General features: G+C 69.5%; 49 protein-coding genes and 1 pseudogene. 27 read left to right on the top strand and 23 right to left on the bottom strand.

Annotated features, from left to right (window positions below; genetic code table 11):
- The 3 genes from AC3WPZ_RS09095 to AC3WPZ_RS09105 all read left to right on the top strand — a co-directional run.
- The coding region (locus tag AC3WPZ_RS09095) for a thiamine pyrophosphate-binding protein (RefSeq protein ID WP_492439278.1) at nt 1–1,742 on the top strand (1,742 nt) is incomplete at its 5' end.
- A gap of 40 nt (nt 1,743–1,782) precedes the next feature.
- Nucleotides 1,783–2,769: a Bug family tripartite tricarboxylate transporter substrate binding protein gene (locus tag AC3WPZ_RS09100; RefSeq protein WP_382321907.1), complete on the top strand. Its 987-nt coding sequence runs from the start codon at nt 1,783–1,785 to the stop codon at nt 2,767–2,769.
- Between the two features lie 52 nt (nt 2,770–2,821).
- Nucleotides 2,822–3,244: a GlcG/HbpS family heme-binding protein gene (locus AC3WPZ_RS09105; RefSeq protein ID WP_492439280.1), complete on the top strand. Its 423-nt coding sequence runs from the start codon at nt 2,822–2,824 to the stop codon at nt 3,242–3,244.
- 1 nt (nt 3,245) lies between these two features.
- On the opposite strand, the gene AC3WPZ_RS09110 is transcribed toward AC3WPZ_RS09105, so the two are convergent.
- Nucleotides 3,246–4,139 carry a LysR family transcriptional regulator gene (locus AC3WPZ_RS09110; protein ID WP_382154232.1) on the bottom strand — a complete coding sequence of 298 codons (894 nt, stop codon included), beginning with the start codon at nt 4,137–4,139 and terminating at the stop codon, nt 3,246–3,248.
- Nucleotides 4,140–4,280: 141 nt separating this feature from the next.
- On the opposite strand from AC3WPZ_RS09110, the gene AC3WPZ_RS09115 reads away from it, so the two are divergent.
- From AC3WPZ_RS09115 to AC3WPZ_RS09145, 7 genes are all read left to right on the top strand, one after another.
- Complete coding sequence (locus AC3WPZ_RS09115; protein ID WP_492434125.1) at nt 4,281–5,255, top strand: Bug family tripartite tricarboxylate transporter substrate binding protein; 975 nt, start codon at nt 4,281–4,283, stop codon at nt 5,253–5,255.
- A gap of 82 nt (nt 5,256–5,337) precedes the next feature.
- Nucleotides 5,338–6,111 carry an SDR family NAD(P)-dependent oxidoreductase gene (locus AC3WPZ_RS09120; RefSeq protein ID WP_382321911.1) on the top strand — a complete coding sequence of 258 codons (774 nt, stop codon included), beginning with the start codon at nt 5,338–5,340 and terminating at the stop codon, nt 6,109–6,111.
- Between the two features lie 23 nt (nt 6,112–6,134).
- Complete coding sequence (locus AC3WPZ_RS09125) at nt 6,135–7,799, top strand: (2,3-dihydroxybenzoyl)adenylate synthase (protein ID WP_492439282.1); 1,665 nt, start codon at nt 6,135–6,137, stop codon at nt 7,797–7,799.
- A 22-nt stretch (nt 7,800–7,821) separates the two neighbouring features.
- Nucleotides 7,822–8,664 (top strand): amidohydrolase family protein, encoded by an 843-nt coding sequence (locus tag AC3WPZ_RS09130; RefSeq protein ID WP_492439284.1) that lies wholly within the window; start codon nt 7,822–7,824, stop codon nt 8,662–8,664.
- A gap of 2 nt (nt 8,665–8,666) precedes the next feature.
- Nucleotides 8,667–9,881: a 3-oxoadipyl-CoA thiolase gene (gene pcaF, locus AC3WPZ_RS09135; protein WP_492439286.1), complete on the top strand. Its 1,215-nt coding sequence runs from the start codon at nt 8,667–8,669 to the stop codon at nt 9,879–9,881.
- Nucleotides 9,878–10,687, top strand: a complete 810-nt coding sequence (locus AC3WPZ_RS09140; protein WP_492439288.1) for a crotonase/enoyl-CoA hydratase family protein — start codon at nt 9,878–9,880, stop codon at nt 10,685–10,687. The genes pcaF and AC3WPZ_RS09140 overlap by 4 nt, the downstream gene beginning before the upstream one ends.
- Nucleotides 10,684–11,457, top strand: coding sequence for an enoyl-CoA hydratase-related protein (locus AC3WPZ_RS09145; protein WP_492439290.1), 774 nt, complete (start codon nt 10,684–10,686; stop codon nt 11,455–11,457). The genes AC3WPZ_RS09140 and AC3WPZ_RS09145 overlap by 4 nt, the downstream gene beginning before the upstream one ends.
- Here the strand turns inward: AC3WPZ_RS09145 and AC3WPZ_RS09150 are convergent.
- Nucleotides 11,454–12,380 (bottom strand): LysR family transcriptional regulator, encoded by a 927-nt coding sequence (locus AC3WPZ_RS09150; protein WP_492434116.1) that lies wholly within the window; start codon nt 12,378–12,380, stop codon nt 11,454–11,456. The genes AC3WPZ_RS09145 and AC3WPZ_RS09150 overlap by 4 nt on opposite strands.
- A 121-nt stretch (nt 12,381–12,501) precedes the next feature.
- Here AC3WPZ_RS09150 and AC3WPZ_RS09155 point away from each other — a divergent pair, with 121 nt between their 5' ends.
- From AC3WPZ_RS09155 to AC3WPZ_RS09175, 5 genes are read left to right on the top strand one after another with little or no spacing between them, the layout of a single operon-like run.
- Nucleotides 12,502–13,473 carry a Bug family tripartite tricarboxylate transporter substrate binding protein gene (locus AC3WPZ_RS09155; protein WP_444687418.1) on the top strand — a complete coding sequence of 324 codons (972 nt, stop codon included), beginning with the start codon at nt 12,502–12,504 and terminating at the stop codon, nt 13,471–13,473.
- Nucleotides 13,474–13,478: 5 nt separating this feature from the next.
- Entirely contained in the window at nt 13,479–14,528 is a 1,050-nt protein-coding gene (locus AC3WPZ_RS09160) for an amidohydrolase family protein (protein WP_382328219.1), read from the top strand.
- Complete coding sequence (locus tag AC3WPZ_RS09165) at nt 14,525–15,430, top strand: VOC family protein (protein ID WP_492434112.1); 906 nt, start codon at nt 14,525–14,527, stop codon at nt 15,428–15,430. Before AC3WPZ_RS09160 ends, AC3WPZ_RS09165 begins: the two co-directional genes overlap by 4 nt.
- A 31-nt stretch (nt 15,431–15,461) precedes the next feature.
- Nucleotides 15,462–16,328, top strand: a complete 867-nt coding sequence (locus AC3WPZ_RS09170) for a fumarylacetoacetate hydrolase family protein (protein WP_382321921.1) — start codon at nt 15,462–15,464, stop codon at nt 16,326–16,328.
- A 2-nt stretch (nt 16,329–16,330) separates the two neighbouring features.
- On the top strand, nt 16,331–17,896 hold the full coding sequence (locus AC3WPZ_RS09175; RefSeq protein ID WP_382321922.1) for a bifunctional 3-(3-hydroxy-phenyl)propionate/3-hydroxycinnamic acid hydroxylase: 1,566 nt from the start codon (nt 16,331–16,333) through the stop codon (nt 17,894–17,896).
- On the opposite strand, the gene AC3WPZ_RS09180 is transcribed toward AC3WPZ_RS09175, so the two are convergent.
- Both AC3WPZ_RS09180 and AC3WPZ_RS09185 read right to left on the bottom strand, forming a co-directional pair.
- Nucleotides 17,797–19,335 carry a UdgX family uracil-DNA binding protein gene (locus tag AC3WPZ_RS09180; protein WP_492439293.1) on the bottom strand — a complete coding sequence of 513 codons (1,539 nt, stop codon included), beginning with the start codon at nt 19,333–19,335 and terminating at the stop codon, nt 17,797–17,799. The two genes, AC3WPZ_RS09175 and AC3WPZ_RS09180, sit on opposite strands and share 100 nt — an antisense overlap.
- Before the next feature lie 7 nt (nt 19,336–19,342).
- Nucleotides 19,343–20,635 (bottom strand): putative DNA modification/repair radical SAM protein, encoded by a 1,293-nt coding sequence (locus tag AC3WPZ_RS09185; RefSeq protein WP_382325733.1) that lies wholly within the window; start codon nt 20,633–20,635, stop codon nt 19,343–19,345.
- Nucleotides 20,636–20,762: 127 nt separating this feature from the next.
- Here AC3WPZ_RS09185 and AC3WPZ_RS09190 point away from each other — a divergent pair, with 127 nt between their 5' ends.
- Entirely contained in the window at nt 20,763–20,972 is a 210-nt protein-coding gene (locus tag AC3WPZ_RS09190) for a VOC family protein (protein WP_382321925.1), read from the top strand.
- A 19-nt stretch (nt 20,973–20,991) separates the two neighbouring features.
- On the opposite strand, the gene AC3WPZ_RS09195 is transcribed toward AC3WPZ_RS09190, so the two are convergent.
- Entirely contained in the window at nt 20,992–21,756 is a 765-nt protein-coding gene (locus AC3WPZ_RS09195; RefSeq protein WP_382154180.1) for an enoyl-CoA hydratase, read from the bottom strand.
- A 189-nt stretch (nt 21,757–21,945) separates the two neighbouring features.
- On the opposite strand from AC3WPZ_RS09195, the gene AC3WPZ_RS09200 reads away from it, so the two are divergent.
- Nucleotides 21,946–24,219 carry a patatin-like phospholipase family protein gene (locus AC3WPZ_RS09200; RefSeq protein ID WP_492439296.1) on the top strand — a complete coding sequence of 758 codons (2,274 nt, stop codon included), beginning with the start codon at nt 21,946–21,948 and terminating at the stop codon, nt 24,217–24,219.
- Between the two features lie 7 nt (nt 24,220–24,226).
- Here the strand turns inward: AC3WPZ_RS09200 and AC3WPZ_RS09205 are convergent, their stop codons facing one another.
- The 9 genes from AC3WPZ_RS09205 to AC3WPZ_RS09245 form a co-directional block, all read right to left on the bottom strand.
- Entirely contained in the window at nt 24,227–25,051 is an 825-nt protein-coding gene (locus AC3WPZ_RS09205) for an acyl-CoA thioesterase (RefSeq protein ID WP_444687424.1), read from the bottom strand.
- A 55-nt stretch (nt 25,052–25,106) separates the two neighbouring features.
- Complete coding sequence (locus tag AC3WPZ_RS09210; protein ID WP_382321929.1) at nt 25,107–26,315, bottom strand: acetyl-CoA C-acyltransferase; 1,209 nt, start codon at nt 26,313–26,315, stop codon at nt 25,107–25,109.
- A gap of 9 nt (nt 26,316–26,324) precedes the next feature.
- Nucleotides 26,325–28,724, bottom strand: coding sequence for a 3-hydroxyacyl-CoA dehydrogenase/enoyl-CoA hydratase family protein (locus AC3WPZ_RS09215; RefSeq protein WP_444687425.1), 2,400 nt, complete (start codon nt 28,722–28,724; stop codon nt 26,325–26,327).
- 34 nt (nt 28,725–28,758) lie between these two features.
- Nucleotides 28,759–29,196, bottom strand: a complete 438-nt coding sequence (locus AC3WPZ_RS09220) for a DUF2147 domain-containing protein (RefSeq protein WP_382154167.1) — start codon at nt 29,194–29,196, stop codon at nt 28,759–28,761.
- Nucleotides 29,197–29,234: 38 nt separating this feature from the next.
- Nucleotides 29,235–31,031: an acyl-CoA dehydrogenase C-terminal domain-containing protein gene (locus tag AC3WPZ_RS09225; protein WP_492439299.1), complete on the bottom strand. Its 1,797-nt coding sequence runs from the start codon at nt 31,029–31,031 to the stop codon at nt 29,235–29,237.
- Nucleotides 31,032–31,071: 40 nt separating this feature from the next.
- Nucleotides 31,072–31,779, bottom strand: coding sequence for a TetR/AcrR family transcriptional regulator (locus AC3WPZ_RS09230; RefSeq protein WP_444687428.1), 708 nt, complete (start codon nt 31,777–31,779; stop codon nt 31,072–31,074).
- 154 nt (nt 31,780–31,933) lie between these two features.
- A complete protein-coding gene (gene slmA / locus AC3WPZ_RS09235; protein ID WP_382321933.1) occupies nt 31,934–32,629 on the bottom strand; it encodes a nucleoid occlusion factor SlmA in 696 nt (231 codons plus the stop codon).
- Between the two features lie 116 nt (nt 32,630–32,745).
- Nucleotides 32,746–33,645: an acetylglutamate kinase gene (gene argB / locus AC3WPZ_RS09240; RefSeq protein WP_382321935.1), complete on the bottom strand. Its 900-nt coding sequence runs from the start codon at nt 33,643–33,645 to the stop codon at nt 32,746–32,748.
- Nucleotides 33,646–33,799: 154 nt separating this feature from the next.
- A complete protein-coding gene (locus AC3WPZ_RS09245; RefSeq protein ID WP_444687429.1) occupies nt 33,800–35,785 on the bottom strand; it encodes an SDR family oxidoreductase in 1,986 nt (661 codons plus the stop codon).
- Nucleotides 35,786–35,997: 212 nt separating this feature from the next.
- Between AC3WPZ_RS09245 and AC3WPZ_RS09250 the strand changes: the two genes are divergently transcribed.
- The 4 genes from AC3WPZ_RS09250 to AC3WPZ_RS09265 all read left to right on the top strand — a co-directional run bounded on the left by AC3WPZ_RS09250 (nt 35,998) and on the right by AC3WPZ_RS09265 (nt 39,361).
- Nucleotides 35,998–36,525, top strand: a complete 528-nt coding sequence (locus tag AC3WPZ_RS09250) for a phasin family protein (RefSeq protein ID WP_382154151.1) — start codon at nt 35,998–36,000, stop codon at nt 36,523–36,525.
- 120 nt (nt 36,526–36,645) lie between these two features.
- Entirely contained in the window at nt 36,646–37,893 is a 1,248-nt protein-coding gene (locus tag AC3WPZ_RS09255) for a patatin-like phospholipase family protein (RefSeq protein ID WP_444687430.1), read from the top strand.
- A 12-nt stretch (nt 37,894–37,905) separates the two neighbouring features.
- Nucleotides 37,906–38,565 carry a TetR/AcrR family transcriptional regulator gene (locus AC3WPZ_RS09260; RefSeq protein ID WP_291111097.1) on the top strand — a complete coding sequence of 220 codons (660 nt, stop codon included), beginning with the start codon at nt 37,906–37,908 and terminating at the stop codon, nt 38,563–38,565.
- Between the two features lie 22 nt (nt 38,566–38,587).
- Nucleotides 38,588–39,361: a tetratricopeptide repeat protein gene (locus AC3WPZ_RS09265; protein ID WP_492434089.1), complete on the top strand. Its 774-nt coding sequence runs from the start codon at nt 38,588–38,590 to the stop codon at nt 39,359–39,361.
- On the opposite strand, the gene AC3WPZ_RS09270 is transcribed toward AC3WPZ_RS09265, so the two are convergent.
- The 3 genes from AC3WPZ_RS09270 to AC3WPZ_RS09280 all read right to left on the bottom strand — a co-directional run bounded on the left by AC3WPZ_RS09270 (nt 39,362) and on the right by AC3WPZ_RS09280 (nt 42,949).
- Entirely contained in the window at nt 39,362–40,462 is a 1,101-nt protein-coding gene (locus tag AC3WPZ_RS09270) for a M14 family metallopeptidase (protein WP_492439301.1), read from the bottom strand.
- On the bottom strand, nt 40,459–41,676 hold the full coding sequence (locus AC3WPZ_RS09275) for a M20 aminoacylase family protein (RefSeq protein ID WP_382321943.1): 1,218 nt from the start codon (nt 41,674–41,676) through the stop codon (nt 40,459–40,461). The genes AC3WPZ_RS09270 and AC3WPZ_RS09275 overlap by 4 nt, the downstream gene beginning before the upstream one ends.
- A 121-nt stretch (nt 41,677–41,797) precedes the next feature.
- Nucleotides 41,798–42,949, bottom strand: a complete 1,152-nt coding sequence (locus AC3WPZ_RS09280; RefSeq protein WP_492439303.1) for an ABC transporter substrate-binding protein — start codon at nt 42,947–42,949, stop codon at nt 41,798–41,800.
- A gap of 182 nt (nt 42,950–43,131) precedes the next feature.
- On the opposite strand from AC3WPZ_RS09280, the gene AC3WPZ_RS09285 reads away from it, so the two are divergent.
- From AC3WPZ_RS09285 to AC3WPZ_RS09295, 3 genes are read left to right on the top strand one after another with little or no spacing between them, the layout of a single operon-like run.
- The gene (locus AC3WPZ_RS09285; protein ID WP_444687433.1) at nt 43,132–45,198 is read left to right on the top strand and encodes a molybdopterin-containing oxidoreductase family protein; all 2,067 of its coding nucleotides are present in this window, start codon (nt 43,132–43,134) and stop codon (nt 45,196–45,198) included.
- Nucleotides 45,198–46,286 carry an aminopeptidase gene (locus tag AC3WPZ_RS09290; RefSeq protein WP_492439305.1) on the top strand — a complete coding sequence of 363 codons (1,089 nt, stop codon included), beginning with the start codon at nt 45,198–45,200 and terminating at the stop codon, nt 46,284–46,286. Before AC3WPZ_RS09285 ends, AC3WPZ_RS09290 begins: the two co-directional genes overlap by 1 nt.
- Before the next feature lie 36 nt (nt 46,287–46,322).
- Nucleotides 46,323–46,658 carry a polyhydroxyalkanoic acid system family protein gene (locus AC3WPZ_RS09295; RefSeq protein ID WP_382154128.1) on the top strand — a complete coding sequence of 112 codons (336 nt, stop codon included), beginning with the start codon at nt 46,323–46,325 and terminating at the stop codon, nt 46,656–46,658.
- 99 nt (nt 46,659–46,757) lie between these two features.
- Here the strand turns inward: AC3WPZ_RS09295 and AC3WPZ_RS09300 are convergent, their stop codons facing one another.
- The gene (locus tag AC3WPZ_RS09300) at nt 46,758–47,012 is read right to left on the bottom strand and encodes an acyl-CoA-binding protein (RefSeq protein ID WP_382154125.1); all 255 of its coding nucleotides are present in this window, start codon (nt 47,010–47,012) and stop codon (nt 46,758–46,760) included.
- 304 nt (nt 47,013–47,316) lie between these two features.
- On the opposite strand from AC3WPZ_RS09300, the gene AC3WPZ_RS09305 reads away from it, so the two are divergent.
- Nucleotides 47,317–48,750 carry a wax ester/triacylglycerol synthase family O-acyltransferase gene (locus AC3WPZ_RS09305; RefSeq protein ID WP_492439316.1) on the top strand — a complete coding sequence of 478 codons (1,434 nt, stop codon included), beginning with the start codon at nt 47,317–47,319 and terminating at the stop codon, nt 48,748–48,750.
- A gap of 1 nt (nt 48,751) precedes the next feature.
- On the opposite strand, the gene AC3WPZ_RS09310 is transcribed toward AC3WPZ_RS09305, so the two are convergent.
- Entirely contained in the window at nt 48,752–49,522 is a 771-nt protein-coding gene (locus AC3WPZ_RS09310) for a type III pantothenate kinase (protein WP_382154122.1), read from the bottom strand.
- 67 nt (nt 49,523–49,589) lie between these two features.
- Nucleotides 49,590–50,258: a helix-turn-helix transcriptional regulator gene (locus tag AC3WPZ_RS09315; RefSeq protein ID WP_291111076.1), complete on the bottom strand. Its 669-nt coding sequence runs from the start codon at nt 50,256–50,258 to the stop codon at nt 49,590–49,592.
- A 183-nt stretch (nt 50,259–50,441) separates the two neighbouring features.
- Between AC3WPZ_RS09315 and AC3WPZ_RS09320 the strand changes: the two genes are divergently transcribed.
- Complete coding sequence (locus AC3WPZ_RS09320) at nt 50,442–51,674, top strand: sensor histidine kinase (protein ID WP_382154119.1); 1,233 nt, start codon at nt 50,442–50,444, stop codon at nt 51,672–51,674.
- 5 nt (nt 51,675–51,679) lie between these two features.
- Entirely contained in the window at nt 51,680–52,666 is a 987-nt protein-coding gene (locus AC3WPZ_RS09325) for a response regulator (RefSeq protein ID WP_291111072.1), read from the top strand.
- Between the two features lie 12 nt (nt 52,667–52,678).
- On the opposite strand, the gene cqsA is transcribed toward AC3WPZ_RS09325, so the two are convergent.
- The 3 genes and pseudogenes from cqsA to AC3WPZ_RS09340 form a co-directional block, all read right to left on the bottom strand.
- The gene (cqsA, locus tag AC3WPZ_RS09330) at nt 52,679–53,941 is read right to left on the bottom strand and encodes an alpha-hydroxyketone-type quorum-sensing autoinducer synthase (RefSeq protein ID WP_291111070.1); all 1,263 of its coding nucleotides are present in this window, start codon (nt 53,939–53,941) and stop codon (nt 52,679–52,681) included.
- 163 nt (nt 53,942–54,104) lie between these two features.
- Nucleotides 54,105–54,524, bottom strand: coding sequence for a rhodanese-like domain-containing protein (locus tag AC3WPZ_RS09335; RefSeq protein ID WP_382325739.1), 420 nt, complete (start codon nt 54,522–54,524; stop codon nt 54,105–54,107).
- Between the two features lie 24 nt (nt 54,525–54,548).
- A pseudogene (locus AC3WPZ_RS09340) lies at nt 54,549–55,229 on the bottom strand (MBL fold metallo-hydrolase); the annotation flags it as partial.
- Nucleotides 55,230–55,327: the final 98 nt, after the last annotated feature.

The raw sequence follows: 55,327 nt of genomic DNA on the forward strand, positions 1-55,327 counted from the left end.
CCGCAGTCCCCGCCCCGCCCCTGCGCCTCACGGGGGCGCAGGCGCTGGTGAACGTGCTGCTGGCCGAGGGCGTGGACACGGTGTTCGGCATCGTGGGCGGCAAGCTCTCGCCGCTGTTCCATGCGCTCAGCCGCGAGCCGCGCATCCGCTTTATCGGCGTGCGCCACGAAGCCGCCGGGCCGATGATGGCCGCCGCCGTGCACGCGGGCACCGGCCGGCTCGCGGTGGCCGTGGGCGAGCTGGGCCCCGGCGGCCTCAACCTCGCCGCCGGCCTGGGCGTGGCTTTCAACAACAACCTGCCGCTGCTGGCCATCACCACCAACCAGCACCGCGCCTCGTCGTATCCGCACAGCGGTGTGTTCATGGACCTGGACACGGTGGCCGTGACCCGGCCTCTGACCAAATGGAACGCGGTCGTGCACGACGCGCGCCGCATGCCGGAACTCGCGCGGCGCGCCTTCCGCGAGGCCCTGGGCGGGCGGCCCGGCCCGGTGCACCTGGACATTCCGCAGGATGTGCTGGGCGAGGTGCACGCCTTCGCGGCCGACGAGTTCGACGTGGCCCCCCGGCGCTACCGCGCCACGCTCGGGCCGCGCCCGGCCCAGGCGGCGGTGGAGGCGGCGGTGCAACTGCTGCGCGGCGCGCAACGCCCGCTCATCGTGGGCGGTGGCGGCGTGGTGGCCGCCGGGGCCGCCACCGCGCTGCGCGCGCTGGCCCAGCGCCTGAACGCGCCGGTGGTGCCCACGCAGATGGCGCTGGGCGTGGTGCCCTCGGACAGCCCGCACTTCATCGGCCACGGCGGCATCATCGCGGGCGATTCGGTGAAACACGCCTTCGAGCGCGCGGACGTGATCCTCAGCGTGGGCTGCCGCTGGTCGTCGTGGATGTGGGACGCGCGCGGCGCGCTCGCGCGGCGCTACCACCGGCTCATCAACATCAACATCGACCCGTCCTCGCTCGGCCAGGCCGCGCTGCACGAGGTGGCCATGCAGGCCGACGCGGGCGAGGCGCTGCGCGACCTGCTCGCCGCCCTGGGCGACGGCGCCGCGCCGGCCGACGGCGCCTGGCTCGCCGAGCTGCGCGCGGCGCGCGCGGGGCACGAAGACCAGCTCGCGCTCATGGTGGCCGACCCCGACCCCGTGATGCACCCCGCCGCGCTGGCCAAGGCCCTGGGCGATGCGTTGCCGGCCGACGCGCTCGCGGTCTACGACGGCGGCCACACCACCTTCTGGAGCAACGACCTCACGCCGGTGCACGAGGTGCGCACGCGCTTTCACGAACCCGGCATGTCCCACCTGGGCTACGGCCTGCCGGCCGCGATCGCGCTGCAGACGCAGTTCCCCGGCCGCCCGGTGATCAACATCACCGGCGACGGCGCCTTCGGCTTCACGCTCAACGAACTCGACACCGCGCGCCGCCACCGCCTGCCGGTGATCACGGTGGTGCACAACAACGCGGCCTGGGGCGTGATCCGCATGGGCCAGAAGGCCGGGCTCGGCTTCGAGATGGCCACCGACCTGGAAGACACCGACTACGCGGCCATCGCGCGCGGCTTCGGCTGCCACGGCGAGGTGGTCACGCGCGCGGCCGACGTGGCCCCTGCCTTGCAGCGCGCGATCGCCTCCGGCCTGCCCGCCGTGCTCGACTGCCGCACCCGCTTCGTGCCACACCCGGCGGTGGGCGCGTTCGTGGGCATGAACAAATACGGTTTCGCCTCGCTCACCCGGCTCGACCCGCCCTGACACCGGGCGCCCCGTTTTCCACAACAACAGGAGACAAGACATGCAACGCAGAACCCTGCTGCGCGCCAGCGCCGCCTTCGGTGGCCTGGCCACCACCGGCCTGCCCGCGTTCGCCCAGGCCCCGGCCGCCAACGCCACGCTGTGGTCGGGCTTTCCGGTCGGCGGCGGCCTGGGCGACCAGGTCGCGCGCCCGCTGATCGACCAGCTGCGCGGCAAGTACCCGCAACCCATCATCTACGACAGCAAACCCGGCGCGGGCGGCCGCATCGCGGCCGAGTTCGTCAAGCGCTCGGCGCCCGACGGCAACACCCTGTTCGGCTGCCCGAGCTCGGTCATGACGCTGCACCCGCACGTGTTCAAGAAGCTGCCCTACGACACGCTGGCCGACTTCACACCCATCGCCGGGCTGTGCACCTACACCGCCGTCTTCACCGCCGGCCCGGGCCTGCCGGCCGAGATCCGCAGCGTGGCCGACTACCTGAAGTGGGCCAAGGCCAACCCGGCCCAGGCCAACTACGGCGTGCCGGCCACCGGCTCCTCGCTGCACCTGGCCGGCGCCATGCTGGGCAAGCAGTCGGGCGTGGACATGCAGGCCGTGCCCTACAAGGGCGGCGCGCCACTGCTCACCGACCTGCGCGGCGGCCAGATCCCGGTCAGCTTCAACGTGGTCAGCGAGGTGCTGCCGCACATCCGCGCGGGCAGCCTGCGCGCGCTCGCGGTCTCGGCGCCCACGCGCTGGAAGGCCCTGCCCGACACGCCCACGCTGACCGAGCTCGGCTACAAGGACGTGGCCTTCGTCGACTGGCTCGGCTGGTACGGCCCGGCGGGCATGGAGCGGGCCAAGGTGGCCGCGCTCAACACCGCCGTGAACGATGCGCTGGCCTCGGCCGCGATGAAAGACGTGATCGACAAGAACGGCCTGGAGGTCATGCGCGTCACGCCCGAGGGCCTGGCCAAGGCCATCCGCGAGAACCACGCCTTCTGGGCCCACGTGGTCAAGGTCACCGGCTTCAAGCCCGAAGACTGAGCGTGGCAAGATCGCGCGCCCCTTTTTTCACTTTCCGAACCGCCACCCCACCATGAGCCTCACCCTCGATCAAGCCCGGCAGATCCTCGACGCCGCCCTCGCCACCTCCAAGGACAAGGGCTACGCGCCGATGGCCATCGCCGTGCTCGACGCCGCCGGCCACCTCAAGGCCTTCGTCAGCGAAGACGGCGCCAGCATGTTCCGCTTCGACATCGCCCGGGCCAAAGCCTGGGGCGCGGTCGGCATGGGCGTGTCCAGCCGCACGCTGAGCGAGCGCGCCAAGGGCAACCCGAACTTCTTCGTCTCGCTCGCGGCCACGGCCGAGGGCAAGTTCCTGCCACAGACCGGCGCCGTGGTGATCAAGGATCCGCAGGGTCGGCTGCTCGGCGCGGTGGGCGCCAGCGGCGGCACCGGCGATGAAGACGAGCTGATCTGCCTGGCCGGCGTGGCCGCCGCCGGGCTGCAGGCCGGCTGATTCAGGCCTTCGGCAGGCCGCGCAACAAGACGTCGCAGAAGAACTCGGCCGGCGGCGAGAGCGGCAGGTCGGGCCGCCGCACCAGCACGATCGCCGGCGCCGGCAGCCGCTCGCGCACCGGGATCACCTCCAGCAGGTCGCGCGTCATCGCGAAGTCCATCCACTGCCGGGGCAGCATGGCCAGCAGGTCGGTCTGCACCAGCGCCACCTGCACCGACAGCGCCGAATGCGCGCTCAGCATCACGCGCGGCGCGGGCTGGCCGTGCGTGGCGAACAAGCGTGCCAGGTCTTCCTCGGCGTTGTAGTCGATGGTGGTGCTGGCCCAGTCGGCCCCGGCCAATGACTTCAGGCTGCGCACGCGCGCCAGCGGGTGGCCCTTGCGGCACACCACCACGCGGGTGTTGTCGCACAGGTGCTGCATGGCCAGACCCGGCGCGGTCTTCTGCCAGGGCGCCGCGCCGAGGTAGAAGTCCAGGCTGCCGTCGCGCAATGCGCCCTCCACCGCGGGCATCAGGCTTTCCGTGAGGTTGAGTTTGACCTTGGGGTAGGTCTTGCGGAACACCGACAGGGCATCGGGCAGCATGCCCAGGTGCGGCATGATGGACAGCGCCACCGACACCGTGCCTTCGTAGCCCGGCCCGGGGTGCTGCACCTCCTCGCGCGCGCGGCGCGCTTCGCTGGAGATCACGCAGGCCCGCCGGTGAAAGCGCACGCCTTCGGCCGTCAGCACCATGCCCGTGGTCTGCCGCGCGAACAGGCTCACCCCCAGCTCCCGCTCCAGCGCGCGCACGCTGCGCGTGAGCGCGGGCTGGGGCATGTCCAGCCGCCGCGCGGCCGAGCGCAGGCTGCCGTGTTCGACGATGGCCATCAGGTGCTGCAGCTGATCGAGTTTCATGCGCGGGTGTGTCTCCATGGGGATGCGATTTTCGTATCGCTTTCGCAATCACGCCATCTTATTGGAATCCTCGTGTTTGCCTAGAGTCCGCCTCAGCCCCACCGAGCGGGGACACCAAGACCAACGATCCGGAGACACGACATGACCTGCCTTTCCAGACGCCATGCCCTGCATGCGGCTTTCCTGCTGCTCATGCTGGGCAGCACCACCGCCATGGCCCAGGCCTGGCCCCACAAACCGGTGCGCATGATCGTGCCGGTGGGCGCCGGCTCCGCCCCCGACGTGATCGCGCGCATCGTGGGCGACAAGCTCGCCGCCGCCTGGGGCCAGGGCGTGGTGGTGGACAACCGGCCCGGCGCGGGCGGCATTCCCGGCATGTCGGCGCTGGCCCGCTCGGCGCCCGACGGTTACGCCATCGGCTTCGTGCCGGCGGCCATGGGCACCATCACGCCGCTGGTGTTCAAGAACCCGCAGTTCAACCCCGACACCGACCTCACCCCGGCCGCGACGGTGGGCATCAGCCCGCTGATGCTGGTGGTGCCGGCCGCCAGCGACATCCGCTCGGTGAGCGACCTCGCGAAACACGCCAAGGCCCAGCCCGGCAAGGTGAACTTCGCCGCGCCGCAACTCAACTCGCTGCCGCACCTGGCCGGCGAGATGGTCAGCAAGGCCGGCGGCATGGGCATGTTCACCGTGCCCTACCGCACCCCGCCGGAGGCCGTGGCCGCCGTGCTCGCGGGCGACGCGCTGCTCACCGTGGACGGCGTGCCGGGCCTGCTGCCGCACGTGAAGTCGGGCCGCCTGCGCGCGGTGGGCGTCACCTCGGCCAAGCGCCTGCCGGGCATCGACGCCCCCGCCGTCGCGGAGACCTACGCCGGCTACGAGGCCATCGGCTGGTTCCAGATCATCGTGCCCGCCGGCACGCCGGCCGCCATCGTCGAGCGCATCAACGCCGACGTGAACCGCATCACCGCCTCGCCCGAGGTCACCGCGCGCCTGGGCGAGCTGGGCGTGTACCCGCGCCAGGACAGCGTGGCCGGCGCGCGCGAGTTCTTCGTGCAGCAGCAGGCCGCGATGAAACACCTGGTGACCGAACTCGGCGTGCAGCCGCAATAAGCCGCCTCAACCCCACCGCCCGAGGGCACCGGTCACGCCGGTGTCCGGGATGAACTCACCCTTTCAACTGGAGAAACCCACCATGACCCCACGCAAAAAAGCCCTCGTGACCGGCGGCGGCACCGGCATCGGCCGCAGCGCCGTGCTGGCCCTCGCCCAGGCCGGTTACGACGTCGCCATCAACTACGCCTCCAGCGCCAAGGCCGCGCAGGCCGTGGCCGCCGAAGCCCAGGCCCTGGGCGCGAAGACCCTGCTGCTGCAATGCGACGTGAGCGACGACGCCGCCGTGCGCCAGATGCTGGCCCAGGTGGGCGAGGCCTTCGGCCACCTGGATGCGCTGGTCAACAACGCCGGCACCACCGCGACCTGGAAGGTGAAAGACCTGGAGAGCCTGAAGATCGACGAATGGGACCGCACCTTCGCGGTCAACGTGCGCGGCAACTTCCAGGTGAGCCGCGCGGCCGTGCCTCTGCTGCGCCAAGGCAAGGCGCAAGGCGGCGAGCCCTGCATCGTCAACACCGCGAGCATCGTGGGCCTGCGCCCCGGCCCGCAGCCCTTGCCCTACGCCGCGAGCAAGGCCGCCGTGGTGAGCCTGACCAAGATGCTGGCCTGGAACCTCGGCCCGGACATCCGCGTGAACGCCGTGGCCCCGGGCTGGATGGAAGGCGACTGGATGGAGCGCATGCTGGGCGACAAGTACGACGCCCTCATGGGCGCGCGCGCCAAGGCCACGCCGCTCAAGCGCTGCGTGACCGCCGACGACGTGGCCGAGGTGATGCTCAACCTGATCCAGGGCATGCGCTTCGTGACCGGCGAGGTCGTCGTCATCGACGGCGGCTTCACCAGCTCGACCTGATCGAACCACCCAGGAGACCCACCATGCTTGAAGGATTCGTTCCCTTCCCCCCCGAGTACGCCGCGCGCTACCGCGCCAAGGGCTACTGGCGCGACCAGTCGCTGGCGCAGGAGTTCGACGCCGTGTTCCAGCGCTACGCGGACCGCATCGCGCTGATCGATGGCGACGTGAGCTTCACCTACGCCGAGCTCGACCGCGCCACCACCAACCTGGCGCTGAACCTGCTCGAACTCGGCCTGACACCGCTGGACCGCGTGGTGCCCACGCTGCCCAACGTGCACGAGTTCGTGCTGCTGTACTTCGCGCTGCAGAAGATTGGCTGCATCCCGATCGCGGCGCTGGTCACGCACCGCTACGCCGAGATCAGCCAGTTCGTGCAGCTCTCGGGCGCGACCACCTGCGTCTACCCGGACACGGCGGGCGACTTCGCCTTCGCCCCGGTGATCGCCCGCGTGCAGGCGGAAAACCCGTCGCTGAAATTCCGCCTCGTGCTCGGCGAGGCCGGCCCGGGCGAGGTTTCGCTGCGCGAGCTGATTCACCAGCCCGCCACGCTGCCGGCCTCGCGCCTGGCCGAGATCCGCATCGACCCGACCGACCCCTGCATCTTCCAGCTCTCGGGTGGCACCACCGGCATCCCCAAGCTGATCCCGCGCACCAACAACGACTACGCCTACAACTCCAAGGTGGCCGCCGAGGTCACGGAGATCGACGCCGAGTCGGTGCTGCTGCTGGTGCTGCCGATCGCGCACAACCTGCCGCTGGCCTGCCCGGGCATCCAGGGCTTCCTGTTCCGGGGCGCCAAGGTGGTGCTGCACGCCAACACGCGGCCGAGCGAGATGTTCGCGCTGATTCAGAAGCACCGGGTGACGCACCTGAAAGTGGTGCCCGCGCTGCTGATCCGCCTGATCAACGACGACGCGGCCGAGGCCTTCGACCTCTCCAGCCTCAAGCTGATCCAGAGCGGCGGGCAGCGCATGCAGCCCGAGGTGCGCGCGAAGACGCGCGCGCTGATCCCCGGTGTGTTCGTGCAGGAGAACTTCGGCATGTCCGAAGGCACGCTGATGTTCGTGCGCGCCGGCGACCCGGAAGAGGTCAAGCTCGAGACCTGCGGCCGCCCGGTGTGCGACGACGACGAGGTGCTGCTGCTCGACGAAGAAGGCCGCGTGGTGCCCGACGGCGAGGTGGGCGAATTCACCGTGCGCGGCCCCTACACGTTGCGCGGCTACTTCGGCGTGCCCGAGTACAACGCGCGCCAGTTCACGCCCGACGGCTTCTACCGCTCGGGCGACCTGATGCGCAAGCACCCCTCGGGCAACTACATCGTGGAGGGGCGCAAGAAGGACCTGATCAACCGGGGCGGCGAAAAGATCAGCGCCGAAGAGGTGGAGAACCTGATCCTGATGCACCCCGCCGTGCAGAACGTGGCCTGCGTGCCCATGCCCGACGCGGCCCTGGGCGAAAAGATGTGCGCCTTCGTGATCCTCAAACAGGGTCAGTCGCTGCACCTGAAGGAACTCGTGGGCTTCCTGCTCACCAAGGAAATCGCCAAGTTCAAGCTGCCCGAGCGCCTGGAGGTGCTGCCGGATTTCCCGGTCTCCACCTTCGGCAAGGTCTCCAAGAAGGCCCTGGGCGAACTGATCGCGCACAAGCACGCGGAAGAAGAGGCCGCGCGCCGCGTGCCCCACTGAACACCGAAAGAAAAGAGCCCCCATGCGAATCATCGACCTGCACTGCTACCCCGGCACCCCGACCTGGATCGAGTCCCAGGGACCCTACCCCGCCGAACTGGCCCGCTACTGGAAACGGGACTGGGTCGGCAAGACCGAAGACGAGGTGATCGCCGAGTTCACCGGTGCCGGCGTCGAGGCCTGCCTCGTCGCGCTGGACCTGGAGACCACGGTCGCCGCGCCGCCCTGCACCAACGAATACGTGCACGGCATGTGGAAGCGCCACCCGAAGCGGGTCATCCAATGCTGGGGCGCGGTGGAGCCGGCCAAGGGAGAGATCGCGATGATCCAGGCCCGCAAGGCGATCCGCGAGCTGGGCTTCATCGGCTTTCACTTCCATCCCATCATGCAGCACTTCGCCGTGAGCGACCGGCGCTACTACCCGCTGTTCGAGGAGATCAACGCCATGGGCGCGGCGGTGATGGTGGACGTGGGCACCACCGGCATGGGCGCCGGCATGCCGGGCGGCAACGGCGCGCTGGTGCGCCACGCCCACCCCAAGCACATCGACCAGCTCGCCGCCGACTTCCCGAACCTGAAGATCATCATGGCCCACCCCGGCTGGCCCTGGGTCGACGAGACCACCGCCGTGGCCTTGCACAAGGGCAACGTGTACTGGGAGATGTCGGGCTGGGCGCCCAAGCATTTCCCGGGCAACCTGAAGGTGGACATCCGGGGCCGGCTGCAGGACAAGATCATGTTCGGCAGCGACTACCCCAGCCTGCCCTACGAGCGCATCCTGCGCGAGTGGGACGAGCTGGGCTACAAGCCCGAGGTGATGGAAAAAATCATGCACGGGAACGCCGAGCGCGTGCTGGGCCTGTGAGCATGGACGCCTACCTCTGCGACGGCGTGCGAACGCCGATCGGCCGCTACGGCGGCGCGCTCTCGGGCCTGCGCACCGACGACCTCGGTGCCCTGCCCCTGCAGGCCCTGCTGGCACGCCACCCTTCGCTGGACCCGGCGCTGATCGACGAGCTGATCTACGGTTGCGTCAACCAGGCCGGCGAAGACAACCGCAACGTGGCGCGCATGAGCGCGCTGCTCGCGGGCCTGCCGGTGGAGGTGCCGGCGGTCACGGTCAACCGGCTGTGCGGCTCGGGCCTCGAAGCCGTGGCGCAGGCGGCGCGCGCGCTGCACGCGGGCCAGGCGCGGATCGCCGTCGCTGGCGGCGTGGAAAGCATGAGCCGCGCGCCGCTGGTGATGCCCAAGCCCACGGCCGCGTTCTCGCGCCACGCCGAGGTGCACGACTCCACCATCGGCTGGCGCTTCGTGAACCCGCGCATGGAGGCGCTGCACGGCGTGGACAGCATGGGCGAGACGGCCGAGAACGTGGCCCGGGAACACCGCATCTCGCGCGCCGACCAGGACGCCTTCGCGCTGCGCAGCCAGCAGCGCGCCGCGGCGGCACAACAATCGGGTGTGCTCGCGCAGGAGATCGTGCCGGTGTCGGTGCCCGGCCGCAAAGGTGCGGCCACGCGGGTGAGCGTGGACGAGCACCCGCGCGCCGACACCACGGCCGACAGCCTGGCCGCGCTCAAGCCCGCGTTCCGCCAGGGCGGCACCGTCACCGCCGGCAACGCCTCGGGCGTGAACGACGGCGCGGCCGCGCTGCTGATGGCCAACGAAGCGGCGGCGCAGCGCCACGGCCTGCGGCCGCTCGCGCGCATCGTCGGTTGCGCGAGCGCCGGCATCGCGCCGCGCGTGATGGGCTTCGGCCCCGTGCCCGCGGTGCACAAGCTGCTGGCGCAGACCGGCCTGCGGATGCGCGATTTCGACGTGATCGAACTCAACGAGGCCTTCGCGGCCCAGGGCCTGGCCGTCACGCGCGCGCTCGGCCTGCCCGACGACGCACCGCACGTGAACCCGAACGGCGGCGCCATCGCCTTCGGCCACCCGCTGGGCATGAGCGGCGCGCGCCTGGTGCTCACTGCGGCGCGGCAGCTGCAGCGCAGCGGCGGGCGCTACGGCCTGGTCACCATGTGCGTGGGCGTGGGCCAGGGCGTGGCCATGGCGATCGAACGCACGGGAGACACGCCATGAACGATCGACCCATCCGCTTCGAGCGGCGCGGCCATGTCGCGCTGCTTACCCTCGACCGGCCGGACACGCGCAACGCCCTGAGCGGCGAAGCCATGTTCGCGGCGTTCGAACAGACCTTCGCCGCACTGAACGCCGACCTGGGCGTGCGCGTGGCCATCCTCACCGGCGGGGGCACGGCCTTCTGCTCGGGCGGCAACGTGGCCGAGATGCGCGACCGCACCGGCATGTTCGCCGGCTCGCCCGAGCAGATCGCCCAGGGCTACCGCGAGGGCATCCAGCGCATCCCGCGCGCCTTCGAGGCGCTGCAGGTGCCCATCATCGCGGCGGTCAACGGCCCGGCCATCGGCGCCGGCAACGACCTGGCCTGCATGTGCGACCTGCGCATCGCATCGACCAACGCGCGCTTCGCCGAAAGCTTCGTCAAGGTCGGCATCATCCCCGGCGACGGCGGCTGCTGGCTGCTGCCGCGCGTGATCGGTCACGCGCGCGCGGCCGAGATGGCGCTCACGGGCGACACCATCGACGCCGAAGAGGCCCTGCGCTTCGGCCTGGTCTCGCGCGTGGTCGCCCCCGAGGCGCTGCTCGACGAGGCGTTCCGCCTGGCCGGTCGCATCGCGGCCAACCCCCCGCAGGTGCTGCGCTGGACGCGCCAGCTGCTGCAGCAGGCCCGCACCGGCACGCTGGACGAAGCGCTGATCGCCGCCGGCCGCCTGCAAGGCCTGGCCCACCACACAGCCGACCACGCCGAGGCGGTGGCCGCGTTCTTCGAGAAGCGCGCGCCCACGTTCACAGGTGGTGCGGCATGAGCGAGCCCATCCTGCTGGAAGAACGGCCCTTCGACGGCGTGGCCCTGCTGCGCCTGAACCGCCCCGAGGTGTTCAACGCGCTCAACCTGGCCTTGCGCCACGCGCTGGCCGAGGCCTTTCGCCGGCTGGACGCCGACCCCTCGGTGCGCGTGCTGGTGCTGGCCGGCGGCCCGCGCGCCTTCTGCGCGGGCGCCGACTTGAACGAGTACGTGGACGCCACGCCCATGGACCTGCTGGCGCGCCGGCACGACCTGCTCTGGGGCCCCATTGCCGCCTGCCGCAAACCGGTGATCGCGGCGGTGCGCGGCCACGCGCTGGGCGGCGGCTGCGAACTGGCCTTGCACGCCGACCTGATCCTGGCCGGGCGCAGCGCGCGCTTCGGTCAGCCCGAGGTGAAGGTGGGCATCATGCCCGGCGGCGGCGCCACCCAGCGGCTGACGCGCGCGCTGGGCAAGTTCGGTGCGATGAAGCTGCTGCTGCTCGGCGAGCCGATCGGCGCGGAGGCCGCCCTGCACGGCGGCCTGGTGGCCGAGGTGCTCGACGACGACGCCGTGGATGCCACCGCCCTGGCGCTGGCGCAACAGCTGGGCGAACTGCCGGCGGTGGCGCTGCGCCTGATCAAGGAGTCGGTGCTGATGGCGATGGAGACGCCGCTGTCGGCCGGCCTGGAGTACGAGCGCAACGCTTTCCAGACCGCCTTCGCCAGCCCCGACAAGCACGAGGGCATGCGCGCCCGGCTGGACAAGCGGCCCGCGCGGTTTTCCCGCTAGGGCCGCAGCCCCTCGTTCGCCTCGCGCCGGTTCACCTCGTGGAACAGGCCGCGCAGCCAGCGGTTGGCCGGGTCGTGCTGCATGCGGCGGTGCCAGAACTGCTGCACGTCGATCACCGGCACCGCGAAGGGCAAGGCGATGCGGCGGATCGCGATGTGGCGCTCCATCACGGTCGCGATGTCCTCCGGCACCGTGGCCACGAGGTCGGTGCCGGGCAGCAGCGAGAGCAGGCTCATGAAGTGCGACAGCTCCAGCGTCACGTGGCGCTGCCAGCCCTTGTCGTCGAGGTAACGGTCCAGCAGGTGCTCGCGCCCGTCGGGCCGCACCACCACGTGCCGCGCCGCCAGGTACTGCCGCTGCGTCATGCGCTCCACCGCCGGCCCGGCGTGCGCGCAGGTCACACACGCGTAGGAGGTCTTGAACAGCGCCTGCTGGAAGAAGCCGGCCTTGTGCAGGTCGGGGAAAAAGCCCACGGCCAGGTCGCCCTCGCCCGACTCCAGCGCCTCGGCGGCGGCGAAGCGCGTGCGCGCCGTGGCCCGCAGGCGCACCTGCGGCGCCTCCTGCCGCAGGCGGCGCAGCACGCCGGGCAGGAAGGCCACTTCGCCGATGTCGGGCGTGAGGATGGTGAAGGTGCGCTCGGCGCGCGCGGGGTCGAAGCTGGCCTTCTGCAGGATCTCGGCGTTGATCGCCTCCACCACCCGGTGCACCGCGGGCGCGAGCTCCATGGCGCGCGGCGTGGGCTTCATCTGCGCGCCGGCGCGCACGAACAGCGCGTCGTCGAACACGGTGCGCAACCGCGCCAGCGCCGCGCTGGTGGCCGGCTGGCTCAGGCCCAGGGCTTCGCCCGCGCGGCCCACGCTGCAATGCCGGGCCATGGCGTCGAACACCACGAGCAGGTTCAGGTCCACGGTTCGAATATCCATGGCATGGATTCTATGAATCCATGGAGGCGTCTGGTCATCCATGGCGTTGATCCCTAGCATCCGCTGCGGATTCATCCCAACACCATCGGCACCGCACGCACGGCGCCCAGGAGACAAGACCATGAAACGCAGAGACTTCGCGGGAGCCGCACTCCTTTTGCCGCTGGCGGGCGCCTTGCACGCCCAGGCCCCGGCCTGGCCGCAGCGGCCGGTGAGATTCATCCTGTCGCAGCCGGCCGGCGCCGGCCCCGACATCCTGGCGCGCTACATCGGCGAGCAACTCGCCCGCCTGTGGAACCAGGGCGTGGTGGTGGAGAACCGCCCGGGCGGCCAGAACGTGATCGGCGCGCAGGCCGCCGCGCGCTCGGCCGCCGACGGCTACACCTTCTACTACGCCACCACGGCCGCGATGGTGACCAACGCCTTCACCTTCAAGGCCCTGCCCTACGACCCGGTGAAGGACTTCGCGCCGGTGCGCCTGGTGGGCCGCAGCCCCTTCGTGATCGCCACCAGCAGCGCCGCGCCGTTCAAGGACCTGGCCCAGGCCCTGGCCGCCGCCAAGGCGCAGCCGGGCGCCGTCACCATCGGCACCGAAGGGCCCAAGACCTTCTCCGGCATGCTGGCCGACAGCGTGGCCGTCAAGGGCGGTGTGAAGCTCAACCACGTGTCGTACACCAAGGGACCGGAAGCGATCCAGGACCTGATCGGCGGCCGCATCCAGCTGGTGTGCCTGCCCGACGCGGCGCTCACCGCCTTCATCAAGAGTGGCCAATTGCGCGCGCTGGCGATCAGCACCGCGCAGCGCCAGCCCGACATGCCCAATGTGCCGGCGCTCGCCGAAACCTTCCCCGGTTTCGAGTACACCGGCTGGAACGGCCTCTTCGCGCCCGCCGGCACGCCGGCCGACGTGGTGGCCCGCGTGAACCGCGACCTGGAGACCGTGCTGCGCCAGCCCGAGGTGGCGCAGCGCCTGCAGACGCTGGGCTCGCTGGCCGAACCGAAGATGTCGGTGCCCGAGTTCGAGGCCTTCATGCGCGGCGAGCACGAGCGCTGGCGCGAGGTGATCAAGTCCCTCGGCATCACGGCGGAGTGAACGGAATGAGCGGCGTGGCGGCACGGGCTTCCTGCACCTGCGGCGGCATCGACGTGCATGCGCACGTCGTGCCCGAGAACTTCCCGGCCTACATCGGCCGCAGCATGCCGGCCGACTGGCCGTCGATGGCGCCGGCGCAGCCCTGCCACCGCCACGTGATGATCGCGGGCAAGAACTATCGCACCGTCGCCGACAAGTGCTGGGACGTGCCCAAGCGCCTGCAGGACCTGCCCGGCATGGGCCTGGCCCTGCAGGTGATGTCGCCCATGCCCGAGCTGCTGTCGTACTGGATGCCGGCGGCCGATGCGCAGCAGCTGCTGCGTTTCCTCAACGACCAGATCGCCGCCATGGTGGACGCCGGCGGCGGCCAGCTGGCCGGCCTGGGCGCGGTGCCGCTGCAGGACGTGGACCTCGCCATCCGCGAGCTGGAATACGCGGTGAAGACGCTGGGCTTCGCGGGCGTGGAGGTGGGCAGCAACATCAACGGCGTGCCGATCGGCGCACCGGTGTTCGACCCCTTCTTCGAGGCCTGCGAGGCACTGGGCGCGGCGGTGTTCGTGCACGCCATCCGCCCCGCCGGCATGGAGCGCCTGGTGGGCCCCGCGCCCCTGCAGCAGGTGATCGCCTACCCCGGCGACGTGGGCCTGGCCGCCGCCTCGGTGATCACCGGCAACCTGCTGGTGCGCCGGCCGAAGCTGCGCATTGCGTTCAGCCACGGCGGCGGCACGCTGGCTTCGCTGCTGCCGCGCCTGCAGCAGGGCTGGGGCGTGTTCCCGGCGCTGCGCGACAGCGTGCTCGAAGCCCCGGCCAAGCAGGCGCGCCGCCTGTTCTACGACACCCTGGTGTTCGACACGCCCACGCTGCGCCACCTGGTGGCCAGCTTCGGCGACACGCAGCTGATGGTGGGCACCGACCACCCCTTCAACTTCCACGACCACACGCCGGTGCAGCGCATCGAGGCCGCTGGCTTCGATGCCGACACCACCGCGCGCCTGGTGCACCAGAACGCCGAGCGTTTCCTCGGCCTGCCGCACAAGAAAGTGAGCACCCCATGAGTTCCCCCTGGATCGAGGCCGTGCGCAGCGTGGCCCTGAACGTGCCCGACCTGGCGCAGGCCGAAACCTTCTACACCGAGGTCTGGCGCCTGAGCGTGGCGCACCGCGGCGAGCAGGCGATCTGCCTGCGCGGCACCGGCAGCGACCACCACCTGCTCGCGCTGCACGCGGGCGGCCCGGTGCCGCAGATCCGCCAGGTCACGCTGCGCGCGCGCAGCCTCGACGCGCTGCGCGCCGTGGCCGAGGCCGTGCCGCGCGCGGGCGGCACCCTGCTCTCGCCCATCGGCCCGCTGCGCGACGACCCGGCCGGCGGCACCGGCCTCACGCTGCGCGACCCGCACGGCCGCGTGATCCAGGTGGTGCACGGCGATGCGCGCGCCGAGGACACCAGCCCGCAACGCGACCAGCCCGCGCGGCTCACGCACGTGGTGCTCAACAGCCACGCGGTGGACGACACGCAGCGCTTCCTCACCGAGGCCCTGGGCTTCACGCTGGCCGACCGCACCGTGGCCATTGCCTTCATGAACTGCAACCACGACCACCACACGCTCGCGGTGGGCGTGGCCGACAACGACGCGCTCAACCACATCGCCTTTCTGATGCCCGACGCCGACTCGGTGATGCGCGGTGGCGGCCGCATGAAGGACGCCGGCCACCCCATCGAATGGGGCCCCGGCCGCCACGGCCCCGGCAACAACCTCTTCAACTACTTCATCGACCCCTTCGGCATCGTCATCGAGTACACGGCCGAGGTCGAGCAGGTGGACGACAGCTACGTGCCCCGGGGCCCGGCGGAATGGAAATGGCCGCCCGGCCGCGTCGACCAGTGGGGCATTTCGCCGCCGCCCGGCGCCACGCTCAAGGAAGCGCAGCGCCGCGTGCTGTTCGCCCCCATGCCCTGAACCCGTTTTTTCTCCGCAACCTGACCGCACCATGAAATTCACCACCTACCTGCGCGATGGCGCGCCACGCCTGGCCGTCGTCGACGGCGCCGACTTCGTCGACCTGCACGACGCCCAGCCCCAGGTGCCCGCCGACCTGCGCGCCGCGCTGAAGGCCGGCGTGGACCTGCACGCCGCCGCGAACGCCGCACTGGCCGGCCCTTTCAAGCGCCAGGCGCTTGCCGGTGCCGCGCTCGCGCCGCTGGTGCCCGAACCCGGCAAGACCGTGTGCCTGGGCCTCAACTACTTCGACCACGCCAAGGAAGGCGGCCGCGAGAAACCCGACTACCCCTGGTTCTTCTACCGCGGCAGCTCCTCGCTGATCGCGCACGGCGACGCTGGCGTGGTGCCCCGCGTCTCCGGCAAGTTCGACTACGAGGCCGAGCTCGCCGTCGTCATCGGCCGCACCGTGCCGCGCCACACCACGCAAGCGGATGCGCTGCAATACGTGTTCGGCTACAGCTGCTTCAACGACATGAGCGTGCGCGACTACCAGAAGCGCACGCCGCAATGGACCATCGGCAAGAACTTCGACGGCACCGGCGGCTTCGGCCCGGTGCTGGTGACGGCCGACGAACTGCCGCCCGGTGCCGCCGGCCTGAAGATCCAGGGCCGCCTCAACGGCCAGGTGATGCAGGACGCCAACACCAGCGACATGATCTTCAGCGTGGCCGAGACCATCGCGCTGCTGGCCGAGGTGCTGACGCTGGAAGCCGGCGACGTGATCGTGATGGGCACGCCCGCCGGTGTCGGCCAGGCGCGCACGCCACCCGCCTGGATGAAGGCCGGCGACACCTTCGAAGTGGAGATCGAGCGCATCGGCACGCTGGTCAACCCCATCGTGAACGAACAGGCCTGACCATGCAGCAGCGCGTCTTCGATGTCGCCATCGTGGGCTGCGGGCCCTCGGGCGTGGTGGCCGCCGGCCTGCTGGGCCAGGCGGGCCTGAGCGTGTACGTGTGCGACCGGCTCACCGACGTGCACCAGATCCCGCGCGCCATCGCGCTGGACCACGAGATCATGCGGGTGTTCCAGCAGCTCGGCGTGGCCGATGCGGTGGCACCGTTCTGCGAACCTTTCACGCCCTCCGAGTACTTCGGCGTGGACGGCCAGCTGATCCGCCGCATGACCATGGTGGCGCCGCCCTTTCCGCAGGGCCACACGCCCTCGATGGTGTTCACCCAGCCCGAGGTCGAGAAGGTCCTGCGCGCGCGCGTGGCGCAGTTGCCCAACGTGGTGGTGGAACTCGGCGTGGAGATGACCGGCCTCACGCCGCACGACCAGGGCGTGGACCTCGCCATCGGCGGTGCGCAGGGCGAGCCCGCCCGCACCGTGCGCGCGCAATACACCATCGCCTGCGACGGTGGTTCCAGCGCGGTGCGCACCGCGCTGGCCATGCCGCTGGAAGACCTGGACTTCGACGAACCCTGGCTGGTGGTGGACGTGCTCATGAACGAGCGCGGCCTGGCCAAGCTGCCCCAGGTCAGCGTGCAGTACTGCGAGCCCGAACGGCCTTGCACCCTGGTCATCGGCCCGAAGAACCACCGCCGCTGGGAAATCTCGCTCAACCCGGGCGAAGACCCGAAACACGCCGCCACGCCGGAGGAAACCTGGCGCCTGCTCTCGCGCTGGATCACGCCCGAGGACGGCACGCTGTGGCGCCAGTCGAGCTACCGCTTCCACGCCCTGGTGGCGCAGCAATGGCGCCGGGGCCGCGTGTTCCTCGCGGGCGACGCGGCGCACATGCAACCGCCCTTCCTCGGCCAGGGCATGTGCCAGGGCATCCGCGACGTGAGCAACCTCGCCTGGAAACTCGCGGCCGTGCTGCGAGGCGAGGTGTCCGGCGCGAGCGCCGAGGCCCTGCTCGACAGCTACGGCGACGAGCGCAAGGCCCACGTGCGCGAACTCACCAGCCGCATCAAACACGTGGGCGCGGTGATCTGCGAACGCGACCCGGTGAAGGCCCGGGAGCGCGATGCGGCCATGCTGGCTCAATGCGGCGGCGTGGTGAAGGACACGCCGCGCCAGGACATCCTGCCCGCACTGACCACCGGCTGGCTCGCACCGCAGGAGCACGCCGCGCGCGGCAGCCTGTTCCCCCAACCCTGGCTGCTCAGCGGCCCGCAGCGCCAGCGCATGGATGCCATCGCCGGCAACGGCTGGCGGCTGGTGCTGGCCCCCGGCCAGGCCGTGCCCGGCGGGGCGGGCGCCCTGCCCTGGTTGCGGTGTGTGGCACTCGGCACGGTGGGTGCGCTGGAGACCGACGGCGTGGCCGAAGCGTGGCTGCAGCGCCACCAGAGCGTGGCGGCGCTGGTGCGGCCGGACAACTATGTGTATGGCGTGGCCGGCACGACCGACGAAGTGGCGGCGATGGTGTCGGCACTCGCCACGCGACTGGGCGTGGCGGCCGAGGCCTGCGCGGCCTGAGGCCAAGCCGGGCGCAGCGCCTCCACCCAATCCTCGAACGGCGGCGCGCCCGACTCCGCCCGGCGCAGCACGGCCGCCGGGTGGTGCACCACCCAGACCGGCAGGCCATCGGCCCGCACCTGCCAGCGCCCCAGGTTCTGCGCCACGCCCACACTCCCGCCGAGCAGGCTGGACGCGGCGGTGGCGCCGAGCGCGATCACCGCCTGCGGCTGGACGAGGCGGATCTCCGCTTCCAGCCACTGCTCACACGCTTCGGCCGCGCGCTGGCCGGGCGTCTTGTGCAGGCGCCGTTTCCCGCGCGCCAGAAAGTGGAAGTGCTTGACGGCGTTGGTGAGGTAGATCGATTCCACCGGCCAGCCGAGCTCGGTGATGGCGCGCCGCAGCAGCGCGCCCGCGGGCCCGACGAAGGGGCGGCCCGCGAGGTCTTCCTGGTCGCCCGGTTGCTCGCCCACGATCATCAGGCGCGCGCCCACGCGGCCTTCGCCCCAGACGACCTGGGTCGCGCTGCAGGCCACCGGGCAGTCCGTGCAGTGGCGCGCGCGGCGACCCAGGTCGTCCAGCTGCTCCTGCGGTGTGCGCGGTGCGCGCGCCGCCGCGCGAGGCGTGCCGATGGGCAGGCGGCGCTGCGACTCGCTGGCCTGCGCCACCATGCGCGCGCTGCGCTGCGGCGCGGTCTGGATCAGTTCGGTGATGGCCTGCGTCTCGGGCAGGTTGTGCCAGTAGCGGCGCGGCATCTCGCGCAGCATGGCGGCGGTCTTGAGCCGCGAAGGGTTGAAGATGCTGCGGTAGTAGTCGAGCCACAGGGCTTCGCCGGCGTCGGGCGGTGGCGCGCGCGAGCGGTCCACGCCGGGCGAGAACACAAGGCTTTCGCGGTTCCAGTGCACACACAGGCGCGGCGTGAGGATGGCCCAGCGCATGGCGGCGAACCGCTGCGCGAAAAAAGGTGCGGCCGCGCGCACGATGTGATGCACCGGCTCGAACCAGGCCACATAGCGCGTGTCGCCGCCATCGCCGTCCTCGATCTGGCGGAAGCGCACGAAGGCGTGCATCTTGTGGATCTCGCGCCGCACCTCGCGCGCCATGCGCTCGAGCGCGAGGCGACGGGGGTCCAGGGCGTCGCGCCAGCGGCGGGGGTCGGCCTTCACATCCAGCGCGAGCTCGTGCAACCGGCGGAAGCGCTCGGGGTGCGCGTGCTGCGCCACCGTGTCGGCCAGGTCCATGGCCTCGGCCGGCAGGTTTCGCAGGGCGCGCAGGGGCACGGCTTCGGGCGGCGGTGCGCTGGTGGGCGAAGCCGCGTCCTCGCCCAGCAGATCGCCCTGCCCTTCGGTGCCGTCGCGCCACACCACGTCGCGCGGCTCGGCGCCGCAGGCGATCAGCGCCGACAGCGCGCGCAGCGAGGCGGGCACGTCGTTGGCGTCGTACTCGATCTGCCAGCGCATGGGCGTCTCAGGCAGCGGCGGGCGCTTCGGCCCAGCCGAACAGATCGGGTTGCTCGCCCACGGCGGGTGAGCGAGACCGTGGCCGAGCGAGGGGGGCCAGCGGCACCGCGCCGGGCCGGTGGTCCGGCAGGTGCACGAAGTCCAGCGCCTTGCGGCCCGCCGTGCCCAGGCGCTCCATGTCGGCGCGCCGCACCTGGCGCACGCGCCGCGCGTCGAGCAGGCGCTGCACCGAGTGCGCGCCCAGCCCGGGCACGCGCAGCAGGATCTCGCGCGGCGCGCGGTTCACATCCACCGGGAACCACTCCGGGTGCGCGAGGGCCCAGGCGAGCTTGGGGTCCATGTCCATGGACAGCATGCCGCCGGGCAGCACGAGTTCGCTCGCGTCGAAACCGTAGAAACGCATCAGCCAGTCGGCCTGGTACAGGCGGTGCTCGCGCACCAGCGGCGCGGCCTGCCCGGGCAGCCGGGCGCTGGCGTGCGGGATCGGGCTGAAGGCGGAGTAGTAGACGCGCTTGAGGCGGTAGCCCGCGTAGAGCCCGGCGCTGACCTGCAGGATGCTGCGGTCGTCCGACGCGTCGGCGCCGACGATCATCTGCGTGCTCTGGCCGGCGGGCGCGAAGCGCGGCGGTGGCGCGCTGGCGGCGGGCCGGCCGGGCAAGGAGCGGATCTGTTGCGCCTGCGTCTTCTGCTCGCGCGCTTCGTCCAGCTTCAGGCGGATGCCGGCCATCGACTGGCGGATCTGCTGGCTGCTCTTGCCCGGCGCGAGCGCGTCGAGCGAGTCCTGGCTGGGCAGCTCGATGTTGATGCTGAGGCGGTCGGCGTAGCGCCCGGCGCGCGCGAGCAGGGCCTCGTCGGCATCGGGGATGGTTTTGAGGTGGATGTAGCCGCGAAAGCCGTGCACCTCGCGCAGCTGGCGGGCCACCTCCGCGAGCTGCTCCATGGTGTAGTCGGGCGAGCGGATGATGCCGGAGCTCAGGAACAGGCCCTCGATGACGTTGCGGCGGTAGAAATCGAGCGTAAGGTTCACCACCTCTTCCACGCTGAAGCGGGCGCGCTCGACGTCGCTGGAGACGCGGTTGACGCAGTAGAGGCAGTCGTACACGCACCAGTTGGTGAGCAGGATCTTGAGCAGCGAGATGCAGCGCCCGTCGGGCGCGTAGCTGTGGCAGATGCCCATGCCCTCGTTCGACCCCAGGCCCTGCTGGTCGCTCGAATCCCGGCGCGTGCCGCCGCTGGAGGCGCAGGAGGCGTCGTACTTCGCGGCATCCGCGAGGATGCGGATCTTGCGGGCGACGGACATCATGCTGTAATTTTATACAGTATCTCGTCCGGGCGCTCGCCGGCTGTCACTTGGCGGCCGTCTTGCCCTACAGCGCGCCGATCACACCGAGGCCGGCAGGAGCAGTTTTCTGCTGACGAAGTTCTACGTGAAGGACTTCGCCGAGAACCTCATGATGCATTTGCTGGTGGAGGACGTGGACGCATGGTGGGCGCACGTCGAGGCGCAGCGGTTGGGCGAGCGCTACGGTGTGCGCGCCGAGCCGCCCGAAGACCGGCCCTGGGGCATCCGCGATTTCATCCTGAACGACCCGGCGGGCGTGTTGTGGCGCATCGGGCAGGACATCGAGGCGGCGTAGCCGATCAGCAAAGGCCTGCTCACACCTTCGAGAAGTCCGGCTTCCTGCGCTCCATGAACGCGCCAAACGCCTCGCGCGCGGCCGGCTCGCCCAGCATGCGGCCGAAGCTCGCGCCCTCTTCGGCCATCACGGCCATCACCTGTGGCGTCTGGTGCTTCTTCATCAGGCGCTTGGTCTCGATCAGCGCGCTGATGGGCTTGGCCGCGAGCTTGCGGGCCACGGCCTGCGCATAACCGGCCGCCTCCATCGGGGGCAGCACGCGGTTGACCAGGCCCACTTCCAGCGCGGCTTCGGCCATGAAGGGCTCGCCCAGCAGCAGCGCCTCGGCCGCACGGTGGTAGCCCAGCATCTGTGGCACCAGCAGGCTGGACGCGGCCTCGGGGCACAGGCCGAGGTTGACGAAGGGCATGGAGAAGGCGGCGTTGTCGCCGGCGTAGACCAAGTCGCAATGGAACAGCATCGTGGTGCCCACGCCCACGGCCGGGCCGCACACCGCCGCCACCAGCGGCTTGGGAAACTGCGCGATGCCGCGCAGGAAGCGGAACACCGGCGAATCCGTGCCGGCCGGCGGGTTGTTGAGGAAGTCGGCGATGTCGTTGCCGGCCGAGAAGATGGTCTCGTTGCCCTGGAGCACGACGCAGCGCACGGCGGCGTCGTCCTGCGCGGCCTGCAGCGCGTCGGCCAGCTGGCCGTACATGGCGGCGGTGATGGAGTTCTTCTTGTCGGGGCGGTTGAACGTGAGGGTGCTGACGCCGGCTTCGGTGTGGACGAGGATGTCGCTCATGGGTGTCTCTCAGTGTGCGAAGAAAGGACCCGCAAATTACCACGAACGGGCGTGCTTTTTTGAAGCGGGCCTCCCAGGGGCTGACCGGTGCGTGACAGGGTGTTTCCGGCCACGCCCGGGACACGGCCGCCGCCTACACTTGCCGCTTCCGGGCGCCATGGCGCCGCCGTTGTCCACAGGTGCCGTTCCATGCCAGCCCGACTCACCGCCCTTCTCGTCCATGGCCTCGCCGGCGCGCTCGCCCTGCTGCTGACCGGCGCACCCGCGCTGGCGCAGCAGGCACCCGCACCGAAGGCCGAGCGCCCGCGCGTGGGCCTGGTGCTCTCGGGCGGCGGGGCGCGCGGCTTCGCGCACGTGGGTGTGCTCAAGGCGCTGGAGGCGGCTCGCGTGCCGGTGGACCTGATCGTGGGCACGTCCATGGGCGCGATCGTGGGCGGGCTGTACGCCAGCGGCATGACGGCGGACGAGCTCGAGCGCGAGATCCTGGCGGTGAACTGGGGCGACCTGTTCGACCGCCGCGAGCCGCGCCAGCTGCTGTCGCAGCGCCGCAAGGAAGAGGACTTCGAGCTCTCGCCGGTGCTGATGCTGGGTTTTCGCGACGGCGCCTTCGTGCTGCCCACGGGCGCGGTGTCCACCCGCTCGCTGGAAATGCTGCTGCGGCGCTACACGCTGTCCACGCGCCACCTGGCCAGCTTCGACGGCCTGCCCACGCCGTTTCGCGCGGTGGCCACCGACATGGAGACCGGCAAGGCCGTGGTGCTGGACCGCGGCGATCTGGCGGCCGCGCTGCGCGCGAGCATGTCGGTACCGGGCGTGTTCTCGCCGCTGGCGGTGGACGGGCGCATCCTGGGCGACGGCGGGCTGGTGGACAACCTGCCGGTGGCCGTGGCGCGGCGCATGGGCGCGGACGTGGTGATCGCGGTCAACATCGGCACGCCGCTGGCCGGGCGCGAGACGCTGGGCAGCGTGGTGGGCATCACCACGCAGATGGTGAACATCCTGACCGAGCAGAACGTGCAGGCCAGCATCGCCACGCTGACGCCGAACGACCTGCTGCTGACGCCGCCGCTGGGGCAGCTCACCTCGTCCGATTTCGGCCGGGCGCCCGAGCTGGTGAAGATCGGCAACGACTACGCCAAGACGGTGGGGGATGCGCTGGCCCGGTTCTCCGCGGACGCGCCGCGCTACGAGCGCTGGGTGGCCGCGCGCGAGGCGCAGGAGAAAGCCAACACGGGGCGCATCGGCACCGTGGCCTCGGTGACCTTCGAAGGCGTGAACGAGATCCGCGCCGAGCGCCTGGCCACCGCGCTGGACACTTCGGAAGGCCAGCGGCTGAACGTGCCCAAGCTGGAGAACGACCTGCAGCGGCTCGCGGCCATGGGCGACTTCGAGGCCGTGGACTACACCCTGACGCGGCGCGAGGACGGCGCCGAGGACCTCAAGGTGCACCTGCGCGAAAACACCTGGGGCCCGAACTACCTGCGCGTGGGGCTGGACCTGCGCACCGACTTCCAGGGCCAGGGCGCGTTCAACCTGCGCATCAGCCACAACCGGCACTGGCTCAACGACACCGGCGCCGAGTGGCGCAACCGGGTGCAGGTGGGCGAGACGCTGGGCCTCTATTCCGAGATCTACCAGCCGCTGACCCTGCGCAGCGACCGCTTCGCGGCGGCCTACGTGGACGCGAACCTGCGCAAGGTGGAGCTGTTCGGCACCGAGGGCGAGGCCCTGGCGCTGGTGCAGCGGCAGAGCCTGCGCGTGGGCGCCGACATCGGCTGGCCCATGGGCCTGCTCGGCAACGTGGGCGACATGCGCGTGGGCCTGGTCGCGGCGCAGCGCAAGGTGACGCCGGAGCTGCTGGCCGCCGCCATCCCGGCCGGCGCCACCACCTCGCTGAAGTGGCGCGAGGTCGGCGTGCGCGGCGCGGTGATCGCCGACCAGCTGGACTACGCGAACTTCCCCTCGCACGGCTACCGCGCGCAGGGCGAGGTGGTGTTCGGCCGGCGCAGCTTCGACGGCGCGCCCAGTGGCAGCTTCACCAGCTTCGAAGGCACGGCCACGGCCGTGAAGAGCTGGGGCCCGCACACCTTCAACTTTGGCGCACGCCTGGCGAAGACGAGCCAGATCCCGCTGGGCGCGATCGACGAGTATTCGCTCGGCGGTTTCCAGCAGCTCTCGGGCTACCGCGTGGGCCAGGTGGCGGGCAACTACCTGGTGTTCGGCCGCCTCACCTACTACCAGCGCCTGCCCTGGAGCGTGGGCGTGGCGCGCGCGCTGTTCGTGGGCGGCTCGCTGGAGGCCGGCAACGCCTGGACGGCGCGCCGGGACATCTCATTGGGCGACCTGCGCGCGGGCTCCAGCCTGTTCGTGGGCGCGGACACCGGCATCGGCCCGCTCTACCTGAGCATCGTGAGCGCGCCGCGCGGCTACACCGGTCTCTACCTGTTCCTCGGCAGACCCTGAGCGCGGGTCACTCCTTGTAGTAGACGATCTGGTGCGTGGTCGCCAGCAGCACACCGGCCTCGTTCCAGAGCTGCGCGGTCTGGTCGAAGAAGCCGTTGCGGAAGGCCTGGGCGCGCGCCTGCGCGAGCAGCCAGCCGCTGCCGGTGGCGGCGTGTTCGGCCGACCCGGCGTGGAAGTACACCGTCATGGACACCGTGCCCGTGGGCACGCGCGTGGCGCGGCGCAGCCAGATGCGCGGGTAGAACACGTCGGCCAGCGCGGACAGGCTGGTGAAGTCGAGCCCGCGCCGCGGTTCGTCGCGCACCCACATCTGGATCAAGCTGGTGTCGCCCTGGCCGTCCCAGCGCTCGGGGATGATGCCGGTGACAAAATGCATGGCGTAGCGCTGAGGCCAGGCCACCTGCGGCGCGATCGAGGCCCGCGCGATGCGGTCGGGCGAAGGCACGTCGGGCATGGGCTCGTCGTCCACGCCCCAGGTCTCGCGCCGCACGGCGGTGACGGCGGTGGCCGTGAGCACGGTGACGGGCGCGCCGCTCGCATCGGGCTGGGTGATCTCCATCACCCAGTGCTGCGTGGAGCGGTTGGTGCGCACCGGCCGCGCGGTGACGGCGAATTCACCATCGGCCAGCGCGGCGGCGTAGTTCACCGTGAGCGAGATCGGCTCGCCCAGGCGCTCGGGGTGCTGCATCACCGACTGCATGGCCGTGGCGGCCGTGATGCCGCCGAACGGCCCGACCATGTTGGCGTAGGCGGGCGAGGTGGCGCCGCGGTATTGGTGGGCGCCGGTGGGGTGCAGCGCGACGGCCTGGTCGAGAGCGTGTGTGGTGGTCATGCGATGAGTGTGCAAGAAGGCGCGCGAGCGCGCCGTCCTGCCCGCGACACGGTGCTCAGACCCGCTCGAAAATGCCCGCGGCGCCCTGGCCCATGCCGACGCACATGGTCACCATGCCGTACTTCTTGTTGTGCCGCTTGAGCGCATGCACCACGGTGGCCGATCGGATGGCGCCGGTGGCGCCCAGCGGGTGGCCCAGCGCGATGGCGCCGCCCATGGGGTTGACCTTGCTCGGGTCCAGGCCCAGGGTGTTGATGACGGCGAGCGACTGCGCGGCGAAGGCCTCGTTGAGCTCGATCCAGTCGATCTGGTCCTGCGTGAGGCCGGCGTATTTCAGCGCGGCGGGAATCGCCTCGATCGGGCCGATGCCCATCAGGTGCGGCGGCACGCCGCGCGAGGCGTAGCTCACGAAGCGCGCCAGCGGCGTGAGGCCGAAGCGCTTGATGGCCGCTTCGCTGGCCAGGATGAGCGCGCCCGCGCCGTCGCTGGTCTGCGAGCTGTTGCCGGCGGTGACCGAGCCGCGCGCGGCGAACACCGTGCGCAGCTTGGACAGGCCTTCGATGGAGGTGTCGGGCCGCGCGCCTTCGTCCAGGCTCACGGTGCGCGTGCTCGTGCTGACCTCGGCGCTTTCCAGATTGACGCTGCGTTCGGTCACTTCCACCGGCGTGATCTCGTCGCTGAACTCCCCGTTCTTCATGGCCAGCACAGCGCGCTGGTGCGACTGCAGGGCGAAGGCGTCCTGCGCCTCGCGCGAGACCTTCCACTTCTGCGCCACCTTCTCGGCCGTGAGGCCCATGCCGTAGGCGATGCCGTAGCTCTCCACGTCGTCGGTGTTGCGGAAGATGGTGGGCGAGAGGCTGGGCGAGTTGCCCATCATGGGCACCATGCTCATGCTCTCGGTGCCGGCGGCGATCATCACGTCGGCCTCGCCCACGCGGATGCGGTCGGCCGCCATCTGCACGGCCGAGAGGCCCGAGGCGCAGAAGCGGTTGACGGTGATGCCGCCCACGCTGTTGGGCAGGCCGGCCAGGATGGCGCCGATGCGCGCCACGTTCAGGCCCTGCTGGGCCTCGGGAATGGCGCAGCCGCAGATCACGTCCTCGATGGCCTTGGGGTCCAGGCCCGGGGCCTGCGCCAGCGCCGAGCGCAGCGCCAGGGCGAGCATGTCGTCCGGGCGCAGGTGCTTGAAGGAACCCTTGTGCGAACGGCCGATGGGGGTGCGGGTGGCGGCGACGATGTAGGCGTCTTGAATCTGTTTGCTCATGTCGTGTCCTTAGTTGCGGACGGGCTTGCCCGTGTTGAGCATGCCGAGGATGCGTTCTTGTGTCTTGGGGTGCACGATCAGCGAGCAGAAGGCCTGGCGCTCCAGCGTCATCAGGTAGTCCTCGTTCACCAGCGTGCCGGGTTCGACGTCGCCGCCCGTCACCACGTTGGCGATCAGCGAGGCGATGTGGAAGTCGTGCTGGCTGATGAAGCCGCCGTCGCGCATGTTGACCAGGCTGCCCAGGATGGTGGCCTTGCCGTCGCGGCCGGCCACCGGGAACAGGCGCTTGTGCGGCGCGCGGTAGCCGCCGTTGAACAGGCCCTTGGCCTCGTTGATGGCGACGTACAGCAGCTCGTCCTTGTGCGGCACGATCACGTCGGAGTGCAGCACGTAACCGAGCTGGCGCGACTCCAGCGCGCTGGTGCCCACCTTGGCCATGGCGGCGGCGGTGAAGCCTTCGGTGAGGAAGGGCAGCAGGTCCTTGCCGGTCGAGGTCTCGGCGTTCTCCGCCGCGCGGCGGGCGATGTAGGTCAGGCCGCCGGCCCCGGGCACCAGGCCCACGCCGACTTCCACCAGGCCGATGTAGCTTTCCATGTGCACCACGCGGCGCGCGCTGTACACGGCCATCTCGCAGCCGCCGCCCAGCGCCAGGCCACGCACGGCGGAAACCACCGGCACGTTGGCGTAGCGCAGGCGCAGCATGGTCTGCTGCATGAAGCCTTCGGCGTCTTCGATGGCGCTCACGCCCACGGCCATGAAGGCCGGCAGCATGGCCTGCAGGTCGGCACCGGCGCTGAAGGGCTCGTCACCCGACCAGATCACCAGGCCCTGGTACTCCTTCTCGGCCAGGTCCACGGCGGCCATCAGGCCTTCGCACACCTCGGGGCTGATGGCGTGCATCTTGGTCTTGATGCTGGCGATGAGCACCTGTTCGTCCAGCGTCCAGAGGCGGATCGAATCGTTCTCTTCCAACGTACTGCCGGCGGTCTCGAACTTCGGACCGGCTTCCCCGAGCAGCAGCTCGGGGAAGTGCTGGCGCTGGTAGACCGGCAGTTGCAGGCGCGCCTCGAACGTGCCTTTGGTGGGGTTCCACGAACCCTGCGCGGTGTGCACGCCGCCAGCCTCGGCCACCGGGCCCTTGAACACCCAGTCGGGCAGCGGCGCCTTGGAAAGCGCCTTGCCGGCGTCGATGTCTTCCTGGACCATCTTCGCCACCTCGAGCCAGCCGGCTTCCTGCCAGAGCTCGAACGGGCCCTGCTTCATGCCGAAGCCCCAGCGCATGGCCTGGTCCACGTCGCGCGCGGTCTCGGCGATGGTCGCCAGGTGCACGGCGGCGTAGTGGAAGCTGTTGCGCAGGATGGCCCAGAGGAACCGGCCTTGCGGGCCTTCGCTGTTTCGCAGCAGTTTCAGGCGCTCGGCGGCCGGGCGCTTGAGCATGCGGCCGTAGACCTCATCGGCTTTCTCGCCGCCGGGCACGTACTCGCCGCTCTCCAGGTCGAAGCGCAGGATGTCGCGACCGACCTTCTTGTAGAAGCCGGCCTTGGCCTTCTGGCCCAGGTTGCCGGCCTCGATCAGCGCCTTGAGCACCGGCGGCGTGCCGAAGCTGCCGTAGAACGGGTCGGTCTCCAGGCTCAGGTTGTCCTGCAGGGTCTTGACCACGTGGGCCATGGTGTCCAGGCCCACCACGTCGGCGGTGCGGAAGGTGCCGCTGCTGGCGCGGCCCAGGCGCTTGCCGGTGAGGTCGTCGACCACGTCGTAGGTCAGGCCGAAGTTCTCCACCTCCTTCATGGTGGCCAGCATGCCGGCGATGCCGATGCGGTTGGCCACGAAGTTGGGCGTGTCCTTGGCGCGCACCACGCCCTTGCCCAGGCCGCTGGTGACGAAGGTCTCCAGGTCGTTGAGGATCTGCGGCTCGGTGGTGGGCGTGGCGATCAGCTCCACCAGCGTCATGTAGCGCGGCGGGTTGAAGAAGTGGATGCCGCAGAAGCGCGGTTTGATCGCCTCGGGCAGGGCTTCGCTGAGCTTGGTGATCGACAGGCCCGAGGTGTTGGACGCGACGATGGCGTGCTCGGCGATGAAGGGCGCGATCTTGGTGTAGAGGTCGAGCTTCCAGTCCATGCGCTCGGCGATGGCCTCGATGATGAGGTCGCAGTCGCGCAGCTGCTCCATGTGCTCTTCGTAGTTGGCCTGGCCGATGAGGTCGGCGTCGGCCGCGACGCCCAGCGGCGAAGGCTTGAGCTTCTTCAGGCCTTCCACCGCGCGGGTGACGATGCCGTTCTTCGGGCCTTCCTTCGCGGGCAGGTCGAACAGCACCACCGGCACCTTGACGTTGACCAGGTGCGCAGCGATCTGCGCGCCCATCACGCCTGCGCCGAGCACGGCGACTTTCTTCACTTGAAATCGGTTCATTGGTTTTCCATGAAAGGGGTCGGACGCGCGGGCTTCACTCGACACGGATCCACACTTGGGTGCGGTAGAACGGGCCGATGTAGCCGCGCATTTCCAGCTTCTTGCCGTCTTCGACGGGCTTGAGGCGCGTGCGGTAGACCTTGCCGTTGTTCGGGTCGACGATGTCGCCGCCGTCGTAGACAGTCTTGTCATCGGCGCTCTGCTTGAGGTTGCGCAGGATGGTCATGCCCAGCACGGGCTTGTCCTTGCGCTCGTCGGTGCACTTGTCGCACACCGCGTCCTGCTTGCTGCTGGGGTCCAGCAGCTTTTCGATGGTGCCGCTGTAGACGCCGTTGTTTTCCTTGATGCGCACCAGGGACTTCTCTTTCTTCGAGTCGTCGTCGATCGTCTTCCACAGACCCACGGGCGACATCTGCGCGAAGGCGTGGCCGGTGAGCACAAGAAGCGAAACTGCCAGCGTGGTCTTGATCATGAAAGTCTCCTGGTGGTGGTGGGAAAGAAACCGCGTGTTTACGCCAGCGCCGCGTCGGTGTCCATCAGCACCTTGCTGCCGGCGCGCGCGGTGCGCATCAGCGTCGCGGTCTCGGGGAACAGCTTGGCGAAGTAGAAACGCGCGGTCTGCAGCTTGGCGGTGTAGAACGGGTCGGTGTTGCCGGCCGCGATCTCGCGCAGCGCGACCTGCGCCATGCGCGCCCAGAAGTAACCGAACACCAGGTGGCCGGCCACGCGCAGGTAGTCCACGGCGGCGGCGCCCACTTCGTCGGCGTTCTGCAGGCCCTTGAAGCCGATCTCGGTGGTGAACTTGGTGATCTGCTCACCCAGCACGGCCAGCGGGTTGATGAACTCGGCCATCTTCTCGTTGACGCCCTCTTCCATCACCAGCGCGCCGACCAGCTTGCCGAACTTCTTGAGCGTGGCGCCGTTGTTGCCCAGCACCTTGCGGCCCAGCAGGTCCAGGCTCTGGATGGTGTTGGTGCCTTCGTAGATCATGTTGATGCGGGCATCGCGCACGTATTGCTCCATGCCCCATTCCTTGATGTAGCCGTGGCCGCCGAACACCTGCTGGCACTGCGTGGCGGCGTTGTAGCCGTTGTCGGTCAGGAAGGCCTTGGTGATGGGGGTGAGCAGCGAGAGCATCTCGTCGCTGTCCTTGCGCACCTTCTCGTCGGGGTGGTTGTGCGCCTTCTCCAGCAGCACCGAGCAGAACATGGCCAGCGCCCGGCCGCCTTCGGCGTAGGCCTTGGCGGTGAGCAGCATGCGGCGCACGTCGGGGTGCACGATGATGGGATCGGCCGGCTTGTCCTTGGCCTTGGGGCCGGTCAGCGAGCGCATCTGGATGCGGTCCTTGGCGTAGGCCAGCGCGTTCTGGTAGGCCACCTCGGTCAGGCCCAGCGACTGGTTGCCCACGCCCAGGCGGGCCGCGTTCATCATCACGAACATGGCCTGCATGCCCTTGTTGGGCTGACCCACCAGGGTGCCGATGGCGCCGTCGATCACGATCTGCGCGGTGGCATTGCCGTGGATGCCCATCTTGTGCTCCAGGCCGCCACAGTAGATGCCGTTGCGCTCGCCCAGCGAGCCGTCGGCCTTCACGTTGAACTTGGGCACGATGAACAGGCTCACGCCCTTGATGCCGGGGGGCGCGTCGGGCAGGCGGGCCAGCACCAGGTGGATGATGTTGTCGGCCATGTCGTGTTCACCGGCGCTGATGAAGATCTTGTTGCCGGTGAGCTTGTAGGTGCCGTCGGCCTGGGGTTCGGCCTTGGTTCGCATCAGGCCCAGGTCGGTGCCGCAGTGCGGTTCGGTCAGGCACATGGTGCCGGTCCATTCGCCGCTGGTCATCTTGGGCAGGTAGGTCTTCTTCTGCTCGTCGGTGCCGTAGGTGTGCAGCGCGGCGTAGGCGCCGTGCGTGAGGCCGGGGTACATGGTCCAGGCCTGGTTGGCCGAGTTCATCATCTCGTAGAAGCACTGGTTCACCACCAGCGGCAGCCCCTGGCCACCGAACGTGGGGTCGCACGACAGCGCGGCCCAGCCACCTTCGACGTAGGTCTTGTAGGCGTCCTTGAAGCCGGTGGGCGTCTTGACCTCGTGCGTGGCCTTGTCCAGCGTGCAGCCTTCGGTGTCGCCGCTGATGTTGAGCGGGAAGATCACCTGCGTGGCGAACTTGCCGGCTTCTTCGAGCACGGCGTTGATGGTGTCCACGTCCACGTCGGCATGCTGGGGCATGGCCTTGAAGTCGTCGGTGACCTTGAGCACTTCGTGCATCACAAACTGCATGTCTCGCAGGGGCGGGTTGTAAACGGGCATGAGGAACTCCTGTGCTGGGTTTGTGAAAAGGCGAAAGGGATCAGCCCTGCGGCTTGCGCGCAGGCACCGGGGATTTGCGGGCGCGCGCGGGGGCGTCACCGGGGGCGTGGCTGTAGCGTTCCACGATGCCCTCGAACGCCTGCAGCGCGCGGCGCACCGAATCGGGGCTGCGCAGGAAACGGGCTTCGTAGTGCAGCGCGAGGATCTGTGCGTGGATTTCAAACGCCATCTGTGACGCGTCGGTGTCGGCCGCCAGGTGGCCTTCCTCGATCGCGATCTCGACCGCGCGGCGCATGGCCGAGAGCCAGGTGTTGACCGAGCTGGCCAGCGCGTCGCGCACCGGGCCGGGCCGGTCGTCGAACTCGACCGCGCCACTGATGTAGATGCAGCCCGAATCGATCTCGACCGAGGTGCGCTTCATCCAGTTGTCGAACAGCTTGCGCAGGCGCGGCAACCCGCGCGGCGCGACCATGGCGGGGTAGAACACCTCGTCCTCGAAACGCGTGTGGTACTCGCGCACCACCGAGATCTGCAGTTCCTCGCGCGAGCCGAAATGGGCGAACACGCCGGACTTGCTCATCTGCATGACCTCGGCCAGCGCGCCGATGGACAGACCTTCCAGGCCGATCTGCGTGGCCAGGCCGAGCGCGGCATCGACGATGGCGGCCTTGGTCTGCTGGCCCTTCTGCAAGGGCTTGTGGGCCGGGGCGTCGGCGCGCGCGCGGCGGGCAGTGGGTGTGACGCTCATGGGGGTCGGTCCTGGTTGGATGAGGGCTCAAAAAAACGACCGTCCGAATAAATACGAACGGTCGTTCTATTTTTACCGCAAAACCGGGCTTCGGTGCAAACCACCGGCGTTTTGTGTGACCTTTGTTTAGGGGCTGCGCCCTAAATGCCGTGTTTCAGTGGCGAACGATGGGGAGCAACAGCGCGAGGCTGTGCTCCAGGCTTTCGCTGGGCGAGCGCTTGAAGCCGCTGCGCGCGAACCGTTGCAGGCGCCCGACGCAGAAGGCGGTGATGACCGAGGCATCGGCCTGGGCATCGACCGTGGGCGTGGCGGCACCGGCCACCAGCGAGGTTTCGCGCAGGTTCTGGCGCAGCGCGGCTTCGATCTTGTCGAAGAACAGGTTCATGCGCTGCTGCAGGCGCTCGTTCTCGAACACCAGCGCGTCACCGACCATCACGCGCGTCATGCCGGGGTTCTTTTCGCCGAACTGCAGCAGCAGGGTGACGAGCTTGCGCGAGCGCACGTTGGCGTCGGCTTCGCGTTCGCCCAGCTGGTTGATGAGGCCGAACACCGACTGCTCGATGAACTCGATCAGGCCTTCGAACATCTGGGCCTTGCTGGCGAAATGGCGGTACAGCGCGGCCTCGCTCACCTCCAGCTTGGCGGCCAGGGCGGCGGTGGTGATGCGCTCGGCGCCGGGCTGCTGCAGCATGGTCGCCAGGGCTTCGAGGATCTGCACCCGGCGCTCGCCGGGTTTGGGCCGCTTGCGTCCACCACCCCCATCGGCATGCGCCGCCGCCTCGATGGCCTCGGCGGCTTCGCGCGCGGCTTTGTCTTCCGGGGTGGGGGACTCAGGGGCGTTGGATGTCATGGGCGGGCGATCCGTGAGGTTTCGGCGATTCTCGCACAGCGAGGTGACTTCTTTCTCAGTGCAACCGCGTGGTTGGCAGACAGTGAGTGACCGCCTCGATCGTGCGGCAACGGCCCTCAGTGCGAGCGGATCATGGTGCCGAAGGGCTCGTTGCCGAGCACCTCCAGCAGCAGGGCGTGCGGCACGCGGCCATCGATGATGTGCACCGCGTTCACACCGCTCTTGGCCGCGTCCAGCGCGCCGGCGATCTTGGGGATCATGCCGCCGGAGATGGTCCCATCCTCCACCAGGTCGTCGATCTGGCGCGGCGTGAGTTCGGTGAGCAGGCGCATGTCCTTGTCGAGCACGCCGCGGATGTTGGTGAGCATCAGCAGCTTCTCGGCCTGCAGCACGGTGGCCAGCTTGGCGGCCACCACGTCGGCGTTGATGTTGTAGCTCTCGTTCTGCTCGCCGAAGCCGATCGGGCTGACGACGGGGATGAACTGGTCGTCCTGCAGCGCCTTGACCACGGAAGGGTCGATGCTGACGATGTCGCCCACCTGGCCGACGTCGTGCTCCAGGTTCGGGTCCTTCTGATCGGTCATGCGCAGCTTCTGCGCGCGGATCATGGCGCCGTCGCGCCCGGTCAGGCCCACGGCCTTGCCGCCGGCCTGGTTGATCAGGCCCACGATGTCCTGCTGCACCTCGCCGGCCAGCACCCACTCCACCACTTCCATGGTTTCCGGGTCGGTCACGCGCATGCCCTGGATGAACTGGCCCTGCTTGCCCAGGCGCTTGAGCAGCGTCTCGATCTGCGGGCCGCCGCCGTGCACCACCACCGGGTTGATGCCGACCAGCTTGAGCAGCACCACGTCCTCGGCGAAATCCTGCTGCAGGGCCGGGTCGGTCATGGCATTGCCGCCGTACTTGATGACCATGGTCTTGCCGTGGTACTTGCGGATGTACGGCAGCGCCTGCGCCAGGATCTCGGCCTTGTCGCGCGGTGCAATGGAGGTGATGTCGGAGGGCTCGGTCATGCGGGTTCCTGCTATGCGGGCAAAAGCGAAATTCTAGGGCCGGCGCATGACACGCCCCGCTTGCCTGTCTCCAATCCAGAAATGCCGCGGAACCGGCTTTGCCGGGCCACAGGCATTGCCCCCTGCAAGGGGGTCGCGCGCAGCGCGGCGGGGGCTAGAAATGGATTCCTCGCATCATCTGCTGCATCGCCACCGCTTCGGGTGACAGCTGCGGCTTCGCGCCCTTCTCGCCCTTGGCCGCCGACGAGTCCGGGAACATGCGGAAGCTGGTGTTCATCACGATCTGCGCCACGCGCGGCACCAGCGCGTGCATCACCTGGCCGGTGACGCCCAGGCGCGTGGCGATGCGCACCGGCTTGAAGATGCAGGCCTGCGCGATCATGTCGGCCGCCTCTTCGGGCGCCAGCGTGGGCACGTTCTGGTAGATCTTGGTGGGCGCGATCATGGGCGTGCGCACCAGCGGCATGTTGATGGTGGTGAAGGTGATGCCCTGGTCGGCGAACTCGCTGGAGGCGCATCGCGTCCAGGCGTCCAGCGCGGACTTGCTGGCCACGTAAGCCGAGAAACGCGGCGCGTTGGTGAGCACGCCGATGGAACTGATGTTGACCACGTGGCCCTTGCGCTTGGCCACCATGCCCGGCAGAAAACCCATGGTCACGCGCAGGCAGCCGAAGTAGTTGAGCTGCATGGTGCGCTCGAAGTCGTGGAAGCGGTCGTAGCTGCCTTCGATGGCGCGGCGGATCGAGCGGCCGGCGTTGTTGATCAGGAAGTCCACGCCGCCGTGGTTCTGGATCAGCAGCTGCACGAACCGGTCGGCGTCGGCCATGTCGGCGATGTCGGCCGGGTAGGCGATGAACTGGTAGCCCTTGTCCTTGGCCTCCTTGCAGGCCTCGTCGAGCTTGTCCTGGTCACGCCCGCAGATGATGGTGACGGCGCCCGCCTCGGCGAACTTGTGCGCCGCCGCCAGGCCGATGCCCGAGCTGCCGCCCGTGACCAGCACCACCTTGCCCGCCACCGTGCCCTTGAGGCTGCGGTCGATGTGCAGGTCGGGGTCGAGGTGGCGCTCCCAGTAGTCCCACAGGCGCCAGGCGTAGTCCTTGAGGTTGGGGCATTCGATGCCGCTGCCCTTGAGCGCGGCCAGCGTCTCGCGGCAGTCGAAGCGCGTGGGGTAGTTGACGAAGGTCATCATGTCCTCGGGCAGGCCGAGGTCCTGCATGACGGCCTTGTAGACCCGGCGCACCGGCGCCAGCGCCATCAGCCCCTTCTTCACGCTCTTGGGGATGAAGCCCATCAGCGCGGCGTTGACGAACAGGTTCATCTTGGGCGCATGCGCGGCCTTGCTCAGGATGTCGAGCACGTCGCCGACGCGGTAGCCCATCGGGTCGACCAGGTGGAAGCAGGCGCCGCTGCCGCGCTTCTGGTGGGCGATGTGGTCGAGCGAATCGACCACGAAATCGACCGGCACGATGTTGATGCGCCCGCCCTCCAGGCCCACGCTGGGCATCCAGGGCGGCAGGATCTGGCGCATGCGCTGGATCAGCTTGAAGAAGTAGTAGGGCCCGTCGATCTTGTCCATCTCGCCGGTGCGCGAGTCGCCCACCACGGCGGCCGGCCGGTACACGCTCCACGGCACCTTGCATTCCTTGCGCACGATCTTCTCGCTCTCGTGCTTGGTCATGAAGTAGGGGTGGTCGTAGTTCTCGGCCTCCTCGAACATGTCCTCGCGGAACACGCCTTCGTACAGGCCGGCGGCCGCGATCGACGAGACGTGGTGGAAGTGGCCCGCGCCGATCGCCTTGGCGAATTCGACCGTGTTGCGCGTGCCGTCCACGTTGACCGCGATCTGGCTTTCCTCATCGGCTTCCAGGTCGTACACGGCGGCGAGGTGGAAGAAGTGGTCGACCTGGCCCTTGAGCGCCTTCACGTCGTCGGCCGACACGCCCAGCTTCTTGGCCGTGAGGTCGCCGAACACCGGCACCGCGCGCGATGCGCTCACGCCCCAGTACTCGCGCAACCCCGCCACCTTGCCTTCGCTCTCCTGACGGATCAGGAAATGCACCACCGCGCCCTTGCGCTGCAGCAGCTTGGCCACCAGGCGTTTGCCAATGAAGCCGGTGGCACCGGTGACGAAGTAATGCATGAAGGTCTCCTGAAGCGGTTGGATCAAAGAAAGAGGGGCGCAGTGTGCCCGCCATTCTTGACCAGGTCGGGGGCCCCCGCCTTCCGCAAAAACCCGTGTGGGGTTTAGTCTTGCGCCCCTACACACGCCCGGCGCGCGGGCCGTACAGTGGCCCATCGTTGCGGCGGCCCGTTCGCCCTCCCCGTTTTTCCAACCCCTCCAGGAGCATCCCCATGGTCAAGAAAATCCAGAAAGCCGGCAGCGCCGCCAAGCCCACCGCCGCGGGCTTCAACTCCCCGCTGTCGGGTGCCATCAAGGATTCCGCGCAGCAGATCTGGCTGGCCGGCCTGGGTGCGTTCTCCAAGGCGCAGGAAGAAGGCGGCAAGGCCTTCGAGTCGCTCGTGAAGGAAGGCCTGTCCATCCAGCGCAAGACGCAGGCCGTGGCCGAGGAACGCATTTCCGAAGCGACCAACCGCGTGAGCAGCATGGCCGCCGACATCTCGTCCAAGGCCACCGGCCAGTGGGACAAGCTGGAAAACATCTTCGAAGAGCGCGTGGCCAAGGCGCTGAACAAGCTGGGCGTGCCCTCGGCGCGCGATGTGGAAGCGCTGATCGAACGCATCGACGCGCTCAACCGCCACGTGCAAGGCCTGAGCGGCAAGGCCCCGGCCAAGACCGCGGCGCGCAAGGCCGCACCGGCCAAGAAGGCCGCTCCCGCCAAGAAGGCGGCCGCGCGCAAGGCCCCGCGCAAGGCGGCCTGAGCCGATGCGGGCCGGCCACGGCACGAAGAACCAGGGGGCGCATGACGCCCCCTTTTCGCGTCCGCGCCGCATGCTGCAACGCAGCAGTTTCGCCGCGCTTCGCGGTCTACACTCAAACGCATGACGACGTCCCGCAAAGCCTCCCAACGACCGGCCCCGCAGAAGTCGCGCCGTCCCCGCATCGCCCTGGCCCTGGCCGGTGGCGGGCCGCTCGGGGCGATCTACGAAATCGGCGCGCTGTGCGCGCTGGACGACACCCTTCCGGGCCTGGACCTCAACGACTGCGAGCACTACGTCGGCGTGTCCGCCGGCGGGTTCATCGCCGCCGGCCTGGCCAACGGCATCCGCCCGCGCCAGCTGTGCGAGGCCTTCATCGAAGACCGGCCGGGCGACGACAACTTCGACCCGTCCTGGTTGCTCAAGCCCGCCTGGGGCGAGTTCGGTGACCGGCTGCAGCGCCTGCCGCGCCTGATCGGCAGCGCCTTGTGGGCCTGGGGCGTTCACCGCAAGCCCTTCACCCACGCGCTCGAACGCGTGGGCGCGGCGCTGCCCACCGGTGTGCTCGACAACGAGGGCATCCACCAGCAGATTCAGCGCCTGTTCAGCCAGCCGGGGCGCAGCAACGACTTTCGCGAGCTGCGCGCGCGCCTGACCCTGGTGGCCACGCAGCTCGACACCGGCGACGCCGCGCCCTTCGGCCGCCCGGGCTGGGACCACGTGCCGATCTCGCGCGCCATCCAGGCCAGCGCGGCCCTGCCCGGTCTGTTCCCGCCGGTGGAGATCGGCGGCCAGCACTACGTGGACGGCGCGCTCAAGAAAACGCTGCACGCCACCGTGGCGCTGGACGAAGGCACCGACCTGCTGCTGTGCCTGAACCCGCTGGTGCCCTTCCACACCAACCCCAGCCTGCACGACGGCCGGCGCATTCCCTCGCTGGTCGAGGGCGGCCTGCCCGCGGTGATGAGCCAGACCTTCCGCTCGATGATCCATTCGCGGCTGGCGCTGGGCCTCAAGCACTACGAGCGCGCCTACCCCGGCACCGACATCGTGCTGATCGAACCCGACCAGCGCGACGCCACGCTGTTCTTCGCCAACACCTTCAGCTACCGCCAGCGCCGCGAGATCGCGGAGCACGCCTACCAGCAGACCCGCCGCATGCTGCTGGACCGGCAGGCCGAGCTGGGGCCGCAGCTGGCGCGCCATGGTGTCACGCTGGACCTGGCCGCGCTGCGCGACCCGCAGCGGCGCCTGCTGGGTGCCGCGCGCACCCCACCGGCACGCACCACCCTGGCCGCGCGGCTGCACGCCACGCTGGATGACCTGCAGCGGCACCTCGAAGGTCCCGCCGCGCCCGCCCACAGCCGCTGAAAGCGCCGCGCCATGGCCAAGAAAGCCCCGCGACGCACCGCCGAGCGCATCCTGGAGGTGACGCTGGAGCTGTTCAACCGCTTCGGCGAACCCAACGTCTCCACCACCCTGATCTCGGCCGAGCTCGGCATCAGCCCGGGCAACCTGTATTACCACTACCCGGCCAAGGACGAGCTGATCAACTCGCTGTTCGAGCGCTACGAGCGCTCGCTCGGTGAACTGCTCAGCGCCAGCGAAGGCGTGCGCAACGTGGAGGACGCCTGGTTCTTCCTGCACTCGCTGTTCGAAATCATCTGGGAGTACCGCTTTCTCTACCGCGACCTCAACGACCTGCTCTCGAAGAACCGCCTGCTGGAAACCCGTTTCCAGACCGTGCTGAAAAACAAGTCGCGCGCGATCCGCCACCTGCTCGACGGCATGAGCCGCCACGGCGCGGTGAGCATCGACGCGCGCGAGAGCGAACCCACCGCCACCAGCATGGTGGTGGTGCTCACCTACTGGCTGAGCTTCGAGTACGTGCGCGACCCGCGCAACGCCCTGGAGCCCGACAACGCGCAGCAGGCCCTGCTGCGCGGCGCACACCACGTGCTCAACCTGCTGGCGCCCTACCTGGAAGCCACGCAGCGGCAACACCTCATGACGCTCACCGGCGCCTACGGTCCCCAGTCCTGAACACCTCCCGGGAGAATCCACCATGGCCGATTGGAAACCCTTTCCCTCCGCAGGCCACACCCCATTGGACGCCGACCGCCTCAAGGCGCTCTGGAGCCGGCTGCATCGCGGCGATGCCGAACCCTGGCCCGAGGAGTCGGCCGTGGTGCAGGCCTGGGTGCTGTTCCACAACGGCGAGTTCCAGCGCGCGGCCGAGGCCGGCCTGGCCTTGGGCGACGCGGGCATGAACGTGGCCAACAAGGCCACCTGCATCTACGCCAACTATCTGGAGGCGCGCGAGCAGGTCCGCCAGGACCTGCTGCTCGAGGCCGCGGCCCGGGCCGAAGCCCTGCAACGCCGGCAGGCCGACCACACCGGGGCCTGGTACTGGCAGGCCTACGCGCTGGGGCGCTACAGCCAGGGTATCAGCGTGGCCAAGGCACTCACGCAGGGCCTGGGCGTGCGCATCCGCCACGCGCTGGAGACGACGATCTCGCGCTGCCCGCACCACGCCGATGCCCACCTCACCCTGGCCGCGTTCCACGCCGAGGTGATCGACAAGGTGGGCAGCATGGTCGGCGGCATGACCTACGGCGCCAACAAGGCGACCGGCCTGTCGCTGTACCAGAAGGCGATGGCGCTCAACCCGGATTCGGTCGTGACGCTGACCGAGTACGCCAACGGCCTGGTCATGCTGGAAGGCATCGACGCGCTGCCCGAGGCGAACCGGCTGCTCGATCGCGCGGCGGCCATCGAGCCGCAGGACGCGATGGAGCGCCTGTACGTCGCGTCGGCGCGGGTGGCGCTGGACAGCTGATCAGCCGGCCGACAGGCCGTCGACCGCCTGGAACAGGGCCTGCCGCGCCTGCGCCACGATCTGCGCCTTCCACTCGTCGGTGTCCACGTAGAACGCGGCCAGCGTGCGTGCCTTGATCGCGGCGCGCAGCTCGGCCGGTGCCTCCGGATGGAGGTGCTGCCAGTGGTCGCCGCGCAGCGCGTCGATCACCTCGGTCACGGGCACCGTGCCGTACTCCATGGCGATGCCGGTGTACTCGGCCTGCGGGCACTCTTCGTACGCCGCGCACCACATCAGGCCGGTGAGCAAGGCCGAGGTGGACGAGCCGTCGTAGATCGAGGTCACGGGAGTCTTGCCATCCCCGCCCCACCAGGCCCGCGCGCGCTGGAGCGCGGCCGCATCGTCGGCGCAGGCGAAGATGCGCTCGCCCAGCCCCGTGGGTCCCAGGCCGGTGTGCAGGTCGATCCATCCGAGGCGCCGGGCCTGGCGGCCGTGCCGGCGAAGCACCGCGCGCAGCGTCTGGTTGCTCCAGGTCGCGGCGGTGCCGCCAAAGAACAAGCCGTCGGCGAACGCGTGCTGGCCCTGCGTCACCGCTGCCTGGAAACGCGGGAGGCCGTGCTCGGCGATCCAGGCCTGGATCGCGGCCTCGTTCTGCGCCGTCGGCGGCCACTGCGCGGGCAGCAGCAAGCCGTGCAACTCGGCGTAGGCCGGGTTCTGCGGCAGCGCCTTGCTGAAGTCCTGGAAGTTGCGGTTGAGGTCCACGTTCTCGTTCGTCACGCGGCGCACCCACGAGAAGCCGTGCGGGTTGAGCGCGTGGATGTAGAGCACGGCCACACCGGCCGAGCGCGCGTGTTCGCGCCAGTCGGCGTCGTGCGTGGCGAACACCTGCACGCCCGAGCCGCAGTAACCCTCGACCCCATGGCAGGCGCTGCTCACGATCAGCAGGCGCTCTGCATCAGGCGAGCCGTCGAGCGCCACGTCCATCGCGAGCGTCTCGCCGTCGCGGCCCGGCAGCGGGTGGTTGTGGCTGGTGATCGCCATGCCGGCGGCCGCCGCGCCTTCGAGGAAGCGCACCCGGGCGCGGGCGTAGGAAGAGGAAAAGGCGTCCTGGGGCGAGATCAAGCGGCACCTCCGGTGCGTGCCTGGCCCAGCCACTTTTCGGCCAGTCGCACCCAGAAGGTCGCCCCCAGCGGGATCAGGTCGTCGTTGAAGTCGTAGCTCGGGTTGTGCAGCATGCAGGGGCCGCCGCCATGACCCATCTCGCGGTGCGCGCCGTCGCCGTTGGCGATGAAGGCGTAGCAGCCCGGCTTTTCCTGCAGCATGTAGGCGAAATCTTCCGCGCCCATGGTGGGCTCCTGCTCCAGCACGTGGTCCGCACCGACGATCTCGGCCATCACCTCGCGCGCGAACGCGGTCTCGGCCGGGTGGTTGATGGTGGGCGGGTAGTTGCGATGGAACTTGAACTCCACCGTGGCGCCGAAGGCCGCGCAGGTGTGCTCGGCGATCTCCTGCATGCGGCGCTCGATCAGGTCGAGTACCTCGTAGGTGAAGGTGCGCACCGTCCCCTGGATCTCGCAGCTGTCGGGCACCACGTTGGTGGCCTCGCCGGTGTGGATCATGGTGACCGAGATCACGCCGGCGTCCACCGGCTTCTTGTTGCGCGTGATGATGGTCTGGAAGGCCTGCACCATCTGGCAGGCCACGGGCACCGGGTCGATGCCGTTGTGCGGCAGCGCGGCGTGCGAGCCCTTGCCGCGGATGACGATGTGGAACTCGTTGCTCGACGCCATCACCGGGCCGGCGCTCGCGGCGAAGGTGCCCACGGGCAGGCCAGGCCAGTTGTGCATGCCGAACACGGCCTCGACCGGGAACTGCTCGAACAGCCCGTCTTTGATCATCTCGCGCGCGCCGCCGCCGCCCTCTTCGGCCGGCTGGAAGATCAGGTAGACCGTGCCGTCGAAGTTGCGGTGTTTCGCGAAATGCTGCGCCGCGGCCAGCAGCATGGCGACGTGGCCGTCGTGGCCGCAGGCGTGCATCTTGCCGGCGTGCTGGCTGGCGTGCGCGAAGGTGTTGTGCTCCTGCATGGGCAGGGCGTCCATGTCGGCGCGCAGGCCGATGGCGCGCCCGCTTTGGCCGCCGTCGCGGCCGTGCACGATGCCCACCACGCCGGTGGTGCCCAGGCCCCGGTGCACCGGAATGCCCCAGTCGGTGAGTTTCTGCGCCACCACGTCGGCGGTGCGCACTTCCTGGAAACAGAGCTCGGGGTGGGCGTGGATGTCGCGTCGCACGGCGGCGATGCTGGCCGCCTGGGTCAGGATGGAGTCAATCAGCTTCATGGGGAACCCTCTCGATACCCCTCGGGGCACCTGTTCAAAGGGGCCATGGTACCCAAGGCAGGGGACCACGATGGCCCCCGGGGCGACAACCGAGTGCGTTCAGGGGGATCCCCTGGCGGGCTCAGCGCCGGATGCGGCCGTCTTCGGTGAGCAGGGTCATCTCGACGAAGCGCGAGCCGGTGTGCTTGTTGGGCCCGAAATCCACCGGAAAACCACCCAGATCGAGGTTGCGCAAGCCCTGGACGGCGTGGATGAAGCCCTCGCGCGTGAGGTTGCGCCCGGCGCGCTGCGCGGCTTCGCTGAACACCTTGGCCGCGACGTAGCCCTCCATGCTGGAATGGTTGGGCACCAGGCCCGGCCGGGCCTTGACCGCGGCGAGGTACTCGCTGGCAATGGGCGTGACCGGCGTGTAGGGAAAGGGCATGACCTGGCTGACCAGCACGCCCTTGGCCATCGCGCCGAGTTCATCGAGCAGGGCCTGCGTGCCGACCACGGAGACGTTGTAGAAGTTGCCGGTGTAGCCCCGGCCGCGCGCCAGGCGGACGAAGACCGCACAGGCCTTGTAGACACCGATCTGCACGATGGCCTCGGGCCGATGGGCCAGGATCTCGTCGACCGCTTTCACCACGTCCACCGAATGGCGTTCGACGGTGCCCAGCGCCACGGGCGACAGGTTCTGCGCCTGGAGCGCGCGCGCCACGCCCTCCAGACCAGCTTGGCCATAGGCATCGTTCTGATGGAACACGGCGATCTTCTTGATGCCGGTGCCGGTGATCTGGCGCACGATGGCCGCAGTCTCGTCCTGGTAAGAGGCGCGCACATGAATGGCATAGCGGTTGAAGGGCACGCGCAAGGCTTCGGCCCCGCTGGCGGGCGCGAAGAACGGCAGCTTCGCTTCGGTGGCCAGGGGCAGGGCCGCCGCGCTGGTGAGCGTGCCGATGTAGCCGAACAGCGCGAACACGCCTTCGCTCAGGAATTGCCGGGTGTTGGCCGCGCAGCGATCGGGATCGTCGCCATCGTCCAGGCGCCGCAACTCGATGCGCCGGCCCTGCACGCCGCCCTTCTGGTTCAGGGCCTCGAAAAACAGCTGCGCGCCCAGGTAGAACTGCAGGCCCAATTGTTCGGACGCCCCGCTGAACGGGGCCGACTGCCCCAGCACGATGCGGGTGTCGCTGATGCCCACCGACTGCGCCCGGGCGGCGAGCGCCACCCCGCCCAGGGTGGGCCAGAGGGCCAGGCGGCCCGCGTGTCCAAGCATGTCTCTGCGTCGCATGATCCGTTCCCCCAACCGCGTAAACGTGTTCCGCAGCGTAGGCCAAATCCCCGGCGAAAGTAAGGCTTTCGGCCTGCATTTCGTCGCCGATGAACGGGGGCCGCGTGAGCGAGTGCACGCAAGTGCGACCGGCAAGGACATGGGGGCGCGAATATCATGAACGGCTGCCACACCATCGCCCCATGACACCCCTCACGACCACCCCGGAACCGCAACAGGTGCGCGGCGCCTGCCCGCACGACTGCCCCGACACCTGCGCCCTGGTCACCACGGTGGAGAACGGCGTGGCCCTGCGCGTGCAGGGCAACCCGGCGCACCGCCACACCGACGGCGCCCTGTGCACCAAGGTCTCGCGCTACGCCGAGCGCAGCTACCACCCCGAGCGCCTGCTCACCCCGCTCAGGCGCAGCGGCCCCAAGGGCAGCGGCCGCTTCGAGCCGGTGGGCTGGGACGAAGCGCTCGACGACATCGCGCAACGCCTGCAGGCCATCGCCGCGCGCGACCCGCAGGCCATCCTGCCCTACAGCTACGCCGGCACCATGGGCCTGGTGCAGGGCGAGGCCATGGCCGGGCGCTTCTTCCACCGCCTGGGCGCGTCCCTGCTCGACCGCACGATCTGCGCCTCGGCGGGCGGCGAAGGCCTGGTGCAGACGCTGGGCGGCAAGGTCGGCATGAAGGTCGAGCACTTCGCGCGCTCCAAGCTGATCCTGATCTGGGGCAGCAACTCGATCGGCAGCAACCTGCACTTCTGGCGGCTGGCGCAACAGGCCAAGCGCGAGGGCGCGCGCCTGGTCTGCATCGACCCGCGCCGCACCGAAACGGCCGACAAGTGCCACGAACACATCGCCCTGCGCCCCGGCACCGACGCCGCGCTGGCGCTGGCGCTGATGCACCAGCTCATCACCCACGGCTGGCTGGACCACGGCTACATCGAACGCCACACCCTGGGCTGGGAAGGCCTGCGCGAACGCGCCCTGCAATGGCCGCCCGAGCGCGCCGCCGAGGTCTGCGGCGTGCCGGTGCAGCAGATCGTGGACCTGGCGCGCGCCTACGGCACCACGAAACCGGCGGCGATCCGCCTCAACTACGGCATGCAGCGCGTGCGCGGCGGCGGCAACGCGGTGCGCGCCATCGCCTGCCTGCCCGCCCTGGTGGGCGCCTGGCGCGACCCGGCCGGCGGCCTGCTGCTCTCGGCCTCGGGCCACTTCCCCGTGCAGCGCGCGGCCCTGCAGCGGCCCGACCTGCTGGCCGGGCGCGCGGCGCGCACGATCAACATGAGCACCATCGGCGACGACCTGCTGCGCGAGACCTCGCCCGGCTTCGGCCCGAAGGTCGAGGCCGTGATCGTCTACAACAGCAACCCGGTGGCGGTGGCGCCGGAGTCCGGCAAGGTGGTGCAGGGCTTCGAGCGCGAAGACCTGTTCACCGTGGTGCTGGAGCATTTCCAGACCGACACCGCCGACCTCGCCGACTACATCCTGCCGGCCACCACGCAGCTGGAGCACTGGGACATCCACACCAGCTACGGCCATACCGACGTGCTGCTCAACCGGCCCGCCATCGCCCCGGTCGGCCAGGCCCGCACCAACACCGACATCTTTCGCGCGCTGGCCGCGCGCCTGGGCTTCGACGAACCGTGTTTCGCCGACGACGACCTCACGCTGTGCCGCACCGCCTTCGGCGACGCGGTGGACTTCCAGCAGCTGCTGGACCAGGGCTTTGCCACGCTGAACCTGCCCGAGGCCCCGTTTGCCGATGGGCAATTCCCCACTGCCTCGGGCCGCTGCGAGTTCCACAGCGCGCGGCTGGCGGCCAAGGGCGAGGATGGCCTGCCCGACCACCTGCCCAACTTCGAGGCCTTCGGCAGCTCGACCCAGTTCCCGCTCGCCATGATCTCGCCGCCCGCGCGCAACTTCCTCAACTCCAGCTTCGTCAACGTGACCAGCCTGCGCGACATCGAGGGCGAGCCTCTGCTGGAAATCCACGCCGACGACGCCGCCGCGCGCGGCATCGCCAGCGGCCAGATGGTGCGCGTGTTCAACCAGCGCGGCGAATACCGCTGCAAGGCCAGCGTGTCCAAACGGGCCCGTCCCGGCGTGGTCAACGGCCTGGGCATCTGGTGGCGCAAGCTCGGGCCCTTCGGCACCAACGTCAACGAGGTCACGAGCCAGCGCCTCACCGACATGGGCGGCGGCCCGGTGTTCTACGACTGCCTGGTCGAAGTGGCGACCCTGCCCGAGGGCGCCTGATGCGGCGCGGCCTGGCGCTCATGGCCCTCGCCCTGCTGGGCGCAGGCTGCGCCAGCACCACCGGCGTGGGCTATTACTGGCAGTCGGTCACCGGCCACCTGCGGCTGATGCAGGCCGCCCGCCCGGTGGACGACTGGCTGGCCGACGCCCAGGCGCCGGAGCGCCTCAAGGAACGGTTGGCGCTGGCCCGGCGCATCCGCGCCTTCGCCGTCACCGAGCTCGCCCTGCCCGACAACGCCAGCTACCACCGCTACGCCGACCTGCAGCGCCGCGCCGCGGTCTACAACGTGGTCGCCGCGCCCGCGCTCTCGCTCACACTGCAGACCTGGTGTTTCCCGGTCGCCGGCTGCGTGGGCTACCGGGGCTACTTCGACGAGGCCGACGCGCGCGCCTTCGCCCGCACCCTGCCCGCCGACCTGGAGGTCGTGGTCTACCCCGTGCCCGCCTACTCCACCCTGGGCTGGATGAACTGGGCCGGCGGCGACCCCTTGCTCAACACCTTCATCGGCTACCCGGAAGGCGAGCTGGCCCGCATCGTCTTCCACGAACTCGCGCACCAGGTGGCCTATGCCCGGGGCGACACCGAGTTCAACGAGGCTTTCGCCACCAGCGTGGAACGGCTGGGCGGTGCGCGCTGGCTGGCGACCCAGGCAAGCGAGCAGGCGCGCGCCGACTACGCGGTGTTCGACCAGCGCCGGCGCGCCTTCCGCTCGCTCACCTTCTCCGTGCGCCAGCAATTGCAGGACATCTACCGGGACACCACGATCGACGACGCCGAGAAGGCGCGGCGCAAGGCCACCGCCATGACCGGCTTCCACCGCAGCTACCAAGACCTCAAGCGCGGCTGGGGTGGCTTCGCCGGCTACGACCCCTTCGTGGCCCAGGCCAACAACGCGAGCTTCGCGGCCCAGGCAGCCTACGACGGCCTGGTCCCGGCCTTCGAGGCCTTGTTCGAGCACGAGGGGCGGGACTTCGCGCGGTTCTATGATGCGGTTCGCACCCTGGCCGCGCTGCCCAAGGAAGAACGGCAAGCGCAGTTGCGCCGCCTGGCACCCGCCGGCGCGCCCCAGGTGGCCCGCCACCCCTGACCCCGGCAACCACACCACCCACACACGAGGCAAGCCATGGCAGACATCCACATCGAACGCGAACACGCCCTGGGCCTGCCCGCCGCGCGCAAGCTGGCCTGGCGCTGGGCCGAGCAGGCCGAGAACGAGTTCGACATGAGCTGCACCTACGAGGAAGGCGATGGCTGCGACGAGGTGCAGTTCACGCGCTCGGGCGTCAGCGGCACGCTCAAGGTGTCGGGCGAGCGTTTCGAACTGGACGCCCGCCTGGGCTTTCTGCTCGGTGCGTTCAAGGACCGCATCGAAAGCGAGATCGTGAAGAACCTCGACACGCTGCTGGCGGCCAGGAAGCCGGCCGCCAAGGCGGCGGCCAAAAAGAAGAAAGCCGGCTGAGCCGGCTTCGTTTTCCTCCAGGGCACCCGCGGAACCGGCTTTGCCGGGCCGCCAGGCGCGCCCCCTTGAAGGGGGTGACGCCGAAGGCGGCGCGGGGGGTCAGCTCAATTCTTCGATGAGGTCGACGTACTGCTGCATCGCGTCCTCACTGCCCGTGCCCTTGAGGCCGTTCCAGGCGTCCCACTTGGCGCGGCCCACCATGTCGCCGAAACCGGGCTTCTTCTCGGCGTTGTCGCCGGTGGTAGCCTGCTTGTACAGCGCATAGATCTTGAGCAGCGTGGCGTTGTCGGGGCGCTCGCTCAGGTTCTTGGAATTCGCCACCGCGGCGTCGAAACGGGACTTGAGATCGGCCATGAATGCTCCTGGTTTGAAATGAAACGCCCGGCGCGGGTCGGCCGGGCTTAGGGCTGTCCCGCTATCTTACGGTTTGGTCTGTCTGCACAATAGAGCCACAACCCCAAGACCCGCGGCACCGGCCTTTCAGCGGCCTGGTTCACGCACCCGAGGAGCATCCATGGTTCAACGCGTCGCCGCCCGGCCCGGCCCTTCCGCAGCGCGCCCGCCCGCCACCGCCAAATCCCCGGTGGCCCTCGTGCGGGGCGCGAGCGCCTCGGTCCAGCAGGCGCTGGCGAGCACCCTGGGCATGGAAGGCGAGCGCATGAGCAAGGTGGACACCGCCTGGCTGCGCATGGACTCGCCGTCGAACCTGATGATGATCGTGGGCGTCTGGATCCTGCGCCCCGGCCTCACGCCGGATGCCTTGAAGGAACGCGTGCGCGAACGCCTGCTGCCCTACCCGCGCTTCGTGCAGATCGCGCGCGAGGACGCCGCCGGCGCGCACTGGTCCAAGGACCCGGATTTCCAGATCGATCGGCACATCGTCACGCACAAGCTCAAACGCCGGCCCGGCCAGACCGAGCAGGACGCGCTGCAGGACCGCGTGGGCGACCTCGCCATGCAGGCGCTGGACCCCGAGCACCCGCTCTGGCGCTTCGAACTGATCGAGCGCTACGACGGTGGTTCGGCCCTGATCGCGCGCATCCACCACTGCATCGCCGACGGCATCGCGCTCATCAGCGTGATGATGAGCTTGGTCGATGGCGGCGGCGCGCCCCCCGAGCGCCAGCGCCGCAAGCCCCCGAAGATCGGCCTGGACGGCGCCGAGGACTGGCTGGCCGACACGCTGATCCGGCCCTTTGGCGACATCACGGCCAAGGCATTGGAAGCCGCTGGCGGTGGCGCGGCGAAATCGCTCTCCATGCTTGCCGCTCCGCAGCAGAGCCTGAGCGACACGCTGGGCCAGGCGGTGGACCTCGCGCGCATGGGCGGCCAGCTCGCCAGCGACCTGGCCTCGCTGGCGCTGATGCCCGACGACTCGCCGACCCGGCTCAAGGGCCAGCCCGGCCGCACCAAGCGCGTGGCCTGGTGCGAGCCCATCCCGCTGGACGAGGTCAAGGCCATCGGCAAGGCCATGAACTGCTCGGTCAACGACGTGCTGCTGGGCTGCGTGGCCGGCGCCATCGGCGCCTACCTGCGCGGTCTGGGCGACGACACCGGCGGCAAGGAAATCCGAGCCATGGTGCCGATCAACCTGCGCCCGATGGAAGACGCCTGGAAACTGGGCAACCGCTTCGGCCTCGTGCCCCTGGTGCTGCCCATCGGCCTGGACAACCCGATCGAGCGCGTGTTCGCGGTGCGCGCGCGCATGAACAACCTCAAGGGCAGCCTGCAGCCGCTGCTAACCTTCGGCCTGCTCTCGGTGGCGGGGCTGCTGATCAAGCCGGCGCAGGACGCCATGCTCAGCCTGTTCGGCCGCAAGACCACGGCGGTGATGACCAACGTGCCGGGGCCAGCAGCCAAGCTCAAAGTGTGCGGCGCCACGCTGGAGCAGACCATGTTCTGGGTGCCGCAGACCGGCACCGTGGGCCTGGGCGTGTCGATCCTGAGCTATGGCGGGGGCGTGCAGTTCGGCGTGATCGCCGACACCCAGCTGTGCCCGGACCCGCAGCAGATCATCGACCGCTTCGAGCCGGAGTTCGCCCGGCTGCTGACACTGACGCTGATGCTGCCCTGGGGCGAGGCCAAGGACTAGTTCAGACCAAGGCCAGGCGTCGGTCGGCGATTTCGAGCAGGCCGTCGAAGATCAGGCTTTCCACCAGCTCCACCTCGGTGGACATGCTGGGCGCCATCTTCCAGCCCGCGCCCCCGGTCATGATGCAGACCGGCTGCTCGCCGCAATGGCGCCGCAAGTTCTCCACCATGCGCTGCACCGCACCGGCAATGGCGAAGGTGCCGCCGCTGGTGAGCGCGTCGCTGGTGTTGGTGGGAAAGTCGCAAACCTCGCCGGTGGGCACATGCAGACCCGCCGTGCCCGACTCCAGCGCGCGCAGCATGATGCCGTGGCCGGGCAGAATGATGCCGCCCAGGAAGCGCCCCTCGGTGTCGATGGCCTCGACCGTGACGGCCGTGCCCACCATCACCACCACGCAGGGCTTCGCAGGGCCCCGGGCGAGCAGCCGCTGGCGCGCACCGATCATGGCCACCCAACGGTCCGACCCCAGCCGGGCCGGGTGGTCGTAGCCGTTGACCAACCCCGCTTCGGCGCTGCTGGACACGACCCAGTGCGGCGTCACGTCCCACAGCTCGAGCTGCTCGCCGACCCGCCGCTTGACCGCGTCGCCAGCGACCACACAACCCAGCACCCATTGCGGGGCGGGCAGGTGGCGCCAGTCGCCGTCTTCCAGGGTTTCGATGTTTTCCAGAAACTGCGCACCGCTGGCCAACAGCGTGGCCCCCACGCGTGGCGCGTCGTAAAGGGCCCACTTGAGGCGGGTGTTCCCTACGTCCAGGGCCAGAAAAGTCATGCGCGGATTATGACCAAGCCACCGTGCCCGGATTGCCGCAGTGCAGCATGGGGCGCGGTGGGCGGGTTCAGATCAGTCCGATCCAACAGGCGCGCTGCACGGCGGCCAGCTTGTTGTCGGTCTGCAACTTGGACATCGCGTTGGCGAGGTGGTAATTCACCGTGCGCTCGGAGCAGTCCATGCGCAACGCGGTCTCGCGCGCGGTCAGACCTTCGAAGGCCAGGTTGAGGCTTTCGAGTTCGCGCGGGCTCAGGCCCACGCGCTGTTCGGCGATGGTGCGTCGCAACATGGGCCACACGTTGAAGGCCGACCAGGCCAGCACCGCCGCCTCGGAGCGGTCGGCAAAGGCCCGTGGGCTGAACATGAAACACTCGAAGGCACGGCCCGCCGGCAGGCTGAAGGCCACGCGCACCAGTGTCTGGTAGCCGTGCGCCAGCCACAGGCGGCGCCAACGGCTCGACTGTTCGAACGAGGATTTGGAAATGTCCTGCCAGGCCACCAGCGGCGCATCGCTGTCGCGCCAGCCCGCGCCGAAGTCCCGGCTTTCGGCCAAGGCCTCGGCGGCCCCCACCAGCCGGGGGGGATGCACCGCCAGCACCTCGCGCTGATCCCGCCCACCCAGGGGGTTCGGACCAAGAACCAGCACGGCGTCCACCCCTTGATCGCGCAGCGCGCAGACCCAGTCGGCCAGAATACCGTCCAGCCCGACACTGTCAAAGTTGACAGGCAGGGTCATGGTTGATAACACCCTGTTGCATACACAATGCCTGATGAATCAGGATGGGAGTCACGCGCCACAGGTGTTTGGCGATCGAAGGAGTGCATATTGTCTTTTGACCGGTTGTGGATGCTCAGCGCCAAAGCCCGCATGTGGCGGTGGGTGCTGGACGAGGTTGTCCACGCGCCTGTGGAGCCTATTTTGCACCCATCGCGGTACCGGCTGCTGTGGATCGGGGCATTCACGTTCGTCGGCCACCTGGTCATCTACGGCATTTGGGGCCATCTCGTGCCCCAGCCCTATGAAAATGTGTGGGCCCGCCTGGTGATGGCCTTCCTGGCACTCATTTATGTGTTGCCCCGGATTTCGCGCGACCCGTCGTCCACGGAAAGTGGGCGCCTCTTCAGCCTGGCCACCTGGATCCAGCTGCCCTGGTTCTTCACCTGGATGTACTGGATGAACGGGGGCAATGCCGCCTGGCTGGGCAGCGTCGCCGCCATGATCCTCATTTATTACCACGCGACCGACTGGCGCCTGGCCACGCTCGGCCTGATCACCGGCGGCATCGCGGGCTGGGCCACGGCGGAGTTCTATGGCGGCAGCACCCGCCCGTTCGAGGAGCCGCTGGCGAACGTGGTGGTGATCACCTTCTCCTGGCTCATGGGCCTGATGCTGGGTTTCTCCAGCGCCAACCTGCGCCGCGCCCGCCTGCTCAACACGCTGAGCACCATGGGCGTGATGGCGCACGAGCTGCGCACGCCGCTGGCCACGGTGAACCTCATGGGCGACGTGCTGCGCAACCTGGTGCAACACGACATCCCGGACCCCAAACGCAAGAAGCTGGAGGAACTGGCCACGCGGCTGCAGAACCTGGTGCGCAGCATGAACCGCCAGATCGACACCCAGATTTCCAACGCGCAGCTCATGCGCCTGCCGCGCGAGCAGTCCCTGATCATGGCGGCCGAGCTGGTGCAGGAGGTGGTGAACCAGTACCCCTACCGCTCCTCGCGGGAGCGCGACTGCGTTCAGGTGCACATCCAGAGCGACTTCTGCTTTTCGGCTTCCCGCCCGCTGTTCGCCCAGGTGCTCACCAACCTGATCAAGAACGCGCTGCACGCACTGGCCGCGGCCAGCACGGCACCCAGCCCGGGCGACCTGCGGGTGGACGTGGGCCTGCACCACGGCAAGGGCCGCATCGCCGTGTCGGACGACGGCATCGGCATCACGCACGAGCAGCAGCAGCGCATTTTCGAGCCCTTCTTCTCGACCCAGAGCGGGGCCGGCAACGGCCTGGGCCTGACCTTCTGCAAGAACGTGGTCGAGGCCGCCCATGGCCGCCTCAGCGTGCACTCCCAACCTGGGCTGGGCGCGGTCTTCATGATCGACCTCCCCCTCAACACATCTGCGGCCCAGACCTTGGCCGTCTCAGGCTGACCACGATGGCACTGACGATCTCACTCTTTCACCGCCCTGGCAGTGTCCTCTTCCTGGATGACGACACCGACTACCTGGAAATGCTGGGCATGGTCATCCCCTCGCACTGGCAGGTCGAGCTCTATTCACGCCCCTCGGGCTTCGCCGCCCGCATGCAGAACGAGCCCGCGCGCTGGGAGGCCGACGCTATGGCTCAGCTGCAGATGATCGAGCGCTGGCGGCAGGGTCAGCCGCTGCTGCCGCAGGTGTTGCGGTACTGGGCCGTGAGCGCCTCGCGCTACGAGCTGGCCCAGATCTGCGTGGTGGACTACGCCATGCCCGGCACCGACGGCCTGCGGGTGCTCAACACCCTGCTCGACTGGCCAGGCTCGCGCGTGCTGTTGACGGGCCAGGCGGACGAGCAGATCGCCATCCAGGCCTTCAACAACGGCTTGATCGACCAGTTCGTGCCCAAACAGACCACGGACATCACGCGCCACCTGCTCGGTGTGCTGCGCAAGCTGTCCCAGACGCCACACCCCCGGCTCAACACGCTGTGGCGTGCCGCCCTGCGGCCGGCGCAGCAGTCCATGCTGCAGATCCCGTCGGTGGCGCAGGCGCTGCGCGCCTACACCGAGCAGCACTGGGTGGAGTACGTGGTGCTCGGCGAGCCCTTCGGCTTGGTCGGCCTGGACTCCATGGGCAACTGCCACTGGCTGCAGCTCGAACCCACGGCCAGCCTGCCCGATCTGGCCGAGCTCGCGGGCTCGGCCGGGCTGGGCTTCGATGCCGTGCGCGCCGTGCAGGCCGGGCAACGGCTGGCCGCCGTGGAACTGCACCAGCAAATGGGCCTGCGGGGCCCGGTGCGGACCGCGCAGGCCTTCCCGGTCGGGGACGACGGCGTGCTCTCCGGCGCCCTGTTCAGCCTGGACCGCGCCGACCTGCCCCAGCCCATCTATGCCTACCGGCACTTTCTGGAAGCCCAGGGCGGGCGCGAGGTTCACGACACTTAGGGCCTGTCAACCCTATGCCGCCAGGGCCTCCTCCTGGGCGCCGGCCTGCACGCGGGCGCGCCGGGCACAAGGCCAATCCCAGGGTTTGACGATCGGCGCGATCTCGCGCGCCACCGCCTCCAGGTGATCGAGTTCGGCCTCGGTCAGCGCCGCGTTGAGCGTGAGTCGCACCAGAGCGCGCTTGCTGCTGGTGGCCGGGGCGCAGAAGATGGCGCCGAACACGCCGCGCTTTTCCAGCTCGTCGCGCAGGCGCATGGTGTCCGGCTCGGTGCCGGCTTCCAGCGAAATGATCTGCTCGGTGCCCTGGTGGATCCAGTAGCCCAGGCCGCCCAGGGTGTCGCGCACCCGGCGGGTGATGGCCTTGAGGCGGGCCCGCTCGTCGTCGGCCTTCTGCAGCACCTCGACCGTGGCCCGCAGGCCGGCGATCTCATGGGGCAGCAGGCAGGAGCTGAAGATGTTGGGGAAGCTCGAGCTCAGGATGTAGTAGCGCATGCTGGCCGGTGCGGTGAAGAAGCCGGCGCGCCCCGCGACCGACTTGGCCAGGCTGGCGGAAATGAAGTGCACGCGGTCCGTCAGACCGAGTTCGGCGCACAAGCCCGCGCCGCCCGGGCCGTGCGTGCCCAGGGAATGCGACTCGTCGACCAGGATCATGCTGCCGTGCTTTTCCACCACCTCGATCATGGCTTCCAGCGGGCACACGGAACCGGTGGTGCTGTAGACCGAGTCCACCACCACCACGCCCGGGCCGTTCTTGGCCATGATCTTGTCCAGGTGGGCGGCGTCGTTGTGGCGGAAGGCAAAAGCCGGCGCGCGCGCGGCATGGGCCCCTTCCCACAGGGAAGCGTGCGCCTGGGTGTCCAGGTACACCGGGGTGTTGGCGTCGGCGATGGACTGCAACAGGCCGACGTTGGCCGAGTAGCCGGACTGGCAGACGAAGGCGTCTTCCTTGCCGACCCAGCCCGCCAGGGCCATTTCGAGCGCGCGCGTGGGGTGCTGCTGGAGGAGGAACACACCCGACTGCACCACGAACTCGCTGGACTTGGTGATGGCCTCGACCTGGGCCGCGACGATGCTCGGGTGGCCCGTCACGCTCAGGTAGTCGTTGCCGTCCAGGCGCACCGCATTGGGGCCGGGCGAAGAACCGTGCAGCACGAACTTGCCGCCCCAGTTGCCTTCCCAGCGGGGTTTGAAATCACGTTCCATCCGCTGAACCAGGGTGGCGGCCAGCGGTGGGTTCTTGTAAACGGCGTCTTGAGCGCGTTCCAGCGTTTCCATGGGATTCCCCTTAGCGGATAGAAAACCCCATTAAAAAAAGAAATCCGTGAAAAATCACACGACCCCTGTCAGGTTTGACAGGGGTTATGAGGCTTTCTTCTCAAGTTTCGGCTCGTTCTGCCGACAGGCGGTTACGCGGCGTAACAACCCTTGAACGGCTGGCTCAGTTCTGGCGCCAGGGCAATTCGCGGAACCGCCACCCCCCTTTGCGCCCCCGGTGGGCGTCGGCATCGGGGTCGCCTTCGAAGCCTTCGAGGATGTTGTAGGCCTCCAGCCCGAGCTCGGTGGCCCGCTTGGCGGCGGCAATGGAGCGCACGCCGCTGCGGCACAGCAGCACCAGCTTCTTGCCGCCGGCCGCTTCCCGCACCTGCTGATCGAAGGTCGGGTTCAGCGCCATGCCGGGCCACTGTTTCCAGGCGACGGGCACCGCGCCCGGCACAAAGCCCACCCACTCCCGCTCCGCGTCGGTGCGCACGTCCACCATCACCGCCTCGCCGCTCTGGACCCAGCGCCAGGCCAGTTCGGGCGATACGTCACCGGCGTAGGTGCCCTGGTGGGTGCCCGAGGGCGGCAGGGGCTGCATCTGCAGCGCGCCGTCGGCGTCGTGGCGCAGGCCGGACGTGAGGTTGGCCGGCACGGCCTCGTCGATGCGCCGGGGGCGCGGCAGGTTCAGCGAGTTCATCAGGGCCACGAACTCGGCCTCGGTCTTGCCCGCCACCCGCGTGTTGGTGGTTTTCTCGCGCCCGATGCTGGAACACGAACGGCCCTGGTAGTCGTGGCCGGGCCAGACGATGGTGTCGTCCGGCAGCGCGAACAGCACCTGGGTCAGGCTGCGGTACAGGGCCTCGGCACTGCCCGACTGGAAATCGGTGCGGCCGCACCCATTGATCAGCAGGGTGTCGCCGGTGAACACGTGGTTGCGCCAGAGAAAGCTCATGCTGCCGGCGGTGTGGCCCGGGGTGTGCAGGGCCTTGAGCACCTCCCCACCGAACTTCAGGGTGTCGCCATCCTGGAGCTGCACGCCCGCGGTGCCGATGCCACACCCCAGGGGCGCGGCGGTCTTGGCGCCAGCCAGCTCGGCCAGCCGGCCCGCGCTGGTGATGTGGTCGGCGTGGGCGTGGGTTTCCACCGTCCAGACCAGTTTGAGGCCGTATTCCCGCAGGGTCGCGAGATCGCGCTCGATCTGCTCGTCCACCGGATCGATGAGCAGCGCGTCGCGGCTGAGTTGGTCGAACAGCACGTAGGTGTAGGTGCTGGAGGCGGGGTCGAACAGCTGGATCGGTTTCATCTGAAAGCACAAGTGGAACTCGGGGGCCGACCATCATGCCCGAGGCTGGGCGTTATGGATTTTCAACAGGGCGTGAAGATATTTTCACGCCCATTTTT

This window comes from Hydrogenophaga sp. FW305-3-2-15-A-LB1, assembly GCF_058787875.1.

What these genes read in the sequence shown, in the direction of transcription:
- AC3WPZ_RS09100 (WP_382321907.1), top strand. Translation starts at nt 1,783, where the DNA reads ATGCAACGCAGAACCCTGCTGCGCGCCAGCGCCGCCTTCGGTGGCCTG.
- AC3WPZ_RS09105 (WP_492439280.1), top strand. Translation starts at nt 2,822, where the DNA reads ATGAGCCTCACCCTCGATCAAGCCCGGCAGATCCTCGACGCCGCCCTC.
- AC3WPZ_RS09110 (WP_382154232.1), bottom strand. Translation starts at nt 4,139, where the DNA reads ATGAAACTCGATCAGCTGCAGCACCTGATGGCCATCGTCGAACACGGC.
- AC3WPZ_RS09115 (WP_492434125.1), top strand. Translation starts at nt 4,281, where the DNA reads ATGACCTGCCTTTCCAGACGCCATGCCCTGCATGCGGCTTTCCTGCTG.
- AC3WPZ_RS09120 (WP_382321911.1), top strand. Translation starts at nt 5,338, where the DNA reads ATGACCCCACGCAAAAAAGCCCTCGTGACCGGCGGCGGCACCGGCATC.
- AC3WPZ_RS09125 (WP_492439282.1), top strand. Translation starts at nt 6,135, where the DNA reads ATGCTTGAAGGATTCGTTCCCTTCCCCCCCGAGTACGCCGCGCGCTAC.
- AC3WPZ_RS09130 (WP_492439284.1), top strand. Translation starts at nt 7,822, where the DNA reads ATGCGAATCATCGACCTGCACTGCTACCCCGGCACCCCGACCTGGATC.
- pcaF (WP_492439286.1), top strand. Translation starts at nt 8,667, where the DNA reads ATGGACGCCTACCTCTGCGACGGCGTGCGAACGCCGATCGGCCGCTAC.
- AC3WPZ_RS09140 (WP_492439288.1), top strand. Translation starts at nt 9,878, where the DNA reads ATGAACGATCGACCCATCCGCTTCGAGCGGCGCGGCCATGTCGCGCTG.
- AC3WPZ_RS09145 (WP_492439290.1), top strand. Translation starts at nt 10,684, where the DNA reads ATGAGCGAGCCCATCCTGCTGGAAGAACGGCCCTTCGACGGCGTGGCC.
- AC3WPZ_RS09150 (WP_492434116.1), bottom strand. Translation starts at nt 12,380, where the DNA reads ATGGATATTCGAACCGTGGACCTGAACCTGCTCGTGGTGTTCGACGCC.
- AC3WPZ_RS09155 (WP_444687418.1), top strand. Translation starts at nt 12,502, where the DNA reads ATGAAACGCAGAGACTTCGCGGGAGCCGCACTCCTTTTGCCGCTGGCG.
- AC3WPZ_RS09160 (WP_382328219.1), top strand. Translation starts at nt 13,479, where the DNA reads ATGAGCGGCGTGGCGGCACGGGCTTCCTGCACCTGCGGCGGCATCGAC.
- AC3WPZ_RS09165 (WP_492434112.1), top strand. Translation starts at nt 14,525, where the DNA reads ATGAGTTCCCCCTGGATCGAGGCCGTGCGCAGCGTGGCCCTGAACGTG.
- AC3WPZ_RS09170 (WP_382321921.1), top strand. Translation starts at nt 15,462, where the DNA reads ATGAAATTCACCACCTACCTGCGCGATGGCGCGCCACGCCTGGCCGTC.
- AC3WPZ_RS09175 (WP_382321922.1), top strand. Translation starts at nt 16,331, where the DNA reads ATGCAGCAGCGCGTCTTCGATGTCGCCATCGTGGGCTGCGGGCCCTCG.
- AC3WPZ_RS09180 (WP_492439293.1), bottom strand. Translation starts at nt 19,335, where the DNA reads ATGCGCTGGCAGATCGAGTACGACGCCAACGACGTGCCCGCCTCGCTG.
- AC3WPZ_RS09185 (WP_382325733.1), bottom strand. Translation starts at nt 20,635, where the DNA reads ATGTCCGTCGCCCGCAAGATCCGCATCCTCGCGGATGCCGCGAAGTAC.
- AC3WPZ_RS09195 (WP_382154180.1), bottom strand. Translation starts at nt 21,756, where the DNA reads ATGAGCGACATCCTCGTCCACACCGAAGCCGGCGTCAGCACCCTCACG.
- AC3WPZ_RS09200 (WP_492439296.1), top strand. Translation starts at nt 21,946, where the DNA reads ATGCCAGCCCGACTCACCGCCCTTCTCGTCCATGGCCTCGCCGGCGCG.
- AC3WPZ_RS09205 (WP_444687424.1), bottom strand. Translation starts at nt 25,051, where the DNA reads ATGACCACCACACACGCTCTCGACCAGGCCGTCGCGCTGCACCCCACC.
- AC3WPZ_RS09210 (WP_382321929.1), bottom strand. Translation starts at nt 26,315, where the DNA reads ATGAGCAAACAGATTCAAGACGCCTACATCGTCGCCGCCACCCGCACC.
- AC3WPZ_RS09215 (WP_444687425.1), bottom strand. Translation starts at nt 28,724, where the DNA reads ATGAACCGATTTCAAGTGAAGAAAGTCGCCGTGCTCGGCGCAGGCGTG.
- AC3WPZ_RS09220 (WP_382154167.1), bottom strand. Translation starts at nt 29,196, where the DNA reads ATGATCAAGACCACGCTGGCAGTTTCGCTTCTTGTGCTCACCGGCCAC.
- AC3WPZ_RS09225 (WP_492439299.1), bottom strand. Translation starts at nt 31,031, where the DNA reads ATGCCCGTTTACAACCCGCCCCTGCGAGACATGCAGTTTGTGATGCAC.
- AC3WPZ_RS09230 (WP_444687428.1), bottom strand. Translation starts at nt 31,779, where the DNA reads ATGAGCGTCACACCCACTGCCCGCCGCGCGCGCGCCGACGCCCCGGCC.
- slmA (WP_382321933.1), bottom strand. Translation starts at nt 32,629, where the DNA reads ATGACATCCAACGCCCCTGAGTCCCCCACCCCGGAAGACAAAGCCGCG.
- argB (WP_382321935.1), bottom strand. Translation starts at nt 33,645, where the DNA reads ATGACCGAGCCCTCCGACATCACCTCCATTGCACCGCGCGACAAGGCC.
- AC3WPZ_RS09245 (WP_444687429.1), bottom strand. Translation starts at nt 35,785, where the DNA reads ATGCATTACTTCGTCACCGGTGCCACCGGCTTCATTGGCAAACGCCTG.
- AC3WPZ_RS09250 (WP_382154151.1), top strand. Translation starts at nt 35,998, where the DNA reads ATGGTCAAGAAAATCCAGAAAGCCGGCAGCGCCGCCAAGCCCACCGCC.
- AC3WPZ_RS09255 (WP_444687430.1), top strand. Translation starts at nt 36,646, where the DNA reads ATGACGACGTCCCGCAAAGCCTCCCAACGACCGGCCCCGCAGAAGTCG.
- AC3WPZ_RS09260 (WP_291111097.1), top strand. Translation starts at nt 37,906, where the DNA reads ATGGCCAAGAAAGCCCCGCGACGCACCGCCGAGCGCATCCTGGAGGTG.
- AC3WPZ_RS09265 (WP_492434089.1), top strand. Translation starts at nt 38,588, where the DNA reads ATGGCCGATTGGAAACCCTTTCCCTCCGCAGGCCACACCCCATTGGAC.
- AC3WPZ_RS09275 (WP_382321943.1), bottom strand. Translation starts at nt 41,676, where the DNA reads ATGAAGCTGATTGACTCCATCCTGACCCAGGCGGCCAGCATCGCCGCC.
- AC3WPZ_RS09280 (WP_492439303.1), bottom strand. Translation starts at nt 42,949, where the DNA reads ATGCGACGCAGAGACATGCTTGGACACGCGGGCCGCCTGGCCCTCTGG.
- AC3WPZ_RS09285 (WP_444687433.1), top strand. Translation starts at nt 43,132, where the DNA reads ATGACACCCCTCACGACCACCCCGGAACCGCAACAGGTGCGCGGCGCC.
- AC3WPZ_RS09290 (WP_492439305.1), top strand. Translation starts at nt 45,198, where the DNA reads ATGCGGCGCGGCCTGGCGCTCATGGCCCTCGCCCTGCTGGGCGCAGGC.
- AC3WPZ_RS09295 (WP_382154128.1), top strand. Translation starts at nt 46,323, where the DNA reads ATGGCAGACATCCACATCGAACGCGAACACGCCCTGGGCCTGCCCGCC.
- AC3WPZ_RS09300 (WP_382154125.1), bottom strand. Translation starts at nt 47,012, where the DNA reads ATGGCCGATCTCAAGTCCCGTTTCGACGCCGCGGTGGCGAATTCCAAG.
- AC3WPZ_RS09305 (WP_492439316.1), top strand. Translation starts at nt 47,317, where the DNA reads ATGAGCAAGGTGGACACCGCCTGGCTGCGCATGGACTCGCCGTCGAAC.
- AC3WPZ_RS09310 (WP_382154122.1), bottom strand. Translation starts at nt 49,522, where the DNA reads ATGACTTTTCTGGCCCTGGACGTAGGGAACACCCGCCTCAAGTGGGCC.
- AC3WPZ_RS09315 (WP_291111076.1), bottom strand. Translation starts at nt 50,258, where the DNA reads ATGACCCTGCCTGTCAACTTTGACAGTGTCGGGCTGGACGGTATTCTG.
- AC3WPZ_RS09325 (WP_291111072.1), top strand. Translation starts at nt 51,680, where the DNA reads ATGGCACTGACGATCTCACTCTTTCACCGCCCTGGCAGTGTCCTCTTC.
- cqsA (WP_291111070.1), bottom strand. Translation starts at nt 53,941, where the DNA reads ATGGAAACGCTGGAACGCGCTCAAGACGCCGTTTACAAGAACCCACCG.
- AC3WPZ_RS09335 (WP_382325739.1), bottom strand. Translation starts at nt 54,524, where the DNA reads ATGCAGCCCCTGCCGCCCTCGGGCACCCACCAGGGCACCTACGCCGGT.